57 protein-coding genes and 1 riboswitch (2 of these 58 running past the window's edge) are annotated in these 57671 nt (G+C 36.4%); of the genes, 29 read left to right on the top strand and 28 right to left on the bottom strand.

Going from position 1 to position 57671, the window contains the following annotated elements:
* From DRF61_RS13380 to DRF61_RS13355, 6 genes are all read right to left on the bottom strand, one after another.
* A protein-coding gene (locus DRF61_RS13380; RefSeq protein ID WP_111957820.1) for an anthranilate synthase component I family protein crosses the window boundary here: on the bottom strand, positions 1 to 378 show its beginning. The gene continues 1047 nt to the left of window position 1, outside the view; 378 of the gene's 1425 nt are visible here — the first part of the coding sequence; the start codon lies at positions 376 to 378; its stop codon lies beyond the left edge, outside the window.
* A gap of 249 nt (positions 379 to 627) precedes the next feature.
* Positions 628 to 1272 carry a hypothetical protein gene (locus DRF61_RS13375; RefSeq protein ID WP_111957818.1) on the bottom strand — a complete coding sequence of 215 codons (645 nt, stop codon included), beginning with the start codon at positions 1270 to 1272 and terminating at the stop codon, positions 628 to 630.
* 224 nt (positions 1273 to 1496) lie between these two features.
* On the bottom strand, positions 1497 to 3839 hold the full coding sequence (locus DRF61_RS13370) for an outer membrane beta-barrel family protein (protein ID WP_111957816.1): 2343 nt from the start codon (positions 3837 to 3839) through the stop codon (positions 1497 to 1499).
* Entirely contained in the window at positions 3829 to 4713 is an 885-nt protein-coding gene (locus DRF61_RS13365) for an HTTM domain-containing protein (RefSeq protein WP_111957814.1), read from the bottom strand. The genes DRF61_RS13370 and DRF61_RS13365 overlap by 11 nt, the downstream gene beginning before the upstream one ends.
* A complete protein-coding gene (locus DRF61_RS13360) occupies positions 4706 to 5320 on the bottom strand; it encodes a DUF5819 family protein (RefSeq protein WP_111957812.1) in 615 nt (204 codons plus the stop codon). Before DRF61_RS13360 ends, DRF61_RS13365 begins: the two co-directional genes overlap by 8 nt.
* Before the next feature lie 62 nt (positions 5321 to 5382).
* Positions 5383 to 5574: a hypothetical protein gene (locus DRF61_RS13355; RefSeq protein ID WP_146896856.1), complete on the bottom strand. Its 192-nt coding sequence runs from the start codon at positions 5572 to 5574 to the stop codon at positions 5383 to 5385.
* A 502-nt stretch (positions 5575 to 6076) separates the two neighbouring features.
* On the opposite strand from DRF61_RS13355, the gene DRF61_RS13350 reads away from it, so the two are divergent.
* The 4 genes from DRF61_RS13350 to lysS all read left to right on the top strand — a co-directional run bounded on the left by DRF61_RS13350 (position 6077) and on the right by lysS (position 9718).
* Positions 6077 to 6298 carry a hypothetical protein gene (locus DRF61_RS13350; protein ID WP_111957808.1) on the top strand — a complete coding sequence of 74 codons (222 nt, stop codon included), beginning with the start codon at positions 6077 to 6079 and terminating at the stop codon, positions 6296 to 6298.
* Positions 6298 to 6672: a c-type cytochrome gene (locus DRF61_RS13345; protein WP_111957806.1), complete on the top strand. Its 375-nt coding sequence runs from the start codon at positions 6298 to 6300 to the stop codon at positions 6670 to 6672. Before DRF61_RS13350 ends, DRF61_RS13345 begins: the two co-directional genes overlap by 1 nt.
* Positions 6673 to 6675: 3 nt before the next feature.
* Positions 6676 to 7602 (top strand): 23S rRNA (adenine(1618)-N(6))-methyltransferase RlmF, encoded by a 927-nt coding sequence (gene rlmF, locus DRF61_RS13340; RefSeq protein ID WP_111957804.1) that lies wholly within the window; start codon positions 6676 to 6678, stop codon positions 7600 to 7602.
* 418 nt (positions 7603 to 8020) lie between these two features.
* Positions 8021 to 9718, top strand: a complete 1698-nt coding sequence (lysS, locus tag DRF61_RS13335; RefSeq protein ID WP_111957802.1) for a lysine--tRNA ligase — start codon at positions 8021 to 8023, stop codon at positions 9716 to 9718.
* Between the two features lie 35 nt (positions 9719 to 9753).
* Here the strand turns inward: lysS and DRF61_RS13330 are convergent, their stop codons facing one another.
* Genes DRF61_RS13330 through DRF61_RS13320 form a run of 3 tightly spaced genes read right to left on the bottom strand, consistent with a single transcriptional unit; the run spans position 9754 to position 12617 of the window.
* Positions 9754 to 10269 carry a ClbS/DfsB family four-helix bundle protein gene (locus DRF61_RS13330; protein ID WP_111957800.1) on the bottom strand — a complete coding sequence of 172 codons (516 nt, stop codon included), beginning with the start codon at positions 10267 to 10269 and terminating at the stop codon, positions 9754 to 9756.
* A gap of 3 nt (positions 10270 to 10272) precedes the next feature.
* Positions 10273 to 11277 carry a cytochrome d ubiquinol oxidase subunit II gene (locus DRF61_RS13325; RefSeq protein WP_111957798.1) on the bottom strand — a complete coding sequence of 335 codons (1005 nt, stop codon included), beginning with the start codon at positions 11275 to 11277 and terminating at the stop codon, positions 10273 to 10275.
* Positions 11274 to 12617 (bottom strand): cytochrome ubiquinol oxidase subunit I, encoded by a 1344-nt coding sequence (locus DRF61_RS13320; RefSeq protein WP_111957920.1) that lies wholly within the window; start codon positions 12615 to 12617, stop codon positions 11274 to 11276. The genes DRF61_RS13325 and DRF61_RS13320 overlap by 4 nt, the downstream gene beginning before the upstream one ends.
* A gap of 230 nt (positions 12618 to 12847) precedes the next feature.
* On the opposite strand from DRF61_RS13320, the gene gyrB reads away from it, so the two are divergent.
* The 6 genes from gyrB (at position 12848) to DRF61_RS13290 (ending at position 21210) form a co-directional block, all read left to right on the top strand.
* Positions 12848 to 14782 (top strand): DNA topoisomerase (ATP-hydrolyzing) subunit B, encoded by a 1935-nt coding sequence (gene gyrB / locus DRF61_RS13315; RefSeq protein ID WP_111957796.1) that lies wholly within the window; start codon positions 12848 to 12850, stop codon positions 14780 to 14782.
* A gap of 84 nt (positions 14783 to 14866) precedes the next feature.
* On the top strand, positions 14867 to 15292 hold the full coding sequence (locus DRF61_RS13310; protein ID WP_111957794.1) for a DUF5684 domain-containing protein: 426 nt from the start codon (positions 14867 to 14869) through the stop codon (positions 15290 to 15292).
* Between the two features lie 271 nt (positions 15293 to 15563).
* Positions 15564 to 17456: a DUF3857 domain-containing protein gene (locus DRF61_RS13305; protein ID WP_111957792.1), complete on the top strand. Its 1893-nt coding sequence runs from the start codon at positions 15564 to 15566 to the stop codon at positions 17454 to 17456.
* Between the two features lie 2 nt (positions 17457 to 17458).
* Positions 17459 to 19396, top strand: a complete 1938-nt coding sequence (locus DRF61_RS13300; protein WP_111957790.1) for a transglutaminase-like domain-containing protein — start codon at positions 17459 to 17461, stop codon at positions 19394 to 19396.
* A 94-nt stretch (positions 19397 to 19490) separates the two neighbouring features.
* The gene (locus DRF61_RS13295) at positions 19491 to 20315 is read left to right on the top strand and encodes an RsiV family protein (protein WP_111957788.1); all 825 of its coding nucleotides are present in this window, start codon (positions 19491 to 19493) and stop codon (positions 20313 to 20315) included.
* A gap of 4 nt (positions 20316 to 20319) precedes the next feature.
* Positions 20320 to 21210: a diacylglycerol/lipid kinase family protein gene (locus DRF61_RS13290; protein WP_373865950.1), complete on the top strand. Its 891-nt coding sequence runs from the start codon at positions 20320 to 20322 to the stop codon at positions 21208 to 21210.
* An 11-nt stretch (positions 21211 to 21221) separates the two neighbouring features.
* On the opposite strand, the gene tsaA is transcribed toward DRF61_RS13290, so the two are convergent.
* The 3 genes from tsaA to ggt form a co-directional block, all read right to left on the bottom strand.
* Positions 21222 to 21680, bottom strand: a complete 459-nt coding sequence (gene tsaA, locus DRF61_RS13285; RefSeq protein ID WP_111957786.1) for a tRNA (N6-threonylcarbamoyladenosine(37)-N6)-methyltransferase TrmO — start codon at positions 21678 to 21680, stop codon at positions 21222 to 21224.
* 46 nt (positions 21681 to 21726) lie between these two features.
* Entirely contained in the window at positions 21727 to 23007 is a 1281-nt protein-coding gene (locus DRF61_RS13280; RefSeq protein ID WP_111957784.1) for a dicarboxylate/amino acid:cation symporter, read from the bottom strand.
* A 248-nt stretch (positions 23008 to 23255) separates the two neighbouring features.
* Positions 23256 to 24944 (bottom strand): gamma-glutamyltransferase, encoded by a 1689-nt coding sequence (ggt, locus tag DRF61_RS13275; RefSeq protein WP_111957782.1) that lies wholly within the window; start codon positions 24942 to 24944, stop codon positions 23256 to 23258.
* Positions 24945 to 25196: 252 nt separating this feature from the next.
* Between ggt and DRF61_RS13270 the strand changes: the two genes are divergently transcribed.
* The 3 genes from DRF61_RS13270 (at position 25197) to DRF61_RS13260 (ending at position 29957) form a co-directional block, all read left to right on the top strand.
* Complete coding sequence (locus DRF61_RS13270) at positions 25197 to 28049, top strand: TonB-dependent receptor plug domain-containing protein (protein WP_111957781.1); 2853 nt, start codon at positions 25197 to 25199, stop codon at positions 28047 to 28049.
* A gap of 105 nt (positions 28050 to 28154) precedes the next feature.
* Entirely contained in the window at positions 28155 to 29120 is a 966-nt protein-coding gene (locus DRF61_RS13265; RefSeq protein ID WP_111957780.1) for an NAD-dependent epimerase/dehydratase family protein, read from the top strand.
* Positions 29121 to 29204: 84 nt separating this feature from the next.
* Positions 29205 to 29957 (top strand): polysaccharide deacetylase family protein, encoded by a 753-nt coding sequence (locus tag DRF61_RS13260; RefSeq protein WP_111957779.1) that lies wholly within the window; start codon positions 29205 to 29207, stop codon positions 29955 to 29957.
* Between the two features lie 160 nt (positions 29958 to 30117).
* On the opposite strand, the gene DRF61_RS13255 is transcribed toward DRF61_RS13260, so the two are convergent.
* Positions 30118 to 31323 carry a metallophosphoesterase gene (locus DRF61_RS13255; protein WP_111957778.1) on the bottom strand — a complete coding sequence of 402 codons (1206 nt, stop codon included), beginning with the start codon at positions 31321 to 31323 and terminating at the stop codon, positions 30118 to 30120.
* Positions 31324 to 31390: 67 nt separating this feature from the next.
* Positions 31391 to 32458, bottom strand: a complete 1068-nt coding sequence (locus tag DRF61_RS13250) for a 3-oxoacyl-ACP synthase III family protein (RefSeq protein WP_111957777.1) — start codon at positions 32456 to 32458, stop codon at positions 31391 to 31393.
* Positions 32459 to 32559: 101 nt separating this feature from the next.
* Here DRF61_RS13250 and DRF61_RS13245 point away from each other — a divergent pair, with 101 nt between their 5' ends.
* The 9 genes from DRF61_RS13245 (at position 32560) to DRF61_RS22805 (ending at position 39298) form a co-directional block, all read left to right on the top strand.
* The gene (locus DRF61_RS13245; protein ID WP_111957776.1) at positions 32560 to 33129 is read left to right on the top strand and encodes a hypothetical protein; all 570 of its coding nucleotides are present in this window, start codon (positions 32560 to 32562) and stop codon (positions 33127 to 33129) included.
* A 4-nt stretch (positions 33130 to 33133) separates the two neighbouring features.
* Positions 33134 to 33865 (top strand): bifunctional demethylmenaquinone methyltransferase/2-methoxy-6-polyprenyl-1,4-benzoquinol methylase UbiE, encoded by a 732-nt coding sequence (ubiE, locus tag DRF61_RS13240; protein ID WP_111957775.1) that lies wholly within the window; start codon positions 33134 to 33136, stop codon positions 33863 to 33865.
* A 3-nt stretch (positions 33866 to 33868) separates the two neighbouring features.
* Entirely contained in the window at positions 33869 to 34651 is a 783-nt protein-coding gene (porT, locus tag DRF61_RS13235) for a type IX secretion/gliding motility protein PorT/SprT (protein ID WP_111957773.1), read from the top strand.
* 140 nt (positions 34652 to 34791) lie between these two features.
* The gene (locus DRF61_RS13230) at positions 34792 to 35094 is read left to right on the top strand and encodes a hypothetical protein (protein WP_111957771.1); all 303 of its coding nucleotides are present in this window, start codon (positions 34792 to 34794) and stop codon (positions 35092 to 35094) included.
* Positions 35094 to 35381 carry a cell division protein ZapA gene (locus DRF61_RS13225; protein WP_111957769.1) on the top strand — a complete coding sequence of 96 codons (288 nt, stop codon included), beginning with the start codon at positions 35094 to 35096 and terminating at the stop codon, positions 35379 to 35381. Before DRF61_RS13230 ends, DRF61_RS13225 begins: the two co-directional genes overlap by 1 nt.
* Before the next feature lie 228 nt (positions 35382 to 35609).
* Complete coding sequence (rny, locus tag DRF61_RS13220) at positions 35610 to 37178, top strand: ribonuclease Y (RefSeq protein ID WP_111957767.1); 1569 nt, start codon at positions 35610 to 35612, stop codon at positions 37176 to 37178.
* Positions 37179 to 37251: 73 nt separating this feature from the next.
* Complete coding sequence (locus DRF61_RS13215; RefSeq protein ID WP_111957765.1) at positions 37252 to 38493, top strand: MFS transporter; 1242 nt, start codon at positions 37252 to 37254, stop codon at positions 38491 to 38493.
* 144 nt (positions 38494 to 38637) lie between these two features.
* Positions 38638 to 38823: a hypothetical protein gene (locus tag DRF61_RS13210; RefSeq protein ID WP_111957763.1), complete on the top strand. Its 186-nt coding sequence runs from the start codon at positions 38638 to 38640 to the stop codon at positions 38821 to 38823.
* 304 nt (positions 38824 to 39127) lie between these two features.
* Positions 39128 to 39298, top strand: coding sequence for a hypothetical protein (locus DRF61_RS22805; RefSeq protein ID WP_167409428.1), 171 nt, complete (start codon positions 39128 to 39130; stop codon positions 39296 to 39298).
* 292 nt (positions 39299 to 39590) lie between these two features.
* On the opposite strand, the gene DRF61_RS13205 is transcribed toward DRF61_RS22805, so the two are convergent.
* From DRF61_RS13205 to DRF61_RS13185, 5 genes are all read right to left on the bottom strand, one after another.
* The gene (locus DRF61_RS13205; RefSeq protein WP_111957916.1) at positions 39591 to 40526 is read right to left on the bottom strand and encodes a YeiH family protein; all 936 of its coding nucleotides are present in this window, start codon (positions 40524 to 40526) and stop codon (positions 39591 to 39593) included.
* A gap of 398 nt (positions 40527 to 40924) precedes the next feature.
* Complete coding sequence (locus DRF61_RS13200) at positions 40925 to 41803, bottom strand: LysR family transcriptional regulator (RefSeq protein WP_111957761.1); 879 nt, start codon at positions 41801 to 41803, stop codon at positions 40925 to 40927.
* Between the two features lie 134 nt (positions 41804 to 41937).
* A complete protein-coding gene (locus tag DRF61_RS13195) occupies positions 41938 to 43242 on the bottom strand; it encodes a voltage-gated chloride channel family protein (protein ID WP_174772292.1) in 1305 nt (434 codons plus the stop codon).
* Between the two features lie 31 nt (positions 43243 to 43273).
* Positions 43274 to 43341, bottom strand: a riboswitch (Fluoride riboswitch).
* 18 nt (positions 43342 to 43359) lie between these two features.
* Complete coding sequence (locus DRF61_RS13190; RefSeq protein ID WP_111957757.1) at positions 43360 to 44223, bottom strand: sugar phosphate isomerase/epimerase family protein; 864 nt, start codon at positions 44221 to 44223, stop codon at positions 43360 to 43362.
* Positions 44224 to 44226: 3 nt separating this feature from the next.
* Entirely contained in the window at positions 44227 to 44694 is a 468-nt protein-coding gene (locus DRF61_RS13185; protein WP_111957755.1) for an acyl-CoA thioesterase, read from the bottom strand.
* 121 nt (positions 44695 to 44815) lie between these two features.
* On the opposite strand from DRF61_RS13185, the gene DRF61_RS13180 reads away from it, so the two are divergent.
* Together DRF61_RS13180 and DRF61_RS13175 are read left to right on the top strand one after the other, a co-directional pair.
* Complete coding sequence (locus DRF61_RS13180) at positions 44816 to 45172, top strand: arsenate reductase family protein (protein ID WP_111957753.1); 357 nt, start codon at positions 44816 to 44818, stop codon at positions 45170 to 45172.
* Between the two features lie 208 nt (positions 45173 to 45380).
* Positions 45381 to 45563, top strand: a complete 183-nt coding sequence (locus DRF61_RS13175) for a hypothetical protein (protein WP_111957751.1) — start codon at positions 45381 to 45383, stop codon at positions 45561 to 45563.
* Between the two features lie 58 nt (positions 45564 to 45621).
* Here DRF61_RS13175 and gcvT read toward each other — a convergent pair whose 3' ends face one another.
* The 4 genes from gcvT to DRF61_RS13155 all read right to left on the bottom strand — a co-directional run bounded on the left by gcvT (position 45622) and on the right by DRF61_RS13155 (position 48725).
* Entirely contained in the window at positions 45622 to 46698 is a 1077-nt protein-coding gene (gcvT, locus tag DRF61_RS13170) for a glycine cleavage system aminomethyltransferase GcvT (RefSeq protein WP_111957749.1), read from the bottom strand.
* A gap of 9 nt (positions 46699 to 46707) precedes the next feature.
* Positions 46708 to 47178 (bottom strand): hypothetical protein, encoded by a 471-nt coding sequence (locus DRF61_RS13165; RefSeq protein WP_228452492.1) that lies wholly within the window; start codon positions 47176 to 47178, stop codon positions 46708 to 46710.
* A 3-nt stretch (positions 47179 to 47181) separates the two neighbouring features.
* The gene (idi, locus tag DRF61_RS13160) at positions 47182 to 47691 is read right to left on the bottom strand and encodes an isopentenyl-diphosphate Delta-isomerase (RefSeq protein ID WP_111957745.1); all 510 of its coding nucleotides are present in this window, start codon (positions 47689 to 47691) and stop codon (positions 47182 to 47184) included.
* A gap of 188 nt (positions 47692 to 47879) precedes the next feature.
* On the bottom strand, positions 47880 to 48725 hold the full coding sequence (locus DRF61_RS13155) for an AraC family transcriptional regulator (protein WP_111957743.1): 846 nt from the start codon (positions 48723 to 48725) through the stop codon (positions 47880 to 47882).
* Positions 48726 to 48837: 112 nt separating this feature from the next.
* On the opposite strand from DRF61_RS13155, the gene DRF61_RS13150 reads away from it, so the two are divergent.
* The 3 genes from DRF61_RS13150 to DRF61_RS13140 all read left to right on the top strand — a co-directional run bounded on the left by DRF61_RS13150 (position 48838) and on the right by DRF61_RS13140 (position 50909).
* Positions 48838 to 49254, top strand: a complete 417-nt coding sequence (locus DRF61_RS13150; RefSeq protein WP_111957914.1) for a carboxymuconolactone decarboxylase family protein — start codon at positions 48838 to 48840, stop codon at positions 49252 to 49254.
* Between the two features lie 191 nt (positions 49255 to 49445).
* Positions 49446 to 49850, top strand: a complete 405-nt coding sequence (locus DRF61_RS13145; RefSeq protein WP_111957741.1) for an LNS2 domain-containing protein — start codon at positions 49446 to 49448, stop codon at positions 49848 to 49850.
* Positions 49851 to 49949: 99 nt separating this feature from the next.
* Positions 49950 to 50909 (top strand): NAD(P)-dependent oxidoreductase, encoded by a 960-nt coding sequence (locus DRF61_RS13140; RefSeq protein WP_111957739.1) that lies wholly within the window; start codon positions 49950 to 49952, stop codon positions 50907 to 50909.
* A gap of 52 nt (positions 50910 to 50961) precedes the next feature.
* On the opposite strand, the gene mscL is transcribed toward DRF61_RS13140, so the two are convergent.
* A complete protein-coding gene (gene mscL / locus DRF61_RS13135) occupies positions 50962 to 51402 on the bottom strand; it encodes a large conductance mechanosensitive channel protein MscL (RefSeq protein ID WP_111957737.1) in 441 nt (146 codons plus the stop codon).
* 222 nt (positions 51403 to 51624) lie between these two features.
* Here mscL and DRF61_RS13130 point away from each other — a divergent pair, with 222 nt between their 5' ends.
* Positions 51625 to 53142, top strand: coding sequence for an NAD(P)H-hydrate dehydratase (locus tag DRF61_RS13130; RefSeq protein ID WP_111957735.1), 1518 nt, complete (start codon positions 51625 to 51627; stop codon positions 53140 to 53142).
* A gap of 114 nt (positions 53143 to 53256) precedes the next feature.
* Here DRF61_RS13130 and lgt read toward each other — a convergent pair whose 3' ends face one another.
* Positions 53257 to 54123, bottom strand: a complete 867-nt coding sequence (gene lgt, locus DRF61_RS13125) for a prolipoprotein diacylglyceryl transferase (protein ID WP_111957912.1) — start codon at positions 54121 to 54123, stop codon at positions 53257 to 53259.
* 423 nt (positions 54124 to 54546) lie between these two features.
* A complete protein-coding gene (gene yidD, locus DRF61_RS13120; protein WP_174772291.1) occupies positions 54547 to 54798 on the bottom strand; it encodes a membrane protein insertion efficiency factor YidD in 252 nt (83 codons plus the stop codon).
* A gap of 102 nt (positions 54799 to 54900) precedes the next feature.
* On the opposite strand from yidD, the gene DRF61_RS13115 reads away from it, so the two are divergent.
* Positions 54901 to 56178: a replication-associated recombination protein A gene (locus DRF61_RS13115; RefSeq protein WP_111957733.1), complete on the top strand. Its 1278-nt coding sequence runs from the start codon at positions 54901 to 54903 to the stop codon at positions 56176 to 56178.
* 56 nt (positions 56179 to 56234) lie between these two features.
* On the opposite strand, the gene DRF61_RS13110 is transcribed toward DRF61_RS13115, so the two are convergent.
* Together DRF61_RS13110 and DRF61_RS13105 are read right to left on the bottom strand one after the other, a co-directional pair.
* On the bottom strand, positions 56235 to 56675 hold the full coding sequence (locus DRF61_RS13110) for a hypothetical protein (RefSeq protein WP_111957731.1): 441 nt from the start codon (positions 56673 to 56675) through the stop codon (positions 56235 to 56237).
* Positions 56676 to 56826: 151 nt separating this feature from the next.
* Positions 56827 to 57671, bottom strand: the 3' portion of a protein-coding gene (locus DRF61_RS13105) for a DUF2339 domain-containing protein (protein ID WP_111957729.1). Its footprint extends 1369 nt past the window's final position; 845 of the gene's 2214 nt are visible here — the last part of the coding sequence; the start codon falls outside the window, past its right edge; the stop codon is at positions 56827 to 56829.

The following is a 57671-nucleotide window of genomic DNA, read 5'->3' as shown; positions in this document are numbered from 1 at the left end:
CTGTACGGCTTCAAAGCTTGTATACCCAAAAAGACTCTGAGCAGTCTGTTCAATAGGATCATGCGTGGTTTCACATTCAAAAACGCTTTGGAATTCCTCAAAAATCTCCGTTATATTTCGTTCAGCTATCAATTGCTTTACGGGATCTGAGCCCGGCAGCTTGATTTCAAATTCAGTAAGATTTTTAACCTCAATTCCTGCAACGGCATTCACTGCGATAAAAGAGAAATTATTATCAATATTCTTAGAATCCGAACTTTCCAGAAGGATGGTATCCCGGAATCTGTCCCTGATCTGAAGATAGATGTTCATTGGAGTATAAAGGTCTCCCAGTGTTTTTTTAGAACCGGTCTTTATTTTTATTTTCTGAGTGGTCATCTGACTTGTATTTTTTGTTTTGGATTAAATAAAAAAGGCTTCAACGGAATCCGTCAAAGCCTATATATTGTTTATTTTAATTATTCTGCTATCTCATTAGCAACATGACAATACCTCCAGACCCGACGAAGAGTTTGAAAGCCACCACCAAATATTGTTGCTCAGATTAAACATGGTACAAATGTAGAAATTTTTTTAATATAAAAACAAAAAACGACCAAAAATAAAAAAACTTAATATGGAGATCTTTTATTTAAGTTGCTTTAATTCCTTTTTTAATTCTTCAATTTTTGTTTTGTATTCGTCATTGTTATAGGAACTTACATAATCCTCTAAAGCTGAAATGTATTCTTCAATAAACTCTTTATTCGTTCTGTCCGCTTCATATTTGATCTTTGCGGAGTTTACCGGAGCCATCTTTTCATACTGCAGCAAAGCGTTTCCTTCTTCAGACTGATAATACAGGATTACTATGTTTTTTTCATATCCCGGAATATATTTTACCGGGAAATACTGTTCCGTTCTGGGGATTCTGATGGCATTTTCAATCGGATAAATAGTAGCACTTGTTGTTGAAAAATAAGTTGAAACATATTTTCCATCCTGCTTTTTTACAATGGCTTCATAATCATGAATATACATCTCATTCAGGGTAGAGTTGGTTTCTACATCGGAGGTGATAATGGCTGTACTTTCTACCCCATATTTATTTAAAAACCATGCGTTCAGATACTGTCCGGCGACACCGTTCAGAATAGCAAGAGGGAGAATCGGGGCCAGAAACCATGCTTTTTTGGTAACATAAGAAAGTAAACCAAAGAATACTAAAAGTATGATCACGGTGTAAAAACCATGATGACTGGTGAAAAACAGAATTTTGGATATAAAGATCATTTGAAAGTTTGTTAAGTTAAAAAGATAAGCAGATAAAATTGATTTGCCTTATGAGTAATGAGGGATTATTTCTAATTCTATTATATTTTTGTTATGTATTTTGTACAAAAGACCTGTTTTTTTGTTTTCCAATTTAAATTTCATAATCCTTTTTTTATTTCAAATAGTTAATATTTTCAAATATTGTAGAATTAAGTTGATTGTTGTAAAAAAATAATTAGATTTTATCGGGCTCTTGATTTTAATTCTTCAGAAAGTTTATCAGTACTGGTGCCATCTTTCTTTATACCTTTTGCCAATTTATATACCAATCCCAATCTTATCCAATGTGTATCAAAATTTTGGGTAATATTTGATATTTGATTTTCTATAATTGAGGTATTTTTAACAGTATAAGTTCTGAATATATCATTACCAACTAAAGATACTTTCAGTTTATTATCAAAGAATGATTTACTAATTCCAATATTTGCTGTAAACAGGTCTTGTGTCTTATATGGACCTTGAATAAATGGAGTTCTATAATCTGTTGTAAATTCCAATTTTAAAGTCTTAGGTAATGAAAAAATATTAGATACAACCATTTGACCAGACCAGATACTAGAATTTATATTTATGGTATTATCACTTATTCTATTGTATAAAATGATTCCATTTAAATTCAGATTCCACCATTTGAGTGGCTGTAATGAAATATTAGAACTAAAAGATAATGAATTGCTTTTATTTACATTTATTGGAGTAAGTATGGTTGAAGTATTGTCATTATCCTGAATAGGAGTTTGATATATTTGATTTTTATTAATAAAATAGGCAATACTAAAAATATATTTATTTTTCAGGATATATTGCACCTCTAATTGGTGTGAAAAGCTGGGCTTTAATTCAGAATTTCCTACGAGTCTTGTATACTGATCCACATAATAAACAAACGGCATTAGATTTCTAAATTTTGGACGATTAATCCTTTTATTATATGATAAACTAAAACTGTTATTTTTTGAAGGGTTATAAGAAAAATTGAAAAAAGGGAATAAATTGATATTATCCCTTTTCAAAGTGAAGTTATTTTTTTCATCTACGCCTTTCAAAGGATTATATTCTAATCTGCTTCCAACGGTAAAACTCGTTTTATTAAAATTTTTATTATATTGAATGTAACTTCCAAAAATCCATTCATTATACTCGTATTTATCTGATTTAGAAAGGGAAAATACTGAAGATTCATAGAAATTATTTTCACTGTCTATACTTTGATAGATTGCTTTCGCTCCTGTTTCAAGTTTTGATAAGGAGTCTAATTTTATTTCATAATCGAGCTGAGAAAGAACTATATTTACTTTATTGGGAGATTCATTTTGTAAATCATCATAAGTATGAGTTGCAGGATATTGAAAGGAAGAAAGAAAGGAATTATTTTTTATATTATAGAAAATATAGTTTGACTTAAACGTTATTTTTGATTTCTTATTTGTGATATTATAATCAAAGCCTATATCAAATGTTTTTAAATTATTTTTACTGTTTTGGTTCGAAAACAATGTTGAGGTCGGTTCATTTTGATTATCATAAAAATGGAGATCGGTATTTTGATTTATTTTTTCATTATAAAAAGAAAAAGAAGAGTTTATCAATAAATTCGACTTATTGAACTTGTGCTCATACTGGGAATTCAGGGTATTGGTATTTCCTTTAATTTTTGCATAAGTTTCTTGATTGGTGCTTGTATTTAAAAAATCTCTGTAAGTATCTGCTTTTTCAAAATCAGTATTAAAGGAATTGATATAATAAAGCATATACCGGTTTTTTTGGGTATTATACTGTCCTTTAATTCCTAAGTTTTGTTTATAATATTTCCCCTGAGTTCCGTTAAATGACATGCCTAAATAATAACCTTCTCTTGTTATCTTTTTTGTTTTGATATTAATAATTCCTGCATTTCCACTTGCATCGTATTTTGCAGACGGCGATGTGTTTATTTCTATTTCGCTAACGTCACTGGAAGAAATATTTTTTAAATAATTGATTACTTCACTATTAGACATATAGAGAGTTTGTCCATCTACTTGTATTTGTACACCAGGTTTTCCTTTTACATTAAAAGAATTGTTAGAATAATTAAAAGATACGCCCGGAAGTTTGGATAAAGTTTCAAATGCAGTTCCATTAGATAAAATTGGGCTGCTTTCAACACTAATTGCCAACACTCCATTTTTATTTTGGACTAAAGGTTTTTTGTTAGAAACAATAACTTCCTGAATTTTATTTTCCCTTTCAATTGAGATTATATCATTTATTAAATTATTGTGAATAGATATAGTATCGCATTTAAGAAAGCTATTAGCTGTAATGCATCTTTTATAGTTGCCTGTTGATATATTTTTGAAAGTGAAATTTTGGGCTGATGTTGATTCTGAAAAGGAATTTACCGGATTGTTTAGATCAGTAAGAATAATAAGATATTCTTTAGCAGAATTACCCTCTATTTTACCGCTGTATTGTACAGTCTGGGAAAATATTTTGATGAATCCGAATAAAAATATCAGTACTAAAAACTTATATACCATATTTGATTTTTAGTTTATTGTAAATCGAGTAATATTGATCATTAGTAAAAAATATGGCATAGCAAGAGATCATAACTAAAGAAAAATTATCAATTTTCATTAAAAAGAATATGCCGATATGTAATATAATTCCAATTAAAATGGTTATAAATCTTGTTTTTTTGATGAAGATAAAAATAGGAAATAATAATTGAAAAATAATTGTAAACCAGGTTGATAATTTGACCATAAAAATTGAATTCGTAAAAAAAGAATTGAATTTTGTCGGAGAAAAATCATCGGAATTAAGTATATAATATAACGCTGTTCCTTCTCTCCACATTCCACCTTGTAATTTATGCAATCCGGCAAAAAAATAGATAATACATATTTGAATCATTATGGCATAAGAAAAATATAGACTCAATATGTTGGAATATTTTGACGTTTTTTTATAAGTTTTATTTTTAAATGCTTCATATTTATTGCTAAAACTATATGTTTCAATAAATAAGAAAAAAGGCAGTATTACAGAAATAACATTATCTGCACCATCTAAAAGATATAAATTCCTAATCTTAAAAATAAACAAAAGAAAAAATAATATTAATACAGACAATCTTTGCAAAATACCGAGCATGAATAAAAATCCAAAAATAATCCCCAAAAAACAGAATATCATTACATTATTTGATTTTGTAAAGTCTATATATAGCCAATTCAGCTTGAAGAACCGAATAATATCTGTATATGTTTCATAAGAGACAATTCCACCGTTTCCAAATAAGTACTTCCTATTGATAAAATATACTATAAAATCCTTAAATATCAAAAATCCTATAAGAAATCGCAATATTGATGAGCCTATTTTCCTATCGTAAATAAGATTATTCATATAAGGACTGTTTGTTGGTGAGATAAACATTTGTTAATGTAATGTATTTTTTTTCTTCAAATTTATTTTTAGAGTATGGAGGTATTAAGGATTCATTAATTAAGTATATGTCCACAAATACAGAATCTTTATTATTTATTTTGTCTAGAAAGCTTTTTTGATTTTTCAATGTAAGTTTAGAGTAATTCAAAATCGATTCTAAACCATGAGATTTGCTTTTATCCGCATAAATTCTATCTAAATTTCCTTTTGAAATTTTCTGTATTATATCATTATAGCAACCGCTTTGATATTTCAGCAACCTTTGGTTAATATTAAATAAACCCTGATTACTGTTGTTTTTAATATCTTCGTGTATATCAATTGTAATATTATTAGTATTTGTATGGTACTTTATTATAAAGTACTGATTTCCATGTGGAGGAGTAGGAGAAAACATTCCCCAATTCTGTTCGAAAAAAGGATTAATATAAAAATCTTTTATTTTTTTTATTGTTCCATTTTTAGTATAATCTAGATCATAGAATTGTACAAGAATAACAAACAAAAAGTGGATGCTCAAACATCCTATAGTAAAATTTTTTAAGAGTTTTATTTTTTTCGTCATTCTGAATTAATGAAATAAAAAGAGCTATCATCATTTTGCAAATTTTGATAGCTCTTAAGAATTTAAAGGCTTGGATCTAACGACGATGCTCCAGTTGTTGTTGTCGTAGTCGTAGTTGTAGTGGTTGTAGTGGTTTCCGTAGTTGTAGAATTTCTACTTGCTTCAACAATATCATTTGATTTGCTTCCAGAAACTACGGTATTAGTACCTTTTCCTATTGCTGAATTACCTGCAGCAATAGCTACTACTCCCAAAACTCCACTAAGTAATAGTGATTTAATTAATTTCATAGTACTTTGTTTTTTGGTGTTATACTTCCTTGTACAGTTTTATTTCCACACAAGGCTTTACAGAAATATATTTTTTATCAATTATCATGAGATAACTAACGCCACTAATATATAAAATATTTTAATATAACAACATGTAGTGAGTTAAATTATGAATGTTTTTTTTAAAATATTCATAATTTAGGGAACTATTATCGTTTGATATCACTAATAAACATCTTACTTTTTTATATATGGAAATGAAATTAAATAAAAGTTCTTCACTCAATCATCAGCACTTTCGCTGAATTAAAATTAATAAATGTGAAAGTTTAATTATCCGTATCTTGTATCTAAAAATAATCTTTTGGCTATGCAATTCTTTTTTTGACTGTTTTATATACAGTAAAATCTTATTAAATGGGAAAATGTCAGTAATTTAAAAGCTTATTTTTTATACTTTTGTCTAAATTTTATAGAAAAAATAATGAAAAAAGTATTAGCAATTGCATTCATTGGGAGTTTGTTCGTAGTAAACTGCTCTAAGAAACCGGATCATAATTTACAGGACAGCAACACAATGCTGCCGGAACCAGATGCTCCAACAGTAGTAGATTCTACAGCTAAAACAGCTGCTCCGGCTGCTGCAACAACTCCTGCACCAGCTACTGAGGCTGCTAAAACAGATTCTACTGCAGCAAAAAAATAATGAAAAAATTCCTTTTGGCAGGAACTATAGGATTTCTGATCCTTTCCTGTTCTAAAAAAGAAAACACGGAGGTACCAAGTATGCCTGCCGAAACATCCGCTGTTTCGGAACCGGCAAAAGCTAATCTTTCAGGTGACCAGATCATCGAAACATTAGACTGTTCAGGTTGCCATGCCGTAAATGAGAGAATGATAGGACCTTCTTATAAGGAGATCGCAGAAAAATATTCTGAAAAAGATATTGAGCTGCTGGCTTCCAAGATCATAGAAGGCGGGAGCGGAGTTTGGGGAGGTGTTCCGATGGCTGCCCATCCACAGGTATCTAAAGAAGATGCCAAAAAAATGGTAGAATATATTCTGAGTCAGAAAAAATAAATAATGTCTACTGAAAAATCCAGTCTGCACACAAGAAATCTGCATCGCAATCCTTATGATTTTGATCAGCTTATTTCTTGTGTGCCAGAACTGAAACACTATGTGTTCGTTAATGCTTACGAAACGCAGACCATTAATTTTAGCCTTCCCAAAGCGGTAAAACTGCTTAACCAGGCATTACTTTTACATTTTTATCATATCAAAAACTGGGATATTCCCGAAACCAATCTTTGTCCTCCTATTCCCGGACGGGCTGATTATATCCATTATATTGCCGATCTTATCGCCGAACAGCAGCCTGAAATCCCGACAGGGACTTCTGTGTCAGGGTTAGATATCGGAACAGGAGCGAATCTTGTTTATCCCTTACTGGCTCACAGATCTTATGGATGGAAGATGATGGGAACAGATATTAATAAGGATTCGTTGGAAAATGCACGGCGTATTTTGGATCAAAACCCGGATTTATTATCTGTTATTCCATTAAAACAACAGCCTGATTCCAATCATATCTTTAAAAATATTATCGAATCTGGAGACCGTTTTGCATTTTCTATGTGTAATCCTCCTTTTCATGATTCCGAAGAATCTGCGCTGAAAGGAAACCTTAGAAAAACAAAGAATATCAATAAATCAAAGTCTAAAAAGCCTCTTCTTAATTTTGGCGGACAACAATCCGAATTATGGTGTGAAGGTGGTGAACTGGCTTTTATCTCAAAAATGATTGAGGAAAGTGTTCAGTATTCCTCACAGGTCCTTTGGTTCACATGTTTGGTGTCTAAAAAAGACAATCTATATAAGCTCAATACACTTTTAAAGAAAGTCAAAGCATTAGAAATTAAAACCATTGATATGGCTCAGGGGAACAAGATAAGCAGGATGCTGACCTGGACATTTATTCCTGAGAAAGATAGGACAGGGTGGATATAAGATGTAAATAGTCAATTTTGCTGCGCAAGTGAAAGGTTAATGGTAACCTTCACTAATAAATTCACTGTGAAGCAGATTCACTATTGATAGTTCACTTTTCACAATTAAAGTCAATAGTCAATTTTGCTGCGCAAGTGAAAGGTTAATGGTAACCTTCACTAATAAATTCACTGTGAAACAGATTCACCATTGACAGTTCACTTTTCACAATTAAAGTCAATAGTCAATTTTGCTGCGCAAGTCAATAGTCAATGATAATCCTACCAAAAAACTCACTGTGAAGCGGTATTTACTACTGACAATTCACGCTTAAGCAGCTAATAGTCAGTGATAATCTCCGTTGACAAGCAAATTCACAATTCGTAATTGACAAATCACTAAAAATGCCTAAATTTGTACGCTTTTAGAAAAATAAGAAATGCAATTATCAGAACAAGAAATCATTAGAAGAGAAAAGCTGAATAAGCTTACTGAAATGGGAATTAATGCATTCCCTGCGGAGGAGTATACCATTACAGATACTACAGAATCTATAAAACAGGATTTTTCTGAAAATAAACAGGTGAAGATCGCTGGTAGATTGATGTCCCGCAGAATTCAGGGGAAGGCTTCTTTTGCTGAATTGCAGGACTCTAAAGGTAAGATCCAGGTTTATTTTAACAGAGACGAGATCTGTCCGGGTGAAGATAAAGAGCTTTATAATGAAGTGTATAAGCATTTGTTGGATATCGGTGATATTATCGGTATTGAAGGAACCTTATTCACTACTCAGGTAGGAGAAATGACAATTTTGGTAAAAAACTTTACGCTTCTTACCAAAGCTTTACGTCCGCTTCCTCAAGCTAAAACTGATGAAAATGGAGTAGTGCACGACGGATTTACAGATCCTGAATTGAGATACAGACAGCGTTACGTAGATTTAACGGTTAATCCACAGGTAAAAGAAATCTTCGTAAAAAGAACAAAGATGTTCAATGCGATGAGAACTTTTTTCAATGATGCCGGATATTTTGAGGTAGAAACACCTATCCTGCAGTCGATTCCTGGAGGAGCGGCAGCAAAACCGTTTATCACGCATCACAATGCTTTAGATATTCCGTTATATTTAAGAATTGCCAACGAATTATATCTGAAAAGACTGATCGTAGGAGGTTTCGACGGGGTTTATGAGTTCTCTAAAAACTTCAGAAATGAAGGAATGGACAGAACGCACAATCCTGAATTTACAGCTATGGAGATCTATGTAGCTTACAAAGACTACAACTGGATGATGGATTTCACAGAAAAACTTCTGGAATTCTGTGCAGTTCAGGTGAATGGAAGTGCAGAATCTACTTTCGGAGAGCATACCATCAACTGGAAAGCACCTTATCCAAGAGTTTCTATGACGGAAGCGATCCAAAAATATACAGGTTTCGATATCACCGGAAAAACTGAACAGGAATTGTTTGATTTTGCCAAATCTATCGGAATTGATGTGAATGAAACGATGGGGAAAGGAAAATTAATTGATGAGATCTTCGGTGAAAAATGTGAAGGAAACTTCATCCAGCCGACGTTTATCACGGATTACCCGATTGAAATGTCTCCTTTGACAAAGAAACACAGAAGCAAAGAAGGCTTAACGGAGCGTTTTGAATTAATGGTTTGTGGAAAAGAAATTGCAAACGCTTATTCAGAGCTTAATGATCCAATCGATCAAAGAGAGCGTTTTGAATCCCAGATGGCCTTATCAGAAAGAGGAGATGATGAAGCGATGTTCATTGACCAAGATTTCTTAAGAGCACTGGAATACGGTATGCCTCCAACTTCCGGATTAGGAATCGGTATGGACAGATTAATCATGTTCTTAACGAACAACGCATCTATCCAGGAAGTATTATTCTTCCCTCAGATGAGACCGGAAAAAACAGTTCCTCAGATTGAATTAGGTGAAGATGAAAAAGTAATCCTTGAAATCCTTAATTCTCAGGAAGAACCGTTTACACTAGCTGAAGTGAAAGAAAGAAGCCAGTTATCCGGTAAAAAATGGGATAAAGCTTCTAAAACTTTGACTAAGAATAATCTTGTGAAAGTAGATAAGATTGATGATCAGCTTTTGATGAAACTGATATAATCTAGAATATGAAATAAATATAAACCGGTACAGAATCACTCTGTACCGGTTTCTTTTTTCCATTTACGCAGCTGAGTCCTGAAATTCTTAAACGGTGCTACGGCATTGATATGTATCCATTTCCAGACAGGCCATTTTGCGGGTGTTGTAGCCCACTTTCTCTGTTCAGGAACAAATAATGTTTCATAATCAAGGGTTTCAACCCATTCTACAATCTCATTGACCTGATTCTTCAGAATCTCTCTTTGCTGATGAAGGCTTAAAGCTCCGTATTCTTTATAAAAAGTTTCATATAAACCACCTAGATTATTCCACTTATATCCCGGCGCAGGAGTCTGTACCGTTATTCCTTTCTTTTCATCCGATTCCCATTGCAGCAGAAGACGGGTCCAGCCAAGCTGATACGATATATTCTGTGAAGGACTTTTATCAACTCCCGGTTTCAGAAGATCTTTTTCGTTCTCGGGAATGTCATTAAACTCTTTATCATAAAGCAGATAATTCTCTTTTATAGCTTCTATAAGTTCGGTTTTGTCTTTATACTGAATCATATCTTACTTTCTCTGCTTACTGAATGAAGCCATCAGGTAAAATAAAAACGGAAGAATAAACAAAGAGCCGAGCATTAATGCCCAACCCAGAGCATTAATAGTTTTTGGAGGAGCCATGTGTTCAAGTAATGAAAGATGTTGTCCGTTTCCGAGCAATATGATATCGGGATTATGCTGGTAAGTGGCTGCAACCAAGATCATTACCATCTGGAACCCTGCCAGTGCACGTACAGGAAGCAGTTTCCGCTGATGCAGGGCACGGAGAATCAATGCTAAAGCTACTGTAGCAAAGGAAATTGCCATAACGCCCAATGGTTTTGAAAATACCCACATCACCAAAGGAATATCGGAAATATAGGCTGTTAAAAACACCAGCATACCTGTGATTACGACAAAAACCATAGTTTGTTTAGATTTTTTGATCATCAATGTAAGATCAGCCTTATCGCGGGTTTCTCTTAATGAAAAGATAGAGGCCAGATATGCACATAATGATACGGTAAACAAACCTACGGAAACACCGAACCAGTTCAGCCAGCTGAAAATATATAAGTCCAGAAATCCAACCGCATCCGGATTAATGGAATGTGAAACGGTAGCCGCTGCAATCAGTCCTAAGAAAAATGGAGTTAACAGACTTGCGTAGTAAAAGATCTGGGTATATAAAATCTGCCAGTTATCTTTTACAGCATCATAATGTCTGAAAGTAAAAGCTGTTCCCCTTGCAATAATTCCCAAAAGCATCAGAACCAGAGGAATATGAAGATAGGTAGACATGGTGGTGTAAATCTCAGGAAATCCTACAAAAAGAATAACGATCGCAATGATCAGCCACATGTGATTGGCTTCCCAAACGGGTGCGATGGATTGGTACATGATCTCTTCTGTTTTATGACGTGCTTTTTTATGGGTAAAAAGCTCAACAATTCCGGCGCCGAAATCAGCACCGCCCAAAATGATATAAAGGCAGATAGAAAGCCACAGAAATCCTATAACAACGTAGATCATGATTTTTTGTTTTTATCGTTAAACTGAGCGTCTGTAGGGTCATAAAGTTTCGGTACCATCTGGATCTGTCTTCTTAAAAGAAAGATAATAATCAGGGATAATGACACAAAAATAGCCGTAAAAAAGTAAAATGAATACTGTATTCCCGGCATAGGCGTTACAGCATCTGCTGTTTTCATAATTCCATAAATGATCCATGGTTGTCTTCCGACCTCTGTTACTGTCCATCCTGCCTCCAAAGCGATATATCCGAAAGGTGTTGCGAACAGGAATGTTTTTAAAAGCCAGTTTTTAGTCAGCCATTCCTTTTTAAAGAAGAAGGCATACAGATAAATACTTCCGATGATAATCATGACCACACCGAAGAAGATCATAATTTGGAAAGCGTAATGCACAACAGCTACCGGAGGCCATTCATCACGCGGAAAATCATTTAACCCTTTTACTTCATGGTTGAAATCATTGCTTACCAGGAAGCTTAAAACTTTTGGAATTTTTACTGCATATTTCACTTCTCCTTTTTCTTCATCAGGAATTCCGCCAATAACGAAAGGTGCTCCTTTTTCAGTTTCAAAGTGAGCCTCCATTGCGGCAAGCTTAATAGGTTGTCTTTCCGCAACGGATTTAGCCGCTACATCACCACTTAAAGGTGCTCCAAATGCCCCAATTAATGCAAATCCTGCAGCAATTCTGAATGCTTTCGTATGGAATTCCACATTCTTTTTCTTCATAATTAAAAAAGCATGAACCCCTGCAACGGCAAATCCTGTCGCACAGAATGCAGCAACTGTCATATGAAGAGCCTGAGGAAACCATGCATCATTGAACATAGCCTTTATAGGATCTATATTGGTATATTGCCCGTTGATATAATCAAAACCTGTCGGCGAATTCATCCAGGCATTAGCTGCCACAACCAGAATTCCGGAAGCGAGTCCGCTTAATCCTACCAGAAATCCACAGAACCAATGGAACCATTTGTTGAATTTTTCCCATCCATAAAGAAAGAATCCTATAGCAATAGCCTCAATAAAAAATGCAGTCCCTTCGAGAGAAAACGGCATTCCGAAAATCGGTCCGGCATGTTTCATGAATCCCGGCCACAGAAGGCCAAGCTCAAAAGAAAGCATGGTCCCCGAAACGGCACCGGTTGCAAAAAGAATGGCAACTCCCTTGCTCCAGGCTTTTGTAAGGCCTTTATATACTTCATTATTGGTTTTAAGGTATTTCCAGTGAGCGAAGGCCATCAGAAAAGGCATTACCATTCCCACACAGGCGAAAATGATATGAAAGCCCAGTGAGAGAGCCATCTGCGCGCGGGCTGCAATAAAATCATCCATATAATCAACTTTTGAGTAAATAAATTTAAGCATAAAATACGGATGTATAATATGATTTTATACAGATGATATTTGAGAAATAGGTAATAACTTTAAGCTTTTTTAGATAAAACAGTACTCTTGGTTTTAATAAAAACTCTCATCTTTTTTGACATATTTTAACTTTCATAAGTCGAAAAAAATCACGATATTTGTAGGTCTTTGCATTAGGCAAAATTTATTAATTTTATATGAGTCAAAAACAATATACAGCTAGCAGTATCCAGGCCTTAGAGGGTATGGAACACGTTCGACTAAGACCATCAATGTACATTGGAGATGTAGGAGTAAGAGGTCTTCATCATTTGGTTTATGAAGTAGTAGATAACTCTATTGACGAGGCTTTGGCAGGGTATTGCGATACCATTTTGGTAACCATCCACAAAGGGGAGAGTATCTCTGTAAAAGATAACGGTAGAGGAATTCCTGTAGATTTTCACGAAAAAGAACAAAAATCTGCTTTAGAGGTTGTCATGACTAAAATTGGAGCAGGTGGAAAATTTGATAAAGATTCTTACAAAGTATCCGGAGGTCTTCACGGAGTGGGAGTATCGTGTGTGAATGCACTTTCTACTTTATTGGTGGCTACAGTAAGCCTTAACGGGAAATTATATCAACAGAAATATTCAGAGGGTAAAGCCCTTGCAGATGTTGCTGAAATAGGAACTACCACTGAAAGAGGAACAGAAGTTTTCTTCCAGCCAGATGCTACGATCTTTCAGGAAACTGTTTACAACTATGACACCCTTGCAACAAGGTTACGTGAACTGGCTTTTCTTAACAAAGGAATTACAATAACGCTTGTTGATGAAAGAGCAGAGAACGAAGACGGATCTTTCGCGATGGAAGTTTTCCATTCAGAAGGAGGTTTAAAGGAATTCGTTGAATTTATCGACGGAAACAGGGAATCTATCATGGAGAATGTAATTTTCATGGAAGCGGAAAGAGATGATATTCCTGTAGAAGTTGCTATGCGTTATAACACGTCATTCAGCGAAAATCTCCACTCTTATGTAAATAATATCAATACCCATGAAGGGGGAACTCACCTTGCTGGCTTCAGACGTGCTTTGACAAGAACGTTGAAGAAGTATGCTGATGATTTAGGAATCCCACAAAAAGAAAAAGTAGAAATTACAGGAGACGATTTCCGTGAAGGGCTGACCGCTGTAATTTCTGTAAAAGTAATGGAACCTCAGTTTGAAGGACAGACCAAAACAAAACTGGGAAACTCCGAAGTTTCAGGTGCTGTAGATAAAATAGTAGGAGAAATGCTTACTAATTTCTTAGAAGAAAACCCTAATGAAGCGAAAATTATCGTTCAGAAAGTGGTTTTAGCTGCAAAAGCAAGACAAGCTGCTAAGAAGGCCCGTGAAATGGTTCAGAGAAAATCCCCGATGGGAGGCTCAGGACTTCCGGGAAAATTATCCGACTGTTCATCCAAAGATCCGGCAGAATCTGAACTATTCTTAGTAGAGGGAGATTCCGCAGGTGGAACTGCGAAACAAGGTAGAGACAGACATTTCCAGGCTATTTTACCATTAAGAGGTAAAATCCTGAACGTTGAAAAATCTATGCTTCACAAAGTATATGATAACGAGGAAATTAAGAATATCTATACCGCTCTTGGAGTTTCTGTAGGTACAGAAGAAGACAGCAAAGCCTTAAATATGGCTAAACTGAGATATCATAAAGTAGTGATTATGACCGATGCCGATATTGACGGTTCTCACATCTCCACTCTGATTCTTACCTTCTTCTTCAGATTTATGAAGGAACTTATTGAGAACGGATATATTTATATTGCTCAGCCACCTTTATATTTATTAAAGAAAGGAAACAAAAAAGTATATGCCTACAACGAGAAAGAGCGTGAAGAATTTACTTTAGAAATGGCTCCGGACGGAAAAGGTGTAGAAGTTCAGCGTTATAAAGGTCTTGGGGAAATGAACCCTGAACAGCTTTGGGAAACAACTCTTAACCCTGAGCACAGAATTTTAAAGCAGGTAACGATTGATAATGCAGTAGAGGCTGACAACATATTCTCAATGTTGATGGGAGATGAGGTTCCGCCAAGAAGAGAATTTATCGAGAAAAATGCAAAATATGCTAAGATCGACGCATAATTGTTATTAAAAATATATTAAGAAAAGCTTCTATTTATTAGAAGCTTTTTTTATATTTGGTGCAAACCAATAAAAAATAATACTATGTTAACTCTTTTACAAACAGACCCTTATGATGGGTCCGATGCAATGCCGGGTGCAGTAGCTGCAGGACTGGGAATGGGCACTATGATCTTTGGATTGCTTATTTATATATTTTATGGATACTGTATGTATAAAATATTTCAGAAAGCTGGCAGGGAAGATGCGTGGGCAGCTTTTGTACCGGTCTATAATATAATTGTACTGCTGGATATTGTAAAGAAACCAATTTGGTGGATCATTTTGTTCTTTATTCCTTTTGCTAATCTCTATGCATCATGGGTGGTTAATGACAGATTGGCGAAAGCTTTTGGCAAGGAAACCCCGGTTTATACCATTCTTTTGTTTTTCTTTGGATTTATTTTCGTGCCAGTTCTGGCTTTCAGCAGCGATAAATATGACAGCAGCAGAATTCCCAACGATCAATGATTAATAATTAAAAAGATATTGGAAGACTTCAGAAATGGAGTCTTTTTTTATGTCTTTATTTAAAAGTGGAAAAATTTTAAATATAATGTTGAAAAAAAGAATTTCACGAAAAAATGATAAAAACATCCTCAATTAGAGATATAAAATGTTAAAATTATAATATGAAAAGGCTTTGATAATGAAGCCTTTTCTATTAGTATTGTTCTTTATATTAAAATAAAAATTTAACATCTATTAAGATTTTATTATTTTTGCCCCAACTTTAATAACCATGATGAAAATTATAATTATTGGGGCCTTATCTACAGCCTCTTTATATTTTGCACAGACCTATCCTGTTTCTGCCATTCCTGAAAACCTGAAGAAAAATGCCAATGTTGTGATCAGGAAAGATTTTACAACGGCGCAGATTAATAAAATTGATGAAATAAAGTATCAGCATCATACAGTAATCACAGTTTTAAACAAAGATGGCGATTCTAAAGCGCAGGTTTATATTCCCTATCAAAAAGGAGACAATATTTCTGATGTTAAAGTTACCGTATATGATGAATCCGGAAAGAAAGTAAAGAGCTTTTCAAAATCAGATTTTGGTGACTTTGCCAACAATACACAAGGTGTATTTTATTCGGATAGCAGGATCCTAGCATTACCGTATACTTCTGCTTATTATCCCTATACAATTGATTTTTCGTATCAGATTACCGATGAGAATACGGTTTTTATTCCTGATTTTATACCGTTTTCTTCTCCCAATATATCTTTAGAAGAAGCTGGATTTAAAGTTATTAATAAGTCCGGGATTGACCTTAAAACGAAAACCTATCCTTCAAAATATAGCTATGCTTCCGTGTCCGTAGCTGATAATGGCAATGAAAAGACCTATTCCTATAAAAATATTCCGGCAATAGATGATGCCTTGATGCTGCCTCAGCCTGAAAAGATCTTGCCTAAGGTAAGTTTTGCTCTTGCCAAATTCAACCTGGAAGGCAAGCAGGGAATATTGAGCAGCTGGACAGATTTTGGTACCTGGTATTATACTAACCTGGTAGAGCCTGTTTCTGCATCTACTCCGGCCATTAAAGCTGAAGTGGCTGCTTTGAAACTGGAAGGCACAACGGAGGAGAAAGTGAAAAAGATTTATCAGCATATGCAGTCGAAAACCAGATATATATTTGTTGGGTTGGGAATCGGGGGATGGTTGCCAATGCTTCCGGACGAAGTTCAGAAGAAAGGGTATGGAGACTGTAAAGGGCTTACCAATTACATGAAAACCTTATTGAATGAAGCAGGAATTCCTTCTCATTACTGCGTGATCAATTCCGGCTCATCACAGGTCTCTTTCGATCCGGATTTTCCATCGATGGGTGGAAATCATGCGATTCTGATGGTGCCTACGGAAAAAGGAAATATCTGGCTGGAAAACACCTCCCAGCAGATTGCTTTTAACCATTTGAGCTACAGCACTACCGACAGAAATGTTCTTGCTGTAACCAAAAAAGGGATCGAACTTATCAATACACCTACCTATACAGCCGAACAGAACAGAGAAAAGCAGATATTGAAAATTAATCTTACAGAAGACAACAGCATCAACGGAGAAATCCAGTTTGCTTATACCGGAAGTCAGTATGATAATAATTTGCCTTATGCTTATTTATCACCAAAAGAAAGAATTGAGGCAATGAAAGCAAGATTTGATGTTCTGAATTTTGAAAAAGTTGAAATGAAAGACTTTGTGAATGATAAAGACAATGCAGTGATAAAATTCAATGTGGATTTTAAAGCCAACAATTACTCTAAAAATACAGGAACGAACTTAATTTTCAGAGCAGTGCCTATTTTTACGAATAATTACTATAAATCAGATGAAAACAGAGAGCTTCCATTTGAGATAGGGCAGTCTTTCCAGGATGAATATGAGATTGATTTTATCATTCCAAAAAATTATAAAATTGATGAAGTTCCGGAAAATATGACCATCAATTCTGAATTCGGGACCTATAAACTGAACATAGTAATAAATGGCGAATCGTTGAAAGTCACACGCTTCATTAAAATTAACAAAGGGATATTTCCGAAAGAAAAATACAACGATTACGTGAGTTTCCGAAAAAAGACCCTGAATATTGATAATTCCAAAATCTTACTGACAAAAATCTAACCATGAAAAAAATAATACTAACAGCGTTCTGCTTCGGAACTTTGATCCATATAAACGGCCAGAAGCATGAGTTTCTTGATCCTCCGAAATTTGACAATGCTGATCTTTCCAAAGCGAAATCAACGCTGGATGAAAATGCACCGGCGGAAATTTTATATAAATCAGTACATTTTGATGTTGATACCTCTACAGGGAACCTTAGAAAAAAGGTGTTTTACAGAGTCAAAATCTATGATAAAGATAAAGCAGAAGACTGGCTGAACCTTGAAATCCCGTTATACAAAAGTACTGGTGGCAATGAAGAGCTGCTAAATAAAATGAAAGCTTTTGTATATAACCTCGAAAACGGAGCCGCCACCGCTACAAAAGTAGATAAGAGTTCAAAATACAAGAGCAAGGAAAGTAAATATATAACCATTACCAAATTTGCTTTTCCCAATGTAAAGAACGGATCGGTTATAGAATACCAGTATGAAGTTTTGTCTCCGTTTTTATATTCAGTTCCGCAGATCGTAATCGAGTCTGATGCACCTTCTCTGTACACGGAATATATTCTGGACAGCCCTTCGCATGTAGCTTATAATGTGAATTATACAGGCTCACTAACTCCAAAGTACAGAATGGTGGAAGAAAAGACAATGTACGGAATGCCATTTAAAACCTATAGATTCGGGTATGAAAATCTGAAAGGATTCAAAACTGAAAAGTTTGTTAAAAATGACAGGAATTACCGCACAAAAGTAAGTGCAGAGCTTCATTCCACTAATTTTAGAGAGCTTAAAATGCATTCCTCTTCCTGGGAAGAAATCAAAGAGAAGCTGTATAAAGACGAAGATTTTGGTGAAGAGCTGAAAAAAACGAAACTCGTTAAAGAAAATGTATCCTCAATTATTTCAGGCCTCAATTCCGATGCAGAAAAAGCTGATGCCATTTTCAATTATGTAAAAAATACATTCACTTGGAACAAAGACAGAGGAATTTATACAGAAGACGGAATAAAGAAACTGATAGAAACCAAAACCGGAAATGCTGCAGAAATAAACCTTTTGCTTGTCATGATGCTTAGAGAAGCAGGACTGAAAGCAGATCCTCTTGTTATTTCCACTGTAGACAACGGCTTGATCAACCTGACATCTCCCAGCATAGTCGGGATGAATTTTGTTATTGCAACGGTTAAGATAAAAGACAGCCTTAATCTCTATGATGCCACTTCAAAACAGTCATCAATGAATAATCTTCCCCCAAGAGACTGGAATGAGTATGGTGTACTCATGGCTAAAGATAAAGCACTGCTGATGCAGATGGGAAATACCACTACAAGTTTCAATTATCTTACTACAGAAGCAAAAATCAATGAAGATGGCAGTATTTCCGGAACATATTCCGACAAAGATACCGGTTCATATGCGATGTTTGCCAAGGAAAGCTATGACGAAAATGCTGAAAAATATAAAAAACAATATAAAGAAAACTTCTCAATAGATTTTACGGGAATTGAAACCAAGACTCTGGAAAACGGTGATTTCGAAAGTACAATGAAATTTTCCTCAGACAACCTGATCGATAAGATAGGAAAGAAAATGATCATCAACCCAATGCTTTTTTTGAGCAAAAATTCCAATGAATTTGACCAGACTGATGAAAGAAAATATCCGATTGATTTTATCTCTTCAATTACTAAAGTAAAAAAAGTAATCCTTGAAATACCGGAAGGCTACGTTGTAGAAGCAATGCCTAAAAGTAAAAAGATTGTTACCGAAGACAAAGAAATTGAATACAGCTATATTGCTGAACAGAAAGGTAATAAGCTTGAAATAATCTCTACCACAAAAATTGCCAGTCCGGATTATCCAAAAGAATATTATCCTGCATTCAAACAGATTTGGGGAACCGCCTCAAAAAGTGAGAACCAGGTGATAAGCCTGATCAAAAAATCATAGAAGAAAATTTCCGATTATTAGATCAAATAAAAATAATTTTGCAAAACCATTCATTTTTGAATGGTTTTTGCATTACTTCCAGAAATATATAATTATGAAAAACACCATTGCTGTTCTGGCAGTTTCTTCCCTTCTCGCTTTTTCAGCCTGTAAAAAAGGAGAAAATACAACATTATCTGATAAAACAGAAACCTCTCAAACTGAAAAATTCATAGTGGATTCCGTGAAAGTGAGTGACTCTTCAAAGATTGCAGATTCATTAACCATAGGTTTCACTTCCAAACTGCTGGTTTTTCCAACGCTGAAAGACAAACAATTGCTGGACAGTATTTATTTTCAAAATAAGGGAATCAAAGATTTCTCTAAAAAAGGACTGCAGGCTTTTCTGGATAATGAGAAAAACAAATATTTTAATTCTGTAAAAAGTGACAGTAAAGACTGGCTTTCAGATATTTCCTATGCACAGAAATGGTATACAAATACCCATATGAACCTGGTTTCAACTGATAACGATTATATGCATATTGGATATGTATGGAGTTCCTATGAAGGCGGTGCTCATGATAATTATGGGTTTTCAGAAAGAGTTTTTGACCTTAAAAACAATAAAAAACTGGAACTTAAAGCTATTACTTCAATGCCGAAAGCTCAACTTGAAGCTATATTAATGAAGAATATTAATAAAGTACATAGCGGTACAACAGATAATAAAGGAGAAGTAAAGAATTCAGACATGCTGCTGGTAGAAGTCATTCCTGCAACGGATAATTTCTACTTTGATCAGAAAAACCTCTATTTCCATTACAGCCCTTATGAAATTACCGCCTTTGCAGCCGGAGATATTGTTATTCCTGTATCCTGGGAAGAACTGAAAGGAACACTGAATGCAGAATTCAAAGAAAGAATGAAAATAAAGTAAATTAATGCTTCCGGATCTGGAAGCATTTTCTATTTTTGCGGTAATGGAAAAAGTAGCTTTTATCATTAATCCCTTTTCGGCCAAAAAAAATTATCAGCCGTTTCTTGATGAACTTCAAAAAAAGGTTGACAATCCTTTATATTATATCTCCGAATCTATTCCGGCGACAGATGATTTTATCAGGACAAATTTTGATCATATTGATATTTTTGTAGCTATAGGAGGGGACGGAACTATTTCCACCGTGGCAAGAAATCTTATTAATACGGACAAAATTCTGGCGATTTTTCCGGCCGGATCAGGCAATGGATTTTCCAATGAGACTAAATTCAGCAAAAACTTGGATGAACTTTTAGAAAAAATTAAAACCAGAGCATCCAGAAAGATCGATACCTTTACTGTTAATGAAAGACTGTCCATTAATGTTTCAGGAACCGGATTTGACGGAAAAGTGGTGAAAGAATTCGAAAAAACCAACCGTGGGTTCAAAAACTATATCAAAGTATCCCTGAAAACATTCTTTAACTATAAGCCTATCAAAGTTAAATTTTTTGATGAAGCCTATCAGCAGTACAATGGAAAATACCTGATGCTGAATATAGCCAATACACGCCAGTTCGGAAACAATGCTTATATCGCTCCCAACGCAAGTAAAAGTGACGGATTGGTAGATATGGTGCTGGTAAAAAAATTCCCGCTGACCTACTCAGCTCTTTTTGCCTTCAGAATGTTTACCAAAAGACTGAAAGATGATGAATACGTAACGTATCTGCCCGTTTCGGAAATTTCATTTAAAGTAACGACCAAAAACTGGCATCTTGACGGTGAATTCAATAAAATAAAATCACCGGTTCATGTGAAAGTTTTACCAGCCAGCCTGAATATTTTGGTATAACTGTTTCTGAATTATTTCCAGTAATTTTTCATCAGATCGGCAACCCAGTCGGGCTGTTTGATCTCGGTTTTGGGCTGAAATTCCTTAAATACAGGTTTGATATCCAGTACCGGTGTTCCGTCAATAGCATCAAGAAACTTAACTTTAAGCGTTCTGCCGTTATGTTCCAGTAATTCAACGGTTGAAAGTCCTATTGTGTTAGGCCTGTCTTTTTTACGCTGGCCAAAAATACCTGTCATAGGATAATCTGGATTCCCTCTCGGATGTCCTGAAAAAACAATGTCTTCCTTTTTTACCTTATCAAAATAATAAATGATTTCAAGATGTGAGAAATTTGAAATATTGCTGAAAGCTTCTGTTGGAATATGGTCAGCCAGTTCAATCTCGGCAATGATGGTTTCCCAGTGATCATCTATTGGTTCCGTCCGGGAATTCTTGACTGTTGCTATAGGTTGGAGTGTTATTTCCATTGAATTAATATTTTAATGATCAGGTATTTTGTCCGTTTCAAAAGTTCTAAATTTCTAATTTTTTCTCAATTTCATTCGGATGATTCAGGCAATATTGCAGTTGGGTTTTATCCAGTTGCTTCTCCCAGTTGGCTACAACTACTGTAGCCACCGAGTTTCCAATCACATTCGTTAAAGCTCTGCATTCGCTCATGAATTTATCAATTCCCAGAATAAGAGTCATTCCTGCTATTGGAATTTCAGGAACAACAGCCAGTGTTGCGGCTAATGTTACAAAGCCCGCTCCCGTAACACCCGCAGCGCCTTTTGAGCTTAGCATGGCTACCAAAAGCAGCATCAGCTGTTTTTCCAGCGGAAGATGAATATTCAGGGCCTGGGCGATAAACAGTGAAGCCAGGGTCATATAAATGTTTGTTCCGTCCAGGTTAAAAGAATATCCTGTAGGAACCACAAGCCCCACGATCGCTCTTGAACAGCCTGCCTTTTCCAGCTTTTCCATAATTCCCGGAAGCGCTGATTCAGAAGAGCTGGTTCCTAAAACCAATAGAAGTTCCTCTTTCAGGTAAAACATCAGTTTTAAAATACTGAATCCATTATACCATGCAACCGCTCCCAAAACAATGATAACGAAAAGAATGGAAGTGATATAGAATGTTCCTACTAAAAATATTAGGTTCAATACAGAATGAAGACCATATTTCCCAATTGTAAATGCCATTGCGCCAAAAGCTCCGATTGGAGCCAGCTTCATCAGCATATGCACAATTTTAAAAATAGGGGTAGAAAGATCCTGTAAGAAATCCGTTACTTTCTGGCTTTTTTCTTTAGTCAGAACCAGGGCAACCCCCATGAGAATAGCCACCAAAAGAACCTGGAGTATATTTTCACCTACCAGCGGACTGAAAAGTGTTTCAGGAATAATATTCATGATAAAGCCCGTCAGGGTCGTGTCGTGAGCCTTTTGCTGATATTGCGAAACATCGCCTGACAGAGTAGCAGGATCAATATTTAAACCATGTCCCGGCTGTAAAATATTTCCTACAATTAATCCGATAATCAGGGCTAAGGTGGAAAATGTAAAGAAATAAATCATTGCTTTTACCGCAATACGTCCGACTTTTTTGAGGTCAGTCATATGGGCAATTCCTAAAGTAAGGGTAATGAAGATCACCGGAGCGATGATCATTTTTACCAGTTTGATAAATCCATCACCGAGTGGCTTCATTTTTTCGCCCAGCTCGGGATAGAACCTTCCGAGAAGTATACCTGCTGCTATGGCAATAATAACTTGAAAATAAAGCTGCTGATAGAATTTTTTAGCCTTCAAAGGATTCTTTTTTAGATTTTGAAAGCGGAAAATTAAGAATTTTTATTTTAAAACATGACGAAAGTCAGTTAAAACTAATGATGAAGAAAGGAGATGGGAGATGGAGGTGCTGGAAATTCTGGAAGTTTAGGATAATAAGAGTAGTGGATAAAATAATGCTTCGACTCCGCTCAGCATGACACAGTTTACATCAACGTGGTCATGCTGAGCGGAGTCGAAGCATGTATAAATAGAACCCCGGATTTTGCTTATTCCACCGCTACAGAATCATCCCCGCGGCCGTCTGCCACAGCATGGATGTTTCCGTTGTCGTCCATCAGGATCAGTTCTGTTTTTCCGATATATTTTATTTTTTCAATCACATAGTTTTTACTTTTAAGAGCCGTGATCGTACTTTCAGGGAAATTATTTTCTACCGTAATTTTCTCAGGAAGCCATTGATGATGGAATTTCGGGGCGTTCACAGAGATATTGGCATTCAGTTTAAAATCTACCACATTAACGATAGACTGATAAACCGAAGTAGGAATCGTTGTTCCGCCCGGTGTTCCGACCACCATATATGGCTTTCCATTTTTAAGCAGGATAGTAGGAGTCATAGAAGAAAGCATTCTCTTATTAGGCTGTATAGAATTGGCCTCTCCGCCTACGGCTCCGAACATATTCGGAACTCCGGGCTTAATTGAGAAATCATCCATTTCATTATTTAAAAAGAACCCTGCTCCGGAAACCACAACTTTACTTCCGTAATATCCATTAAGTGTAGTTGTTACAGACGCTGCATTTCCTTCTTTATCTATAACAGAAATATGGGTGGTCTGGGTAGATTCTTTTGGCTGGCTGATGATTTTTCCAACTTCTGAACTTGGTGTCGCTTTACTGAAGCTAAAGCTTTTCCATCTATTCTTTAAATACGAATCTGAAGTAAGAAAGGTAGTTTTGTCCTCAATAAAATCCGGATCGCCCATATATTCTGCCCTGTCTGCAAAAGCTCTTCTTTCTGCCTCCGTCATGATCTGCACAGCCTCTGTTGAATTTTGCTGATATTTTTCCAGGTTTTCGTATCCGGCCATCGTCAGCATTTGAGCAAGCAGTACGCCGCCACTGGACGGAAGAGGCATAGTGACCACCCGATTTCCTTTATAATCGAATTCTAAAGGTTTTCTTTCTGCTGTTTTATAGCTTTTAAGATCCTCCAAAGTAATAATACCATTGCCTTTCTTCATTTCCGAAACCATAAGCTCAGCAGTTTTTCCTTCATAGAATCCTTTTGCTCCCAGTTTCTGGATCAACCTCAATGTTGCAGCCAGTTCTTTCTGAACTAAAAGATCACCGGCCTTCCAGGGAGTATCTTTTACAAAAGCAATAGAGGATTTATTGTGTTTTAAGAAATTTTCTTTGTGTGTATTCAGCATATTGGCTTCCATTTCGGTAATGGTAAACCCTTTTTCCGCAAGATCAATAGCAGGCTGGATGATTTTATCCATCGGAAGCTTACAGTACTTTAAGGTCGCAAAAAATCCGGAGATACTTCCCGGTACACCTACCGCCAGTCTTCCGTATTGGGAAAGATCTGTATCCGCCTTTCCGTTTTTATCAACGTACATATCCTTAGACGCTTTTTTCGGAGCTGTTTCTCTATAATCGAGGGTAAATTTTTCACCATTATTTTTAACGCCTACCAAAAAGCCGCCACCACCGATGTTTCCTGCCTGCGGATAAACTACGGCAAGAGCATATTGTGTTGCTACAACAGCATCATAGGCATTTCCACCCATCTTCATCACTTCGGCTCCTGCTTCGCTGGCAAGGGGATGAGCAGAAACCACCACACCTTTATTCTTTACTTTTACCTCCTTTATAATATTGAAATCAGTAAACTGAGCAGATGAAAAATTAAATGCCATAAATAAGGCAGCAAGAAATATTCGCTTCATAAGATTATGTTTTTAAGACAAAAGTAGATAATTTTAAAGAAACTGACCTTTCTTTAATGGGTGTTTATCACGAGATCAGCCGAAAAGCGAGTAAACTATTTATTGAATTGTGTATTTGATATGTAAAAAATCAATAGTATTGATAATATTTATTTAAATATTGTTATTTTTGTAATTATTTTTTAAAGTAATCTTTATTTTGTTGTTTTTAATGTATTTTTATAAGGTCAATTGCCACTTAAAAAAATACATATGAATAAAAATTACCAAAAAATTGCTTTGCTTGGAGTATTGTTTTTTATTTCAGCAAATGCCAATGCGCAAACTAAGGATTCAATAAAGACCAACCAGGTGGATGAAGTAAAGATCACCATTGGTTCACGGAATAAGGCAAGGGTTGCTACTGACACTCCGGTGCCGGTAGATGTTATTAATATTGGTTCTCAGTCAGTTTTAAGTCCTCAGATGGACCTTAATCAGATTCTGAATTACGCAGCACCTTCTTTTACATCTAACTCAACAACTGTAGCAGATGGAACGGACCATGTTGATCCTGCCCAGTTAAGAGGACTCGGGCCTGACCAGGTATTGGTTCTTCTCAATGGAAAAAGAAGACATACTTCTTCTTTGGTCAATATCAATGGTTCGCCGGGGAGAGGATCGGTAGGTACTGATCTCAATGCGATTCCTGCATTTGCTATTGAGAGGCTGGAAGTGCTGAGAGACGGAGCTTCTGCACAATATGGATCTGATGCTATTGCAGGGGTTATCAACGTCATTATGAAGAAAAACACCAATGCTTTTACAGCCGCCATTACAGCGGGAGCTTTCAATTCAAAAGGATCTAATGACCATCATGGAGGATGGGATGGTGGAAAATACCAGGTAGATCTTAATTACGGGACTAAAATCGGGACCAATGGATTTATCAATTTCACAGCAAGTTTATTAAGCAGAGACGATACCAGAAGAGCTATGGCGGCAAGCGGAGATATTTTTAATGCCTATAATGCAATTGAACAGAGAGCGTTGGAAAACGGGGTAAATATTTCTTCACTTTTTGGTAATATTAGCAATACTCCAAATACACAGCAGATTATAAATTATATCCATCAGTATGCCCCGCAGGTCGGTTATTTTACGGCACAGCAGCAGGCTGATATTCAATCTGCGAGCACTATTACGCAATTGCAGAACCTGTTGAAAGTTAATGTAACTGAAAATGAACTGGCTTACAGGAAATTAACAAGGGATGATTTTAATATGCGGGTAGGGCAGTCGAAATTGACGTCCGGCCAGTTTTTTATGAATTCTGAATTTGATCTTTCATCATCTGTGAAAGGATACGCTTTTGGGGGAATTTCTTACAGAGATGGTAATGCAGCAGGCTTTTTCAGAAGACCCAACCAAAACAGAACGTCTACAGCCCTATATCCGAACGGTTTCTTACCGGAAATAGCCTCTGATGTTATTGATCTTTCTTTTGCGGGCGGATTTAAAGGGAAATTAGGGAATGTCAACTATGACATAAGCAATACCTTTGGACAGAATACTTTTGATTATACTATTAAAAATACCGCCAATGCATCCATGTCCTATCCTGGCAAAACGGAATTTGATGCAGGTGGACTGAGCTTTATGCAGAACACGATCAATGCAGATTTCGATACAAAATTTGACTGGTTGAAAGGCTTTAATGTAGCTTTCGGAGGAGAAGCGAGGTTTGAACGGTATAAAATAGAAAACGGAGAAGAGGCATCGTGGGCGCTTTATGATATCAATGGGAAAATCCAGACTCCATCAACTGTTGCTTCTTTGAAGCCAACTGATTTTTTAGGGGCTACCAGGCCGGGCGGATCACAGGTATTCCCGGGTTTTAGACCTGAAAACGCTCTGAATAAAGGCAGGCAGTCTGTTGCAGCTTATGTGGATACCGAACTGGATGTTACGGACAAATGGCTTTTGAGTGCTGCTTTGCGGTATGAAAATTATTCTGATTTTGGATCCACTTTCAATTACAAAATTGCAACCCGGTATAAGCTGACAAATCAGATCAATTTAAGAGCGGCTCATTCTACAGGCTTCAGAGCTCCATCTTTACAGCAGATTTATTTCAATGCTACCGCAACTCAGTTTGTAGGAGGGGTAGCATTTGAGGTAGGTACATTTTCAAATGATTCAGAAGCTGCTAGGCTTCTTGGTATTCCCCAGTTGAAACAGGAGGAGTCAGCGAGTTATTCTGTAGGTTTCACAGCGAAAATTCCACAAACTAACCTTACTTTTACTGTTGACGGTTATTATATTAAGATCAAAAACAGGGTGGTTCTTACCGATCAGTTCTCAAGACCGGCCGGAACCTATGCTGACGGAAGCCCGGAAAAAAATCTGCAGGCCCTTTTTGATAAGGCCAATGCCAATGCGGCTACATTTTTTGCTAATGCTATTGATACCCAGACTAAAGGAGTAGAAGGAGTGATTTCTCACAGAGGGAGGTTTTCCGAGAAATTTTCGTTAAATTCTGATCTGGCAGTGACAGTATCCAAAACCAACAGAGTAGGAGATATTCATGGTTCTGATGCCTTGATTAAAGCAGGGCAGGTCAATCGTTATTACTCGGAATCCAGCAGGATTTATCTTGAAGAAGCTGTGCCAAGATTTAAAGCTTCTTTGAATAATGCCTTGGAAATTAGTAAATTTAATGTGCTTTTGAGAAATGTGTATTTCGGAAAAGTTACCGACCCGAATACAATGGATGCTAATGGAGATGGTATTGTAAATGGCGAAATCATTAATGGACAGGCTGTTGCTACAGAGCATCCTGTTTGGGGTGGCAAGGTAATTACAGATTTATCCGTAGGATACAAATTCAGTGACAGTTTCAGGCTGACCATTGGGGCTAATAACTTATTTGATATTTATCCGGATAAAAATTACGGACCAACTGCGGTAAAAGTGCCTGCCCTGGATGCTTCTGGTAATTTGACTTACGTTAATGCTGCTCCTATAGACCTTACCAATCAGAATCAGTTTGTTTATTCCAGAAATACATCCCAGTTTGGAATGAATGGAAGATTTCTTTTTGCAAGAGTTAATTTGAGCTTTTAACAGCTTCTTTTTAGATATTATGAAAAAGGTATGTTTATGCATACCTTTTTTATTTTGGTTGGTATGATTTTTTTACTTTTGTAGAATTCTAAAAAAATATGTAAAATGGAATCCTATACGGAAAGAATACTAATTACGGGTGCTCTGGGACAGATCGGCACCGAACTGACAAACAGGCTTGTTGAAATTCACGGAGCTGATAATGTAGTAGCATCGGGACTGGACAGGTGGCAAAAAGGAATTACTGCTGCCGGACATTATGAAAGAATGGATGTTACCAATACACAGCTGGTAAGGCAAGTCGTTAAAGACTACGAAATCACAACAGTGTATCATTTAGCATCGCTTTTGTCAGGAACTTCAGAAAAACAGCCAATTTTCGCATGGAAACTGAATCTTGAGCCTCTGCTTCATTTTTGTGAAATGGCAAAGGAAGGCCTTCTTAAAAAGATCTTCTGGCCAAGCTCAATTGCGGTATTCGGGAAAGGAATCCCAAAACATGATGTAGGGCAGGATGTGGTTCTGAATCCTACAACAGTTTATGGAATCTCCAAAATGGCAGGAGAGAAGTGGTGTGAATATTATTTCGACAAGCATGGAGTAGATATAAGAAGTATAAGATATCCGGGACTTATTTCGTGGAAGACTCCGGCTGGAGGTGGTACAACAGACTATGCCGTTGAGATTTTTTACGAAGCTATAGAAGAAGGAAAATATACCAGTTTCATTTCCGAAGATACAGGAATGCCGATGTTATATATGGATGATGCGATCAACGCAACATTGAAATTAATGGAAGCTCCGAAGGAAAGTCTTACCGTTCGTTCTTCCTATAATTTAGGTGGAATGTCATTTACTCCAAAAGAATTAGCAGAAGAAATCAAGAAAGAAATCCCTGATTTTTCTATCGATTATCAGCCGGATTTCAGACAGGCAATTGCAGATTCGTGGCCGGCTTCCATTAATGATTCCGTAGCGAAAAAAGACTGGGGGCTGACTTATGATTTCGGAATTTCTGAAATGACGAAAGACATGATTAAGAATCTTAAAGTAAAATTGAATAAAAATTAATTGATTAAAGTTAATGTTTAAATAAAAGTTATTTTAACATCTGATTTTTAATTAATTATAAATATTATCTAAAACTTAATTTAAATGATTTTATTGACTTTTAACATCCTGAATATTGAAGCTGAAGCGAAAAACGTTGCAGAAATTTCTGATGGGGAAAGACTGAAAATCACAGAAGATAATACAAAAGCTATTCTTCGGATTTTAGATATTCATGATATAAAAGCAAGTTTTTTTGTAGAGATTTCTATCGCAGAAAAACTGCAGAATTTAATAAAAGCAATTTCATCCAAAGGGCATGAAATTGCTTTTTATAATTTGAATTCCAATCTTCAGGAAATTGAAAATGGTAAGAAGAATATTCAAGACCTTTTGGAAAAACAGGTTAGAGGAATCAGGCAGAAAGATTTCAAGCTTCCTCTACAGGATCTAAAATCCCTGGAGTTTAATTATGTTTCCAATATTGATAATGCAGATATCCTTTTTCCGTTCAAAAGGCTGAAAAGAGATACAGAAATCATTGAAGAAGACGGACTGAGTATTGTCCCTGAAAGTATCTCACCATACAGCCAGCTACCCTATAATGATTTTGTTTTTCAGATCCTGCCGATGAATTATTATCAGAATATGGTTTTTGAAACCCTCAAAAATGATGATTTTGTATTGATTTATCTCAATTCCTGGCAGTTCACCGATTTTAAAAAATACAGATTTGATATTCCGTTTTACAGAAGCCTGTTTTCGGGCAAAAAAATGGAGGACAAACTGGATGCCCTCCTTACTTGGATTAACGAGAAGGAACTTGCCACTTCCCGTATGAAGGATTATATTTTTTAAATTTCTTTCTCGAGGATTTTTATGCTCCCGCAGATTTAGCAGATGTTTGCGTTGTAATTGGATCGTACATTGTTAAGATATAAGGGCATTATTGAACCTGCTTATCTTTGGCTATAGATCATAATATCCATAAACATCTGCTAAATCTGCGGGAGACTATTTAAGACAGCTCAAAAAGAGTTATTTCCGGCAAGACCCCAACTCTCCCTGGGTAGCCCAGAACTCCAAACCCTCTGTTAACATACAGCATTTTCCCTTCACTTTCATACAGATCGGCCCATTTTGGGTAACGGTACTGTACCGGAGACCATTTTATATTTTTAAGATCCAAGCCAAACTGCATCCCGTGGGTGTGTCCTGAAAGTGTCAGGTGAATGTTTCCAGGGTGTTTTTTTACGACATAATCGAAATGGGTAGGGTCATGGCTCATTAATATTTTCGGAGCGGATTCCGGGACGTTTTTCAAAGCGTCATCAATCTTTCCAAATTGAGGAAATGGCTTCAGTCCCCAGTTTTCGACACCGAGGATGTATAGCTTTTCTCCATTTCTGTCAATGACCCTGTTTTCATTTCTCAGCATATCAAAGCCGGCCTGTTTTTCATATTCAATAAGCGTGTCAAGATTCTTTTTCTTGGCATCATTAGACGTCCACGATACATAATCGCCGTAATCATGGTTTCCCAGCACTGCAAATTTTCCGTCTTTTGCTTTGATCTTGGAAAATAGCGGAATAAAAGGTTTGAATTCATCCGCAACATTATTGACCATGTCTCCTGTAAACAGAACAAGATCAGGATTTTGCTCATTAATTAAGTCAATGGCATGTTGTAGTTTGTCCGGATCAGAAAAGCTGCCACTGTGAACATCAGAGATCTGGATCACTTTATAGCCTTCGAAACTTTTGGAAAGCCCGGGTATTTTTACTTTTATTTTTCTTACCGTATGTCTGTATTTTCCGAATGTAATTCCGTCAATAAAAAGAGCAGAAAGAACACCTCCGAGACCTAACCCTACCATACTCAAGAACTTTCTTCTTTCAGGGAAAAAGTTCTCTTTAGGCTGTGTTAATCCTATTAAATATCCTCCAGTTCTGAAGATGTCATCGATTAATAGAAATAAGACCACGAAAATTTTCGGCAGAATAAAGATCAGGAATAATGAGATCATAATCTGCGCCCTGACCGTACTTCTGTCCGATCTTTGGAAGTGAGTAACTTCATAGGCGAATATCCCATATACAGCTAAAGAAACTACCCAATAACCCAGCCTTATCCAGAAATTATCGGTTAATGTTTTGATAGCCTGGTATATATAGACCTCAAGAAGCAGGAAGATGGCAGCAATGATCAAAAAATTTCTTTGCATAATAAATCTAAAAAAGCACAAAGAATACGTTTCCCTGTGCTTTATATTTTTTTGTTAATTAAATATTTTAAGGAAATCTGTAAACGATAGCATTGATGTTCATTCCGGCACCTACCGAAGTCATCACAATGTTACCTTTATCTTTAAACGTTTGACCCTCCATTTTTCCTTTAATTATTAAATCGTACATCGTAGGAATGGTTGCTACAGACGTATTTCCAAGGTTCTGGATTGTCATAGGAGAGATCGAATGGTCGTAATCCTTCACGTCATACAGTTTGTGGAGTCTTTCGATCATAGCATAATCCATTTTTGCATTCGCCTGATGAATCAGGATTTTATCGATATCCTCAATGGAAAGTTCTGCATCTTCAATAGTTTCTTTGATGGCTGAAGGCACATTTTTAAGGGCATATTCATAGATCTTTCTTCCCTGCATTCTTACATAAAGACGTCTTTGGTCTACATTGGCGTTAATGGAAGGTGCATTTTCAAGATAGCACAGTTCCGGACCGTTGTCGCAGATTGTGTTGTGAGAAATGATTCCTACGTTTTCCTGATCAGTAGCCTGTACTACCACTGCTCCGGCTCCGTCAGCAAAGATCATTCTGTTTCTGTCATGCGGATCAGTAACACGGCTTAGCGTTTCTGCACCAATTACAAGAATGGTTTTAGCGGCTTTTGCTTTGATAAGATTGTCTGCAAGGATCATGGCTTCCACCCATCCCGGACATCCGAAGATCATATCATAAGTAATGCATTTTCTGTTTTTAATGCCTAGCTTATTTTTTACTCTTGCTGCCATATTGGGCATAAAATTCACATATCCGTCTACAGTAACTTCTCCGAAGTTGCTCGCGTAAATAATGTAGTCCAGTTGTTCGCCATCTACTTTAGCATCCTCAAGGGCAGCTTTGGCAGCCTCAGAGCCGATCTGCGAGTTGGAAAGATCGTCTTCAATAAATCTTCTGTTTTCTATTTCTGTGATTTCTACAAACTTTGCGATGGTTTCTTCTGCAGGTTTTTCAATCTTAACTCCGTCTTCAGTGTAGAACTCAGAATCCATGAAATAATCTCTACCAATAACTCTGTTAGGAATATAGGATCCGGAACCAATAATGATCGTATTCGGCATTCGTTTATATGATTTTTTAAAGATGCAAAGTTAATAATTAATATTAATAACGGAGAATTAAAAATATTATTAAATTTGCAAAAATTGTACTTTACAATCGTATGAAAAACAACTCGTCCTTAAAAGGCTTACTTATTGCAGCTGTGGTGTTTATCGTTGCCTTTGGGGTCTACTTCTTTTTTTTAGCCAAGAAAAATTATTTTGTAGTAGACAACCCTACACCCAATACCTACTATTTTAAGATCAATAACGGTTCCGAAGGGGTTATTTCTGCGGGTCAGTATGTACATGTGGACATAAAAAAAGGAAAAAATTCTATCAAAGTTTTCGACCAGAACAGGAAAATGCTGTATGATTCTGCATTTGAAGTAAATAAAATCCGTGGACTGATCAATATTGCTCATCAGGATTATTATATTAATGATCAATATTATGGGTACAATCTTAAAAAAGATTCATTACTTTTGGCCCTGGACAAAATCACAATTGACGGAAAAGCTTATTTCGGAGGAGCAAGGCACTTCAATAAGCTTTATACTGAAGATTTTTATTACAATGTAGACGAAGATTACGATAAGGTAATCAAGAACATCCAAAAGGTGGAATCGAGATCAAAGATCTTCAGAAAGCAGGATTTCCTAAATTATTACAAAGAATATTACAAGTTTTAAAGTTTTGACAAAAGATATTACCAAAGTTACTCCCTACAATTCTGAGGCTACCAAGAAAAGCCAGGTAGAGGATATGTTCGACAATATTGCACCGAAGTATGACCTTCTGAATCGTGTTTTATCAATGAAAATTGATATCATATGGAGAAATACATTGGTGAAAATGATGAAAAAAGACAATCCGAAAGAAGTGCTGGATGTGGCTACAGGAACGGGAGATTTAGCAATTACGATTGAAAAAGGAACCGATGCAAAAGTAATTGGTTTGGATTTATCACAACAAATGCTGAATGTTGGCGTTATTAAAATAAAAAAACTTAAATTAGACGGCAAAATTTCCATGCAAAAAGGAGATGCAGAAAATTTACCTTTCGAGGACAATAGATTCGATGCTGTTTCCGTTGCATTTGGAGTGAGGAATTTTGAAAACCTTACCAAAGGTTTGGCAGAATTAAGAAGAGTAGTTAAAGATAACAAAAGTGTTTATATACTGGAGTTTTCAAAGGTTGAGGGGTTCTTAGGACCATTTTATATGTTTTATTTCAAAAATATATTACCTGCCATTGGCAGACTGGTTTCCAAAGATAATAGGGCATATACATACCTTCCGGATTCTGTAAATGCTTTTCCTTTCGGGGAAAAGATGAAACAAATTCTTTTAGATACAGGATTTAAGAAAGTAGAATATAAAAAATTAAGTTTAGGTATAGCCACAATTTATAAAGCAACAAAGTAACCTATGAATAAATTTCTATTAAGAGCACTGGTTTTAGCCTCAGTTAATATTGCAGTTTTTGCAGATGCGCAATTCAGAACCCGAAACAGAATGGATAAGTTGGAAGACTTTGACGAGCAGAAATTCAGTTGGGGTTTTTATTTGAACGGCAACAGGCTAGACTACCGTATCGTCCTACATCCAAGATATGGTGCGGAAGGTAATCAGAATCTTGTTAAATCTAAAGAAAGCTACAGTTTCGGGGCCGGTTTGATCGCCAAATGGAGACTGAATGATTATCTGGATTTAAGATTGGAACCAGGCTTGCAATTTGCTCAAAGGCAGTTGACTTTCAATACCCAGTCCAATGACCAGTATGCTGCTGGAACATTAACGAATCCACCTTTTACTCCAATTCCTTTAACAGAAAAAGACAAAGTAAGAGAGATTAAATCTACATTGGTAGACGTTCCTGTACTATTGGAACTTCACGGCAACAGATGGTACAATTCCAGACCCTATATTGCGGCGGGGGTGAACTATGTGGTGAATCTTCAGTCCAATTCGGATTCTGAAGATGACAACATGCAGCAGGTTTTCAGATCTACAACGCATAACTTTGCGTGGTCTGCAGAAATGGGAATCCAGTTTTATTTCAACAAATTTAAACTGACTCCGGCTATCAGAGGAACATTCTTCATGAATAACGAGAAAGTGGCAGATAATGCAACAACGCCTCCATACTGGGCAACTGCAATGTCTACACTTCAGACAAGAGCTGTAATGTTTGTTCTTAAATTCGAATAAGAAAATATACATTAGAAATACAAAGGAGGTGCTGGTGCATCTCCTTTTTTTCGTGTCCAATCAAAATATAGAGACTTTTATTTTTGTTACTGTTATTATTTTTTTACTTTTGCTATTAGTTAGAATATAGAAAACCTGAAATGCTTCAAGATTTAGAAAATAATTTTTCAGAATTAGAGAAAAAGATTTTGCTTTTACAAAAGAATTATAAAAATCTTACTGAAAGACTATCTGAATTAACTGTTGAGCATGAAGAGCTGAAAACGAAATATGATGAGGAAAGAAGAAGAAATCAGGTATTAGCAGAAGAACAAAAAAATATAAAACTTTATTCAGCAATATCAGGAAATCCTGAACACAACAGATTAATGAAAAACCATATCAACAGATTGGTAAAAGAAATTGATTTCTGTATTGCGCAGCTTCAAAACAGTGGATTATAATGGATGTAAGAAGAATAACCATCAACATTGCAGGAAGGGTGTATCCGCTGAACGTACCGGCCGCAGAGGAAGAAACTCTGCGTAAAGTAGGAAAGCAGATTGAAAGTATGATTAAAGATTTTGAACAGAACTTCGATGTAAGAGATAAACAGGATGCTTTGGCTATGTGTGCCCTGAAACTGGGAACCAACGCTGAAGTAGTTTCTCTTAACTACGAAAAAAATATAAATTCTACCAACGAAAGATTAGTGCAGATTAATCAGTCGTTGAATGAAATTGGGAAATAGATTTTTTTCCCATCAGACTGCCTACAATAATTCTAACACATTTAAGGTAAACTCAACGCTAAACAATTACCGAGCAAATGTCCGCTGAATGGCGTGCCGGGTCTCCCGGATTACAGACAGAGGAAATCAGTTCAAATCGTGTTGATTAGGAGTTTACTCTCAATCCCTGAATTGTTGTAGGTTTTTTTTATTTAATAAGTGTAAGACAATTAAAACTCAATATATATTATGACAACAGCCATTATAGTCGGCGTTATTTGCTTAGTTGTAGGAGCAGTGATAGGGATTCTTTTCTCTAAAAGCTCGCTGAATACCAAAGCAAAATTTATTGTAGATGATGCAAAGAAAAATGCCGAAAACCTTATAGAAAAAGCAAATGTTCAAGCTGAATCCATAAAGAAAGAAAAGAATCTACAGGCCAAAGAAAAATTTTTGGAACTGAAATCCCAGCATGATGCGGATATCCAATCCCGCGAAAAAAAAATGCAGGAGATTGAAAAGAGAATTAAAGACAAGGAGCACAAGCTTAATGATGAGCTTAGCAAGACCGGAAAACTTGAAAAGGACCTGGACAAGCAAATTGCAGATTACGCTAAGAAAAATGAGATCTTAGACAGAAAACAGCAGGAACTGGATGTGGCTACTACTAAGAAAGTAGAGATTCTTGAAAAAATCGCCAATTATACGGCAGAAGAAGCTAAAGCAGAATTGGTGGAAACCATGAAGGCAGAAGCTAAAACAAGAGCTCAGGCACACGTTCAGGGAATCATGGAAGAAGCACAATTAAATGCTAAGAACGAAGCCAGAAAAATTGTTATCCAGACGATCCAGAGAATCGGAACCGAGCAGGCAATCGAAAATTCAGTATCAGTTTTCAATATTGAATCAGATGAAGTAAAAGGAAGAATCATTGGTAGAGAAGGTAGAAACATCCGTGCCTTAGAAGCGGTGACAGGGGTTGAAATTATCGTTGATGATACTCCGGAAGCTATTCTTCTTTCATGCTTTGACCCGGTAAGAAGAGAAATTGCAAGACTGTCCCTTCACAGATTGGTAACGGATGGAAGAATTCACCCGGCAAGAATCGAAGAAGTAGTAGAAAAAACAAGAAAACAGATCGAAGAAGAAATTATTGAAGTAGGAAAAAGAACAATCATTGATCTTGGAATCCATGGATTGCACCCGGAACTGATCAAGATTGTAGGTAGAATGAAATACCGTTCTTCTTACGGACAAAACCTTTTACAGCACTCAAGAGAAGTAGCAAATATTGCTGCAACAATGGCTGCAGAATTAGGATTAAATGTAAAATTAGCTAAAAGAGCAGGTCTTTTACACGATATCGGTAAAGTGCCTGAGCAGGAGTCTGAACTTCCTCACGCTTTATTAGGAATGCAGTGGGCTGAAAAATATGGTGAAAATGCAGAAGTGGTTAACGCAATCGGAGCTCACCACGACGAAATTGAAATGAAGTCACTGTTATCACCGATCATCCAGGTGGCCGATGCCATCTCAGGAGCAAGACCGGGAGCAAGAAGACAGGTACTTGAATCTTATATTCAGAGACTGAAAGATCTTGAATCTGCAGCACTTAGCTTCGATGGCGTATCAAGCGCTTACGCGATCCAGGCTGGTAGAGAACTGAGAGTAATGGTAGAAAGTGGAAAAGTAAGTGATGAAGTAGCCAATCAGCTATCTTATGACATCTCTGAAAAGATCCAGAATGAACTGACGTATCCGGGACAGGTAAAAGTAACGGTAATCAGAGAAACAAGAGCTGTGAATATTGCAAGATAATAGCAGGATCAAGATATTTAATAAAAACCTTTCAAGAGATTGAAAGGTTTTTTATTTTTATCAAAACTTAAAAATGCAAGAACTGTCTCTGTCTTCAAAACTGAAGTACATCTTTTCAATCCCCGTTATTATTTCAGCCTTAGGCTATTTTGTAGATATCTATGATCTGCTGTTATTCGGTATCGTAAGAATTCCGAGTTTAAAAGCTTTAGGCCTGAATCCCGATGCCGACGGAACCTTTATACTGAACTGCCAGATGGTAGGACTTCTTATCGGTGGGGTTTTCTGGGGAATTTTTGGAGATAAAAAAGGAAGACTGTCCGTACTTTTCGGGTCTATCTTAGTATACTCTCTTGCCAATATCGCATGTGGATTTTTGCCCTATTTTCCCAAAGAGCATTTGGTATACCAATATGCGGGTTTAAGATTTATCGCGGGAATAGGGCTGGCAGGAGAGCTTGGAGCCGGAATTACCCTGGTTTCTGAAAGCCTGCCAAAGAGCCTGCGGGCGATAGGGACTTCAGTAGTAGCCGGTTTCGGATTAATGGGAGCTGTAGTGGCTCAGCTCACTGTAGAACTGGCCGGAGGATGGAATATTTCATACATTATCGGTGGAATTATGGGCATCATGTTGTTGATTTTAAGAGTAAGCGTTTCAGAGTCAGGAATTTATAAAAATATAGAGCATAAAAGCGTCTCCAAAGGAAATTTTCTTTCCTTCTTTACCAACAAAGAGCGTTTGACCAGATATCTCAAATGCATAGCAGTAGGTCTGCCTACATGGTATTGTATAGGCATTCTGGCAGTTTTAGCCAATCAATTTGCCCCTGAATTAGGAATAAAGGATCTTAACCCGGGAAAAGCCATTATGTGGGCCTATGTAGGTATTTCTGTTGGTGATCTGATGAGCGGTTTTATTTCCCATGCATTGAAATCCCGGAAAATGGCTATTTTTTATATGCTGTTGTTTACCATAATAGGAGTGGCGATCATGTTGTTTGGAAATACCAATACAGAAACAAAATACTATATGTTCTGTGTCTGGTTAGGTCTAGGTACAGGTTATTGGGCTATGTTTGTGACATTGGCCGCAGAACAGTTCGGGACCAATATCAGGAATACGGCAACCACTACCGTTCCCAATATGGTAAGAGGTCTGGTGCCCGTAATGATCCTGGCATTTGATCTGCTGAAAAATAATTTTACTGTCATTATAAGTGCTGCAATTGTAGGAATTGTTGTATTCGGACTGGCTTTTTATTCCTCGCTGACCATATCAGAAACGCATGATAAAGACCTGGAATTTATTGAATAATATAACAGTTTTAACAAAAATTGTCTTTTTTTAAGTGCAATAAAATAAATAAATTAACATTTTATTGTGTTTTAAATAATCATTAATTGTTTACTTTTGAAAGTAAAGGAATTTAATTCTATTGTTTAATTAAAATCAAACATCATGTCACACGAAATTTTTAAAAAAGCAAAAAAGTTAAGAAAAGATGACCTTAAAAACATTATAGGCGGAGTTGGCGGAGTAATCACTCCGGATCTTTCACAATGTGGCTGTAGCTGTACAGGTGCAGTGACAGGTCCGTCTTATTGTGTAAAGTATAAAAAATGTCTGCAGGTAATCACCTGTTAATAAAACATTTCAGTAAAACCTTTCGAGCAATTGAAAGGTTTTATTTATTAACGCTTAAGAATTCCCAAAACAAAAGTTCTGTTGTCATTTTCTTGAACAGTTGTATGGCAGGTTAAAAGAATAGGATAATAAATTGTTTAATAAATGGTAACCGGTATTATTCCGCTTATAACGTAATAAAACTAATGAAATCAACGTATTATTAAAATTTTAATTAAATTATGTTGTGAATAATTAATATTTGTTTAACTTTGGAAAGTAACTAAACTATATCGTTTAATCCCAAATCAAATCATTCGACACTATGAAAAATGCTAAGAAATTAAAAAAAGCAGATCTAAAGAACATTATTGGAGGAATCAGTGGAAACCCTGATTTATCACTTTGCGGATGCAGCTGCTCAGGTTCTGTAACCGGGCCTTGGTACTGTGTACAGTATATAGGATGCCCGCAGGTTTATAACTGTCTTGATTAAGCCAGTTTAAGACTTATTTCAGTAAGAAATAAACATTTCCACATTTAATACGCAAAAGCCTTTTGGATATTCCAAAAGGTTTTTGTTATTTAAAAATTAGGTAAATATGACTCAGAAACATTTAACTTTAGTGACAGTTCCACTCTGAACTTTTATGCATTTGTTTCAAAACGGAAAAACTACAAAAATTTCTATCAGTTAAGATATCTAAAGTTTTTCGCGCTTAATAATACTCATAAACATCTGTGAAATCCGTGGTTAAAAATAATAAACCCAAAAAAGAACTAAAAAATCAGCTGATAATGTAAAGCAAGCTTCCCACACTTATAACAATCCATAAGATAACAGCTGCAGCCAACGGCTTAATCCCTATTGTTTTTAAAGTCCGGATCGACAGAGTAGAACCGATAAAGAATAAAGTAAGATTCAGTCCAGATTTTGCCACAGCAGTTACAGAACCACTGAAAAGATCAAAAACCGGAAAATAAGTATTCAATAATATAGCAAGAATGAACCAGCCTATAAACCACGGTATTTTTACCTTTGATTCTTTGTTTTTAAAAATAAACATCGTAATCACTGAAACCGGGATGATCCATAAAGCACGTGCCAGCTTTACCGTTGTCGCGATTTTTAAAGCTTCATTTCCATACTTTCCGGCAGCTCCTACCACAGAACTGGTATCATGGATCCCTATGGCGCACCAGAGTCCGAACTGCTCCTGCGAAAGTTGCAGCAGATGCCCAATTGCAGGATAAATAAATAAAGCCACCGAATTCAATGTAAAAATAATGGCAAGTCCCAAAGAAATTTCTTTTGTGCTGGGCTTTATGATAGGAGAAACAGCTGCAATGGCACTTCCGCCACAAATGGCTGTTCCTGCAGAGATCAGGTAGGAAAGTTTTTTCTCAAGCTTGAATACTTTTCCCAGAACATATCCAAGAATCATCACCGTGAGAATGCTCACAACCGTCAAAAAGAATCCTGTTTTTCCTGCCTGAAGCGCTTCATCCAGCTTAAGTCCGAAACCCAGTCCAACAATGGAAATCTGAAGAAGCAGATGAATATATTTGTGCAGATGCTGCTCAAACGGATTCCCTATAAAAATAGCAAGGCCAAAACCTAAGGCCAGAGCTATGGGAGAAGAAATTAATGGAGTAAGGCATATAACGGCAAGCAGAATAAAAACAGCTTTTCGTATTCTTTCATTTTGGAAAAAGTCTTTCATAAAATAAGTTTTGAAATCAGACTCCAAAATTCCGGAATATAGTATTACAAAATAAATCGTATTTTATTATAGTGGATAACTTTTAGTTATGTTTTAAATGAGAGAGTTTGAGAGTAATAGGGTTGTGAGTCCTAGAGTTTTTAGAGTAAATGAGTTGAGAAGTGTTGTCAGTTGCTGGTTACTGGTTCGTGATAGTTAAGTTAACGAGTTATCATCTGATATCTAGCATCTTAATTCTTAATTCTTGGTTCTTGGCTCTTAATTCTTTTCTACAAACATAAATTTCACCACTCACTTGCGAAGCAAAATTAATCTTTGACATCTATCCCGTCTAAAATCCAAATAAAGACTGTAGTTTAAACTGCCATCTCTAATCCCTAAAACCTGCCATCTGCTCCCTAACTCCTTACAAATCTCAGAAAAAGCTTAATCATTTCAGACTGATCCCCTTTCGGAAGAATGAAATGAAAATTCCTCTCAATGCTGAAGTTTTTAATATCAACAATAGTCAGGCTATTGTTCTTTAATTCATTCAAAATAGTGCTGATGGAGAGGAATGCCATACAATCTGAGTGTAAAAGGTAATTCTTGATGCTCTCACTGCTTCCCAGCTGCATGACAGTATTCAGCTTTTCGATGTTGATTCCTTTTTCCTTTAAGCGGTTTTGGATGAATTCCTGGGTGCCGGAGCCCTGTTCCCGGAAGATCAGATTCAGATCATAAAGATCTTTTAAACTTAAGGTTTTATGGGCCCATGGATGTTCTGTTTTTGCTGTGAGAACAATTTCATCAGCCTTAAAAATTTTATAATCAAAAAAGGATGACTGGGATTCCCCTTCGATAATTCCCAAGTCGATCTTTCCTTCCTTCAGAAGTTCGGAAATAATCTCCGTATTATGAGCAATCAGTTCAATCTTAATATCTTTATAATAAGAGTTGAATTTGGCCAGTATTTCAGGTAAGACATACTGTGCAACGCTGGTGCTGGCTCCAATAATCAGTTTTCCCTTATGCTGTTCATTGATTTGGCTGATTTCAAATTCCAGATCACGATACATATTCCGGATCTTTTCTGCATATTCATATAAAATTTTTCCACTTTGGGTAAGCTGTACCGAAGTTCCTTTCCTGTCAAACAGTTTGGTGCCCATCTGACTTTCAATTTCCTTGATATGCTTGGTAACGGCCGGCTGTGAAATATGAAGTTCCTCAGAAGCTTTAGTAAAACTTAGTCTGGATGCGGCTGTATGAAAAACTTTTAATCTGTAGTCAAACATTTTTATTATGAACTTGTAATAACAAACTTAGTAAAATTATGCGGGGTTTTAAGGTTGAGAGTTTGAGTGTTTTGCTGAGAACTTTTAATAGAAGCAAACCCTCTAACACGTTTACGCTAAAACTCCCAAACTTTTCATAAATCTGAAATATACCTGTCCCGGTCGCTTTCATACCGTCTGTTCTTTGCTTCTCCGATTTTCTGCTTTGTATAAATACTGTGGTGCCCGGAAAACAGATAAGAAACAACACAGGCAATAGCTATATAAACACCGCTTTCTGCTCCGAATAGCTCGATTCCCATCAGCATAGAGGCCAGTGGAGTATTGGTTGCTCCAGCGAACACAGCGACAAAACCCATTCCGGCCAGAAGACCAAACGGTAATGGAATAAACAGGGAGAGAGCACTTCCGAGAGTTGCACCGATAAAAAATAAAGGAGTTACTTCACCACCTTTAAACCCTGCTGAAAGGGTAACAATAGTAAAGATCATTTTTAAAGCAAAATCATAGAACGGAAGCGGTTTTTCGAAAGATTCAACAATGACAGGGATTCCTAATCCGATATATTTTGTGGTTCCCATGGTAAAAACAGCCAGAGCAACAATAATTCCCCCAACTACAGGACGGAATGGCGGATATTTGATCTTAGATTTAAAAAAGGAACCCGCCCAATGGAGGACTCTGCTAAAGCCTGCAGAACAGATCCCGAAGGCAATTCCGGCTAAAATACTGTACAAAACAGGTAAGAATTCCAGTTTCGGAATGAGATCTATATGATAATGAGTATGCTTTACATTCCAAAGATTGGTAACCAGGTCTGCAAGAATTGCTGATGCAAAAGCCGGGAAAATAGCGTTATACCGTATTCTTCCGATCAGGAAAACTTCAAGCCCGAAAACTGCACCAGCCAAAGGGGTTCCGAAAATAGACCCGAAACCTGCTGCAATTGCGGCAATGAGAAGAATTTTTCGTTCACTTTTGTCAAGCTTAAAAGGTTTACTGAGCTGGTCTGCCATAGCTCCCGCCATCTGAAGGGCAGTTCCTTCCCGGCCGGCAGAACCCCCGAAGAAATGCGTAACCATGGTTCCCAGATATACAAAAGGAGCCATTTTAACCGGAATAATCTCTTTCGGATCATGAATATTGCCAATCAGCAAATTGTTTCCTGCTTCTACATCCTTGCCGTAGTAATAATAAAGGAGGCCAATAAGAAGACCGGCAACTGGAAGCAGGGCAATGAGCCAGATGTGATTTTCCCTGAAGTTGGTTGCCCATTCCAGAGACTGCAAAAATCCAGCAGAAGCTGTTCCCACTAAAGCACCAATAATAATACTGATGCAAAGCCATTTTGAAATATAGGGCAAGGCAGGATACCGTCTGAAAAAGTATTGAATATTAAAAATTACTTTTCTATGTAGTTTTGTTTGTGATTTTGACATAATTATCCTGATCAGTTATTGGTTAATAATCTCTTAATCAGGCGTCATCAGCTTCTGTAAAGCGGTTGGGTAAGGAAGAGCACCATTTCCTTTTGTTATGCAAATATAAGTATTATTTCAAAAAAAGTTATTTTCAAGAATATACTTTTTGCTTATCCGGATGCTTTCGAAAATATCTTTGTCGCTGGAATCCTGTTCAAGGAACCAATGTTTCAAGCCTGCTTTTTCTTTCGCACTGAAAATCTTTTTGAAATCAATAAGCCCGTTTCCGATTTCTGTAAAATCTTTTGTACCGGCTTTCATGTCTTTCACATGCCATAGGGGAAAACGACCGGGATATTTTTCAAAATAAACCAGCGGATCAAGTCCGGCCTTTGAAATCCAGTATAAATCCATTTCCATTTTAACCAGGTCTGAAGAAGTGTTTTCCAGAATAAAATCATACACACTTTTATCACCTTCCAGTTTTTCAAATTCAAAATCATGGTTATGATAAGCAAACTGAATTCCTGCTTTTTGGGTTGCTTCACCACATTTTTCAAATAACTCAGGAAGCTTTTTATAGTTTTCAACAGTTCTTTCTTCGGGGAAGAGATAAGAGCATACCATATATTCGGCACCAATAAAATGCAGATCCTCCACAGCTTTCTCCCAGCTGTACAATAAGGTTCCCCCGTCTTTATGGATAATTCCAGTAGTATGGTGAGAACTGATGACTTTTAAGCCGGTTTGTTTAAGAATAGTCTGAAACTCAGTTCTGCTTTTTCCAAAGAATGTACCATTGTATCCATAAATTTCCAGTTCTGTAAAACCTAAAGCAACAAGTTTTTCCAATGCTTTTTCAAGATTATCCGAAACAGCGTCCCGGATGGTATAAAGCTGAATAGCTAACGGTTTTTTACGGTTAATTTTGGAAACTCCACAGGAATATAAGCCCAGAAACCCTAATGACGAAAGTGTAATGAAATCTTTTCTTTGCATAGGTTATAAAAAAGGTTTCATTTCATCCTCAATCTGAGTTCTAAGGTTCATCAGGCGTTTTGCATACTCTTCCTGCTGTTTTTCCTCTTCCGTTTCAGGAACCCATGCCGGGACAGGAAGCTTTTTACCGTTTTCATCTACTGCCACAAAAACAATAATACAGTGCGTCTTCTTATCAAACGTAGGCTGCTTTAAGTTCCTTGAAAAAACATTGATGGAAATATGCATGCTCGATTTTCCGGTATAAATAACCTGTGCGTCAACTTTGACCACTTCCCCGATCTTGATAGGCTCATAGAAACGGATCCCGCCCACATAAACCGTTACGGAGTAATTTCCGCTCCATGTCGTGGCGCAGGCATAACCTGCCTGATCAATCCATTTCATAACGCTTCCTCCATGTACATTTCCTCCATAATTCACATCCGAAGGTTCTGAAATAAACTGAAAAGTAATAGGCTTGTTCTGCATCTTTATAAAATTTGAATAAAGTTATTTAATAATTTCCAGAATTTTAGATTAAATCCTACTTTTGGAAGGTAAAACTTCAATGAAGAAGGAAATTTAACCCATAACAGATTTAAAAGTAACAATGAAGAAAGTATTTTATCTCAATACATGTGATACATGCAGAAAAATTTTAGCACAGTTCGATCTTAAAGACTGGGAACTCCGTGAAATCAAAAAAGAACCGGTTACCAAAGAAGAACTGGCTGCTATGTATAAAAAAACAAAATCTTACGAAGCCTTGTTCAGTAAGAAATCCACACAGATCAAACTAAGAGGTCTGGATGCAAAATCTCTCGAAGAAAAAGACTTCAAAGACTTATTGCTTGACCATTATACATTTTTGAAGCGTCCCGTTTTTCTTACCGACAATGAAATTTTTGTAGGAAATGACAAGAAAAATGTTGAGGCTTTAAGAGAATTCTTTGGTGTTGAGGAATAATTTTTTTGATTAAAATACGGTTTTTAAGATCAAAAATGCTTCGACTCCGCTCAGCATGACAATGTGAAAAAAACAGATAGTATTCGAAATGTCATGCTGAGCGGAGTCAAAGCATTTTATTTTAAATTCTTTTATCTATATTTTGTGATTTATTTACAATGGTTTAATTATTAAATACTTATATTTATATTAACCAAAAAATAGTATCATGAAAAACTTTTTACAAACAAAGAATCTTAACAGATCAGCATTAAAAAAAATTAACGGAGGAATCAGGCCTATTGTCAACTGTTATACGTTGTGTGGACCGGCTGGTGGTGTTATCTCCAATACACCGGGAGTAGGTGATGCCTGTACTCCGGACAGAATACTCTGCTGTATCTGCTACTAAGTACAAAAAAGAGGCTGTAATTCACTTACAGCCTCTTTTTATATGTTTTTTCGAACAATTATACAAAAGGAGCTTTCACTACTTTTGCAGGAATGTTCTTATTTCTTACCTGGATAAAGATCTCAGAACCCAGTTTGAAGTGAGGCTTGTCTACATAAGCCAGACCCAGACCGATTTTTTTCATTGGTGACTGTGTTCCTGATGTTACTTTTCCAATCACGTTTCCTTCAGCATCTACTACAGGGTAATCATGTCTTGGAACCCCTTTATCCTGAAGCTCAAAACCTACTAATTTCCTTGTAACACCTTCTTCCTTTTGTTTTGCAAATGTATCTTTAGAAACAAAATCCTTATCGAATTTTGTGATCCATCCTAATCCTGCTTCAATAGGAGAAGTAGTATCATCAATATCATTTCCGTAAAGGCAGAACCCTTTTTCCAGTCTTAAAGTATCTCTTGCAGCAAGTCCGGCAGGAATAATACCTTCCGCTTCACCTGCATTGATGATCGCATCCCAAAGCTGTTCAGCATTTTCATTGTTGAAGTAGATCTCAAAACCTCCGCTTCCTGTATATCCCGTGTTTGAAATGATCACATTGCTTACTCCGTCAACGCTTCCTACTGTAAAGCTGTAGTAAGGGATCTCAGAAAGATTGGTTTCTGTAAGCTTCTGTAAGATTTCCGTAGCTCTAGGACCCTGAACAGCTAATAATGACATCTCATCAGATGCATTAGTCATTTTAGCCCCAAAAGTGTTGTATTTTGATATATGATTCCAGTCCTTCTCAATATTCGACGCATTTACCACCACAAAATATTTGTCGTCTTCCATTTTGTAAACAATAAGATCGTCCACGATTCCTCCATTTTCATTAGGAAGGCAAGAATATTGAGCTTTTCCGTTTTCCAGGGCATTTACATTGTTTGTCGTAACAAACTGTAAAAGGTCTTTAGATCCAGGTCCCTCAATAAAAAACTGTCCCATGTGTGAAACGTCAAACAATCCTGCTTTTTCTCTTACGGCAAAATGTTCTTCCGTTACACCAGAATATTGTACAGGCATTTCAAAACCTGCAAAAGGTACGATTTTAGCGCCCAAAGAAACGTGTTTATCGTATAAGGCTGTTTTCTTCATGTTTAATTTTTATTTCTTTATTTTAAAGCTGTTGAAAGTTTCGTTAAAAAGGTTCATATAATTTCCGTTCCAGAATTTCTGGCCACAGTTGATGGAAACCAGGTACAGATTTTTTTCCTTCTGGAAAGCCCTGGTGATCCAGAAAAGTTTGTCTTTTTCGTCAAAATACTCGTAAGAATATTCTGTGTATCCTTTTCTGCCTTTGTTTTCCTTTATTTTGCTTTCCGGATCTTCAGATTTATAAAGAGCCAGGATGAATTTTTTCATTTCTGCTTTCGGAAGATTCAGGTCGTGGTATTCTGAAATGGTAATGGCTCCGATCTCATTGTCAGGGAAAATATTGACAATATCGTTGTCATTGATAGATTTCCAGCCTTCAGGAACATTAATCGTATAGCCGGGACTGTCATACACTTTTGCTTTTTGGGCAAAAAACAGACTTGCCGATAAAAAAGCGGATACGAGTGCTATTTTTTTCATCAGTTAAAAATGGTGTTTATATTCTTCAAGGATGATTTTGAACCATTCTGTGAAATTTTCAGGAGCTTTCATTATTTCTTTATCAAGGTTTTCCATGGAAATAAATCTTACTGCTTCCACTTCGTCCTGATTTAAATTGAAATCAGCTTCATAATTTCCTACAAATACATGGTCTAGTTCATGTTCCCAAAGTCCGCCTCCTACATCTGCTTTATAGATAAAATTGAATTTTTCCGAAAGCTCCGTTTCGATTCCGAGTTCTTCTTTTAATCTGCGTTTGGCAGCTTCAAGATAGGTTTCATTTTCTCTTGGATGAGAGCATACTGCATTAGTCCACTGTTTGGGAGAATGGTATTTTCCCGGTGCCCTTTTTTGAAGGAGCATTTCGCCTTTGCTGTTGAACAAAAACACAGAAAATGCACGGTGCAGAAGACCGTTGATGTGAGCCTGCTGCTTTTCCATAAGGCCCAGAACTTCATCTTCGGGATTTACTAAAACTACAAATTCTTCCATTTCTACAAATGTAAGCCTAATAAATGTATTTTGAAAATTTTTGGAGAAACATCATATGATATGCGGCGAGGAGCAAAGGTGAGAATATCCACAACCTGATTTCGGTCTAAAAATAATGAAGAATTGCTCTGAAAGAGAGAGCGGGAGGAAGTTGTTTTCTCAGATTTCAATAATTGTCGCTGGCTTTCTTATCTTATTAAATTTTTTTCTTTTCTTAAAACAGATGAAGTAACCCCAAAATGTTTTTTCAGAGATTTGTTTAAATGACTGCTGTCCGTAAACCCAAGGCTCCATGCAATTTCCTGGAAAGGTGCCTCCGTATATTGTATTCTGTTGACCGCTATCTGAAGCTTTGTTTTCTGAATATATTCCTTTAATGGTTCATGGGCATTTCTTTTAAAATATTCGCTGAAATACTTTTTAGAAATGTTAAACTTCTCTGAAAGATAGACAACCGATAATTTTTTTTCATCAATAATATTCTGATTGATATGCTGAATGATGTCTGCAAATTTATCATCACTTTTTTTGTATACATGATGGGATACCGTTAATTTTGAACTTATTATGGTTAATATGGATACTAATGTATTGGCAATTAAGGTTTCCGAATACTCCGATCTCTGTTCTTTTTCGAGCTGTATGATTTCAAATAACCTCTTTACCTGGCGTTTGTCTTTTTCGTCATTGAAATAGAGACCCGTATTGAAATCATAAAATCCAATAATATAATTAAGCTTACTGTACCATTGTAAATAATCTATAGAGGTGTTTTTAAGGTTTTTGAAATAATGTTCCGTAAACCGGATAAAGAAAAAAGTAGTAGGCTCCGAAATTTTGTAAGCATGGCATTTAGAGTGGGGCAAAAGGAAAAAATCATTTTTTTCATAGGCTTTAGTTTGGTATTCTATACTTTGAGTTCCTTTCCCCTCCAGGATAAATACCAGTTCGAAAAAACTGTTTTTGCGGAATCTGTCTTTCCATTCAGTAAGTTCGGCTGTTTCGATTTCAATAAGTTCTTGAATATGGTCCATGCTTTCTGCCAGGCTTGATACGGCAAAATTAGATCTTTTATTTTTACTTATTTATCCAATTTTTATACTCTTTCAGAAGCAGCTGTTACTTCTAACTTTGTCAAAAAAAGAAATGGATTATAAAGAGATTTCAAAAAAAACGGTAGGCTATCTGTATCAGGCTCACTCAAGCATTAGAACTTCAGAAATGGACAATACACTCATTGCCTTGGCTGAATTAAGAATATCCCAGTTGAACGGATGTTCCTATTGCTGCAGTTTTCATGCTAATGAATTAAGAGAAATGGGAATGGAATTATCTTTAATAGATAAAATACCGGGGTACAAACACTCTGTTTCATTTAGTCCGAAGCAGGTTTTGGTACTAAGATGGGCGGATGCTGTGACAGGCCTGACCGAAGACATGGAGGTCTTACTTGAAGAATTAAAAAAAGAGTTCTCAGAAAAAGAGATTGTAGAACTCACTTCCAGCATTTCCTTAATGAACGCTTTGAACCGTTTGCGGATTAGTCTGGGAGATAAGTTTTAAGCATGTCATTTTTTATTTCAGGTTATCTTAACATTAAAAACAGAATAAAATTAACTATAGCTAGATTAATGACAAAGTATTGTTAATTTTATTCATTAAATAACATTTTTTACAGTGTATTTTCAATATATACCAAATTTGATATTGAGCTTCGAGGTAAAAGCCGTAACTTTGCATTTCAAATTTTAATGATGGAGTTAGAATATAAAGAGCATATAAGTCCTATTTTGAAGGACGGGGTAAAAAATTACTTAATAGATATCGACGGTACCATTACAGATGATGTCCCGAATGAAGAACCTGAAAGAATGGTTACCTGCGAACCTTATCCTGATGCACTTGAAACCATCAACAAATGGTATGACGAGGGACATCAGATTTGTTTTTTCACTTCAAGAACGGAAAACCTGAAACAGATCACCATCGACTGGCTGGATAAGAATGGCTTCAAGTACCACAGTGTACTCTGTGGAAAACCAAGAGGAGGAAATTACCACTGGATAGATAACCATCTGGTAAGAGCTACAAGATACAAAGGCAGATTCACAGACCTTGTAGAAAAGCAGGTTACCATTGAAGTTTTCAAAGAAGATTAAGAAAACATATACAGAGATTTAAAAATTGAATGATAAAAAGTGTACACACTGAAATTCTTTAATTTTTAAATCTCTTCACTTTTAATATCAATTGTATTTATGAAAGTTTTAGCAAACGACGGTCTGGATCAATCTGGAATTGATGCTCTGGCTGAGAAAGGTTTTGAAGTGATCACTGCAAAAGTCCCGCAGGAGTTTTTGGTGGATTACATTAATGAGCATAAGATCCGTGCCCTGTTGGTAAGGAGTGCCACACAGGTAAGAAAAGATATTATTGACGGATGCCCATCTATTGAGATTATCGGTAGAGGCGGTGTAGGAATGGATAATATCGATGTGGATTATGCAAGAGAAAAAGGAATTCATGTAATCAATACCCCTTCTGCTTCTTCAGAATCGGTTGCTGAGCTTGTTTTTGCCCATTTATTTTCCGGAGCGAGGTTCCTTCAGGATTCCAACAGAAAAATGCCTTTAGTAGGAGATACAGAATTTGCAAGTCTTAAAAAAGCATATACTGCAGGTATCGAATTAAGAGGAAAGACCATCGGGATCATTGGAATGGGAAGAATAGGACAGGAGGTTGCCAGAATTGCCCTGGGACTTGGCATGAGAGTGATTGCAGCAGATAACAATGTAGGAAAAGCAAGCATAAAAGTGAAATTCTACAACAACCAGTTCATTAATGTAGATATAGAAACTGAACCGCTTCAGGATGTTCTGAAACATTCAGACTTCATTACCTTGCACGTACCGGCTCAGAAAGAGGGATACATGATCGGAAAAAATGAGTTTGATATTATGAAAAACGGTGTTGCCATTGTAAATTGCTCAAGAGGCGGTGTTATTGACGAATCGGCTTTAATTGCTGCATTGGATTCGGGGAAAGTAAAATTTGCAGGGTTGGATGTTTTCATCAATGAACCTACACCATCTAAAGAAATACTGAACCATTCGAAAATCTCTCTGACTCCACACACCGGTGCTTCTACTTTGGAAGCTCAGGACAGGATCGGGCTTTCTCTGGCGGAACAGATTTCAAGCATTTTACAGATTCAGTAATATGTGAACCTAATAAAATGAAAAGCACCTCGGTTTGAGGTGCTTTTGTTCTTTATATATTGTTTTTGCTTTTTAAAAGGTCTCTGATTTCGGTCAGTAATTGTTGATCTGCAGTAGGTGCGGCAGGAGCTTCAGCTTCAGTCTTTTTCATTTTGTTAATCATTCTTACCATAATGAAAACAACCAGGGCAAGAAGTAAGAAATTAATACCTACTGTCAGGAAATTTCCATAGGCAAAAATACTCGCTCCGTCTACTTTTTTTGCATTCTCTAATACCATACCTGGCTTTACACCATTATTAGGATCAGAAAGCACAAGGTATAAGCTGCTGAAATCCGGCTTACCTATTACTGCTCCTACCAAAGGCATAATAAGGTCATCCACAACACTCGTTACAATTTTTCCGAATGCCCCTCCAATGATTACCCCAACAGCCAGATCAAAAGCATTGCCCTTAATGGCAAACTCTTTAAATTCTTTAACAAATCCCATAATTTATATTTTTTTAATTAGTATACACACAAAAATAGAATTAAAAAACGTAAAAAACAGTACTTTTTATAGTTTTTTGCGCCATAATTATTGAATTACGGACTAGGATTAATTGACTTTTTTAGTGAATTCGTTATTTTGATTAATATTTTTATTTTGTAGTAATTACTGTAAACTGTAAAAGAAATCTTTTGTAATTTGGTTAAAATTTTGCACCATCTTATGAAAGTTTTTACTGCAGAACAAATACGTCAATGGGACCGGTTTACGATTTTGAATGAACCTGTTTCATCCATACAGCTTATGGAAAGAGCTGCTGAAGCATTAGCCGGCTGGATCTCTGAAAACTGTAAAAATCACAAAAAAATGGCCATATTCTGTGGCAATGGCAATAACGGAGGCGATGGACTGGCACTGGCAAGAATACTCTATATGAAAGGCTTTGATGCAGATGTTTTCGTACAAAATCCTAAAGGAAAATTTTCTGATGATGCTTCGGTGAATCTAAAAAGGCTGAGGGACTTTTCCGGAATCTCCGTCAGGGAATTCAAAGAAATTGTTCAATATAACTTCGATGACAGAACTGTTATTATTGATGCCTTGTTTGGTACAGGATTATCGCGGCCTTTGGAGGGGATGAGCAAGGAGACAGTTGAGATGCTAAACCAGAAAGACTGTATCAAGATTTCCGTTGATATTCCTTCAGGACTGCCCACTGATCGTATTTGTGAAAAAGATGTGGTTATATTTAAAGCTGACTATACGTTAAGTTTCCAATGCTGGAAAAAAAGCTTTCTTCATCCTGAAACAGGTAAGTATGCAGGAAAAGTAATCATTTTGGATATAGGATTGCATCCGGAATATTCAGAATCAGAAGTTGCTGAAGATCTTGTTATTGATGAAAAGCTTATCAATAGAATGTTTGAACCCAGAGAAGATTTTTCCCATAAAGGAACTTATGGAAAAGTAACAATTGTAGGGGGGAGTTACGGAAAAATAGGCGCTGCAGTGCTGGCCACAAGATCTGCCCTAAAGACCGGGGCCGGACTTACCTTTACCCTTGCGCCAAAATGCGGATACGAAATTCTGCAGGTCTCATGTCCTGAAGCCATGTTTATTGAAGGCGGGAATGAGCAGATAGAAGATTTCAAACATGAAAATGATACCGTTTATGCAATCGGGCCTGGCCTGGGAACACATGAAAAGACGGAAAAAGGCCTGCTGAAATTTTTAAAAGGATATAATGAATCTTTGGTTTTAGATGCAGACGCACTGAACGTTATTTCAAAAGATTATAAAAACCTGAAGCTGATCCCTCAAAAATCTCTCATAACGCCACATCCAAAAGAATTTGAAAGGTTATTCGGGAGCACACAAAACTCTTTTGAAAGACTGAAACTTGCCCGTGAAAAAGCTAAAGAACTCAATATTTATATTGTATTGAAAGATCATCATACCCAAGTTGTTACTCCCCAAGGAAATGTTTTCTATAATATCAACGGTAATGCAGGACTTGCCAAAGGTGGTAGCGGGGATATTCTTACCGGTATTCTGGCTTCACTGCTTGCTCAGGGATATTCCGGGGAAGATGCATGCATTTTAGGAGTCTGGCTTCATGGAAGAGCCGCCGACTTGGCTGCTGAAAAATATTCCAAAGAATCTATGTTACCTACAGACGTGATCAATACATTCGGAGATGTTTTCGAGGAATTGAACAGGGTAAACAGGATTAGACTATAATAAATTAGGGACGGTTTTACTTTAGAGTCTTCTAAATTGCGTAAATCAGTTACTTAAAATTTTAAAAAAAAGGCAAATTCGCTTATCTGCAAATTTGCCCTTCATATTTTATCATTACTCCGGTTTCTCGTTTTCTGCCTGAGTGATTTTGAATTTTTTAGAAATAATCATGATAACAACCCCGGCAATCATAAATGGAATGGAAAGTACCTGTCCCGTATTCAGCCCTCCAATCTGGATGAATTCGTCTCCCTGAGGCTCCTTCAGGAATTCCACAAAGAATCTTACAGCCCAAAGGATAATAAAGAACAGTCCGAATAGCCATCCCTGCTGATATTTTTTGTTTGTCTTTCTGTATAATATCCATAACAATATAAACAGCAGGAAATATCCTACAGCTTCAAGAAGCTGGCCCGGATAGCGGGGAACTGTTGGGCCATATTCACTGCTTTGCTGTGGGAAAAGAATAGCAAGAGGAGAATTGGGATCAACTGCTTTTCCTACGATCTCCGAATTGAAAAAATTTCCTATTCTTACAAATGCACCTCCCAAAGCAACCACAATTCCAATTCTGTCATATACCCAGAATGGATTTTTCTTGATAATCTTAAATGAATAATATAATGTAGTGAAGATCAAAGCTATTGTTGCCCCATGACTTGCGAGCCCGGAGAATCCTGTAAACTTCAACCCGTTTTTAGTGCTTATCGGTAAAAATACGCTCCAGAAATCTTCTTTGAACAGTTCCGGCTGATAGAAAATGACATGTCCTAATCTGGCTCCTAAAATAGTTCCGATCAGCGTCCATGTGAAAAGCGGTTCCAGATATTTCTGGTTAACATTGTCGATTTTGAAGATTCTTAACATTAGAATATATCCAAAGCCAAAGGCAAAAACGAACATTAAGCTGTAGAAATGAAGGGTAACCGGCCCCAACTGAATACCTTTTGAGGGGTCCCATATTTTGAAAGGAGTCTCCAAAGCTATACTGTCGGTTCCGTTAATTGGCTTAGCTGTTTTTACAGCATATTTGAATTTGGTGATGTTGTCCTGTGTGGCAGGACCGTCAATTAGTTTAAAATCTTTATCGAAAAGCTGATAATGTAAGCTCTTGTACTTTTCTAAAGTGGTAGCACTGTAATTAAAGTAAGCAGGTTCAAAATTGGATTCATTCAGAATAACCAGGATATTGCTGTCTGTAGCTTTTTCCGGGAAAGCATTAAGATCACCTATTTCGGTAGTGGAATAAATCTTTACCGGAACGCTGCCTTCGTTTACTTTCAGAGTTCCGTCAGATAATCCTCCGGGATATTGCTGGGCAAACGCAGATTGTGTAATGAATGCAAATACGATGAGGTAAATTCTGAAAAATAGATTACTCATTTCTATTAATTTAATAGTTTGTTATTGATTTAATTTTTTCGGAGGAACAGGATCATAGCCACTGCCTCCCCACGGATGGCATTTTGAAATTCTTTTGATACCCAGCCAAAGCCCTTTGAAAATACCATGTACCTGAAGGGACTCTACCATATAATGAGAGCAGGTAGGTTCATAGCGACAGTTTTTGGGAAGTAGGGGCGAAATAAACCACTGGTAAAATTTTATCAAAATTACCAAAGGAAAACTGATGATTTTATTGAATGTAAGTTTCAAAACAATGCAAAAATAGGGTAAAAAAATTAAAATTAGTTTAATTTTGTTATAAGTTTCAGAGACCAAAAAACCTGAATCTGTTTATCCTAAAAATAAATTATCTTGAGCCAAAATATTCCATTAGCCGAAAAGTTAAGACCCAAAACCCTGGACGAAGTTCTGGGGCAGGAGCATCTTACCGGTGAAAAAGGTACGATCAGGAAGATGATCGAAAATAATGCACTGAATTCGCTGATTCTCTGGGGGCCTCCGGGTACCGGAAAAACAACCCTGGCTGAAATTATTTCCGAAAAATCAGGCAGGAAATTCTATAAGCTCTCTGCAGTTTCTTCAGGAGTAAAAGATGTACGGGATGTGATTGAGGATGCTAAAAAACAAAACCTGTTTTCAGGAAAATCTCCCATTTTATTCATAGATGAGATTCATAGGTTCAATAAATCCCAGCAGGATTCATTATTGCACGCTGTTGAGAAAGGATGGATTGTACTGATTGGTGCCACCACAGAAAACCCAAGCTTTGAAGTGGTATCTGCTCTTTTATCTAGAAGCCAGGTTTATATTCTAAAAGCCTTAAGCTATGAAAAGCTTGAAGAATTAGTTGATACTGCTACCCAGCGGTTTAATAAGGATGAAGGAACCTCTTTTAAGATTGCTGAAAAAGGAGCATTTATTCAGTATTCAGGAGGGGATGCCCGCAAACTGATCAATTCTGTTGAACTTGTTCTTAATCAATATGTGAATTCAGATAAAGAAGAAATCAATAACTCAGATGTCCTGGATATTCTTCAGGAAACCATGGCACTCTATGACAAAAACGGGGAACAGCATTATGATATTATCTCTGCTTTTATAAAATCCATGCGGGGAGGTGACCCGAACGGTGCTGTTTACTGGCTGGCAAGAATGATTGCAGGAGGTGAGGATGTCAAATTTATTGCCCGTAGAATGCTTATTCTTGCGGCTGAAGATATTGGGCTGGCAAATCCCAACGCTTTGGTGATCGCCAACAACTGCTTTCAGGCCATTAATGTTATAGGAAATCCGGAATCAAGGATCATTTTAAGTGAAACAGCAGTTTATTTGGCTGTTTCCCCTAAAAGCAATTCAACTTATATGGCTATTAATGAAGCATTAGCTCTTGTAAAACAGACTGGAAATCTACCGGTGCCTTTACATCTGAGAAATGCACCCACCAAGCTGATGAAAGACCTTGATTATGGTAAAGAATATAAATATGCTCATTCATACGAAGGCAATTTTGTAGAACAGGATTTCCTGCCTGAGGAAATTAAAAATGTGAAGCTTTACCAGCCGGGAAATAACGCTACAGAAAAAAAGATCTATGAAGAGCTTAAGAAAAAATGGAATAACAGATATTAAAGCAAAAAGGATACTTTGAAAAGTATCCTTTATTATATAATTTATCTTACGTGTCGTTATTTTAAAGCACTTGTGCTTAGGAAAACGGTTTTCTTTCCGTTATAGTCCTTAACTTCTACATTGCCCATGATGTCACCATAAATGCTCATATTGCTGTCAGAAAACTCATAACCTTCAATAAAAACCGGTGTATTTTCAGGCACTCCGTATTGTGAATTCAGTTGAGCTAAAGATATTCTGTCTAAATCTTCATAGCCGTTTTTGATTTTATATTCCGTTAAACCTTTTTCCGCAATGAAGCTGTATTTTTTTAAACCCTGTGGTAGCGCAGAAGGAGCTTTATAGACATTAGAGCTCTGAACAATGGCTTTTCTTGCGTTGAACATGCCTACTGTTCCGACCACGTCATTGGCAACAGCAAACTTTACAGAAGGATTTTTCTGGGCAGATAATGCTACAGATGATAATATTAAAAAAGAATAGAGTATTTTTTTCATAACCAGAATATGTATAACTGTTAAAAACTGGATAAATATAATTAAATTTTACAAAATGTGAATGAATTTTTGTGATATTTTAAATATTGTTTAGAAATTAAAACTTTTGTTAAGGATTTTTGATTTTTAAAAACAAGTATTTAACGGTTATCTATTCCTCCTCCTTTTCTTCCTTCTTTGTATCCACCATATTTCTGATAATGTTTTTCAGTCTTTGGAAAGTGAAAGAACTCAATAATAAAATAACTCCTAACAGTATAAAAGCAGTAATTCTTGAGATATTATCCATCTGCCAGACATCATAGCTGTAAAGTTTCAATACCATAATTCCTATAAGTACAAATCCAATCCTGCTGTATTCAGGAATATCCTTTTTTAAGCTGATATAAATAAAAATACTAGCAAGAACAGTCCAGATGATCGGAAGATAGAGAATATTAAAATGTTCTTTCGTTTTATAGACCAGCGAAATGTCATTTACGGAGCTTAGGATGTAAGTGTGATAAAATCCACAGCTCACTGCAATAACAAGTGTTGCTGAAACTATCCAGTAGGAAAGCTTTGTTTTATAAAAACCAGTACTGGAAGCCACGCCCAACAATATATATGCAAAAGGAATCCAGTGAAGAAGATGGATCATATAAAAACCGAATGTGAGTTTTTTCTGTAAAACTGCTGTAACAACTGCTGATGCGGCAAATGACGCATTTAAAACAATAAGAATAAATAGCAAGTAAATAAGTCCAGTCTGGATAATGCTTTCAATACCCAGCTTTTTCCTGAGTATCATAAGGGCAAAAATATAATAAATGCTGAATATCAGACCAATACTTACTACAGCTGGCCAGGGCATATCCGAAATATGATAGCTGATTTCTAACAGTAGGGCAATATATATAACGCTATAACTTACAACGGCAAAAACATTTTCAAAAAAATGATCCTTCTGTTTCTGTGATTCGTTGATTTTTTTCAATAAAAAGAGATTCACGATTG

Origin of the sequence: Chryseobacterium lathyri, assembly GCF_003290185.1 — a bacterium.
GTDB lineage: Bacteria > Bacteroidota > Bacteroidia > Flavobacteriales > Weeksellaceae > Chryseobacterium > Chryseobacterium lathyri.
Note: the sequence above shows the minus strand (reverse complement) of the source record. Positions and strands in the feature narration are given on the sequence as shown.

Coding starts and splice junctions, on each gene's coding strand:
- DRF61_RS13350 (WP_111957808.1), top strand. CDS start 6,077: ATGAAAAAAGTATTAGCAATTGCATTCATTGGGAGTTTGTTCGTAGTA.
- DRF61_RS13260 (WP_111957779.1), top strand. CDS start 29,205: ATGATTTTATTGACTTTTAACATCCTGAATATTGAAGCTGAAGCGAAA.
- idi (WP_111957745.1), bottom strand. CDS start 47,691: ATGGAAGAATTTGTAGTTTTAGTAAATCCCGAAGATGAAGTTCTGGGC.
- DRF61_RS13110 (WP_111957731.1), bottom strand. CDS start 56,675: ATGAAAAAAATACTCTATTCTTTTTTAATATTATCATCTGTAGCATTA.
- mscL (WP_111957737.1), bottom strand. CDS start 51,402: ATGGGATTTGTTAAAGAATTTAAAGAGTTTGCCATTAAGGGCAATGCT.
- DRF61_RS13255 (WP_111957778.1), bottom strand. CDS start 31,323: ATGCAAAGAAATTTTTTGATCATTGCTGCCATCTTCCTGCTTCTTGAG.
- DRF61_RS22805 (WP_167409428.1), top strand. CDS start 39,128: ATGAAAAATGCTAAGAAATTAAAAAAAGCAGATCTAAAGAACATTATT.
- DRF61_RS13375 (WP_111957818.1), bottom strand. CDS start 1,272: ATGATCTTTATATCCAAAATTCTGTTTTTCACCAGTCATCATGGTTTT.
- DRF61_RS13145 (WP_111957741.1), top strand. CDS start 49,446: ATGGAGTTAGAATATAAAGAGCATATAAGTCCTATTTTGAAGGACGGG.
- DRF61_RS13295 (WP_111957788.1), top strand. CDS start 19,491: ATGAAAAACACCATTGCTGTTCTGGCAGTTTCTTCCCTTCTCGCTTTT.
- tsaA (WP_111957786.1), bottom strand. CDS start 21,680: ATGGAAATAACACTCCAACCTATAGCAACAGTCAAGAATTCCCGGACG.
- gcvT (WP_111957749.1), bottom strand. CDS start 46,698: ATGAAGAAAACAGCCTTATACGATAAACACGTTTCTTTGGGCGCTAAA.
- lysS (WP_111957802.1), top strand. CDS start 8,021: ATGCAATTATCAGAACAAGAAATCATTAGAAGAGAAAAGCTGAATAAG.
- DRF61_RS13150 (WP_111957914.1), top strand. CDS start 48,838: ATGGATTATAAAGAGATTTCAAAAAAAACGGTAGGCTATCTGTATCAG.
- DRF61_RS13215 (WP_111957765.1), top strand. CDS start 37,252: ATGCAAGAACTGTCTCTGTCTTCAAAACTGAAGTACATCTTTTCAATC.
- DRF61_RS13360 (WP_111957812.1), bottom strand. CDS start 5,320: ATGACGAAAAAAATAAAACTCTTAAAAAATTTTACTATAGGATGTTTG.
- DRF61_RS13190 (WP_111957757.1), bottom strand. CDS start 44,223: ATGCAAAGAAAAGATTTCATTACACTTTCGTCATTAGGGTTTCTGGGC.
- DRF61_RS13200 (WP_111957761.1), bottom strand. CDS start 41,803: ATGTTTGACTACAGATTAAAAGTTTTTCATACAGCCGCATCCAGACTA.
- DRF61_RS13205 (WP_111957916.1), bottom strand. CDS start 40,526: ATGAAAGACTTTTTCCAAAATGAAAGAATACGAAAAGCTGTTTTTATT.
- DRF61_RS13175 (WP_111957751.1), top strand. CDS start 45,381: ATGAAAAACTTTTTACAAACAAAGAATCTTAACAGATCAGCATTAAAA.
- DRF61_RS13325 (WP_111957798.1), bottom strand. CDS start 11,277: ATGATCTACGTTGTTATAGGATTTCTGTGGCTTTCTATCTGCCTTTAT.
- DRF61_RS13250 (WP_111957777.1), bottom strand. CDS start 32,458: ATGCCGAATACGATCATTATTGGTTCCGGATCCTATATTCCTAACAGA.
- DRF61_RS13370 (WP_111957816.1), bottom strand. CDS start 3,839: ATGGTATATAAGTTTTTAGTACTGATATTTTTATTCGGATTCATCAAA.
- DRF61_RS13165 (WP_228452492.1), bottom strand. CDS start 47,178: ATGAAAAAAATAGCACTCGTATCCGCTTTTTTATCGGCAAGTCTGTTT.
- rny (WP_111957767.1), top strand. CDS start 35,610: ATGACAACAGCCATTATAGTCGGCGTTATTTGCTTAGTTGTAGGAGCA.
- DRF61_RS13185 (WP_111957755.1), bottom strand. CDS start 44,694: ATGCAGAACAAGCCTATTACTTTTCAGTTTATTTCAGAACCTTCGGAT.
- DRF61_RS13195 (WP_174772292.1), bottom strand. CDS start 43,242: ATGTCAAAATCACAAACAAAACTACATAGAAAAGTAATTTTTAATATT.
- DRF61_RS13155 (WP_111957743.1), bottom strand. CDS start 48,725: ATGGACCATATTCAAGAACTTATTGAAATCGAAACAGCCGAACTTACT.
- DRF61_RS13300 (WP_111957790.1), top strand. CDS start 17,459: ATGAAAAAAATAATACTAACAGCGTTCTGCTTCGGAACTTTGATCCAT.
- DRF61_RS13130 (WP_111957735.1), top strand. CDS start 51,625: ATGAAAGTTTTTACTGCAGAACAAATACGTCAATGGGACCGGTTTACG.
- gyrB (WP_111957796.1), top strand. CDS start 12,848: ATGAGTCAAAAACAATATACAGCTAGCAGTATCCAGGCCTTAGAGGGT.
- rlmF (WP_111957804.1), top strand. CDS start 6,676: ATGTCTACTGAAAAATCCAGTCTGCACACAAGAAATCTGCATCGCAAT.
- DRF61_RS13225 (WP_111957769.1), top strand. CDS start 35,094: ATGGATGTAAGAAGAATAACCATCAACATTGCAGGAAGGGTGTATCCG.
- DRF61_RS13330 (WP_111957800.1), bottom strand. CDS start 10,269: ATGATTCAGTATAAAGACAAAACCGAACTTATAGAAGCTATAAAAGAG.
- ggt (WP_111957782.1), bottom strand. CDS start 24,944: ATGAAGCGAATATTTCTTGCTGCCTTATTTATGGCATTTAATTTTTCA.
- DRF61_RS13365 (WP_111957814.1), bottom strand. CDS start 4,713: ATGAATAATCTTATTTACGATAGGAAAATAGGCTCATCAATATTGCGA.
- DRF61_RS13140 (WP_111957739.1), top strand. CDS start 49,950: ATGAAAGTTTTAGCAAACGACGGTCTGGATCAATCTGGAATTGATGCT.
- DRF61_RS13210 (WP_111957763.1), top strand. CDS start 38,638: ATGTCACACGAAATTTTTAAAAAAGCAAAAAAGTTAAGAAAAGATGAC.
- DRF61_RS13245 (WP_111957776.1), top strand. CDS start 32,560: ATGAAAAACAACTCGTCCTTAAAAGGCTTACTTATTGCAGCTGTGGTG.
- DRF61_RS13320 (WP_111957920.1), bottom strand. CDS start 12,617: ATGGATGATTTTATTGCAGCCCGCGCGCAGATGGCTCTCTCACTGGGC.
- DRF61_RS13305 (WP_111957792.1), top strand. CDS start 15,564: ATGATGAAAATTATAATTATTGGGGCCTTATCTACAGCCTCTTTATAT.
- DRF61_RS13290 (WP_373865950.1), top strand. CDS start 20,320: ATGCTTCCGGATCTGGAAGCATTTTCTATTTTTGCGGTAATGGAAAAA.
- DRF61_RS13270 (WP_111957781.1), top strand. CDS start 25,197: ATGAATAAAAATTACCAAAAAATTGCTTTGCTTGGAGTATTGTTTTTT.
- porT (WP_111957773.1), top strand. CDS start 33,869: ATGAATAAATTTCTATTAAGAGCACTGGTTTTAGCCTCAGTTAATATT.
- DRF61_RS13345 (WP_111957806.1), top strand. CDS start 6,298: ATGAAAAAATTCCTTTTGGCAGGAACTATAGGATTTCTGATCCTTTCC.
- DRF61_RS13230 (WP_111957771.1), top strand. CDS start 34,792: ATGCTTCAAGATTTAGAAAATAATTTTTCAGAATTAGAGAAAAAGATT.
- DRF61_RS13265 (WP_111957780.1), top strand. CDS start 28,155: ATGGAATCCTATACGGAAAGAATACTAATTACGGGTGCTCTGGGACAG.
- DRF61_RS13180 (WP_111957753.1), top strand. CDS start 44,816: ATGAAGAAAGTATTTTATCTCAATACATGTGATACATGCAGAAAAATT.
- DRF61_RS13310 (WP_111957794.1), top strand. CDS start 14,867: ATGTTAACTCTTTTACAAACAGACCCTTATGATGGGTCCGATGCAATG.